Origin of the sequence: Micromonospora sp. MA102, assembly GCF_025460765.1 — a bacterium.
Classification (GTDB): domain Bacteria; phylum Actinomycetota; class Actinomycetes; order Mycobacteriales; family Micromonosporaceae; genus Micromonospora; species Micromonospora halotolerans.
The window spans coordinates 111766-169055 of sequence record NZ_JAMWEG010000004.1 but is presented as its reverse complement, the minus strand read 5'-3'; the positions used below and the strand labels follow the sequence as shown (position 1 = coordinate 169055).

The following is a 57290-nucleotide window of genomic DNA, read 5'->3' as shown; positions in this document are numbered from 1 at the left end:
CGCTCGCCGATGCCCTCGTCGTTCTTGCCACCGAGCCGGCTCTGGGCCATCAGGGTCCAGTGCTCGTTGTTGTTGTCGCCGCCGTTGATGTTGTTGTAGTCGTCCGGCAGGCCCAGGTCGTGGCCGTACTCGTGGTAGAAGACGCTACGGCCACCGTTTTCCGGCTGGATCGTGTAGTCGCGGATCCAGATGCCGGTGTTGCCGATCTGGGTGCCGCCGATCGGGAAGTTCGGCGGACCCACGCGGGAGGTGTTGTACGCCGCCCAGCGGTGGCTCCAGATGGCGTCCTCACCCTGGTGCGGGTCACCGTCGGCCTGGTCGCCGCCGGAGTGGACGATCTGGAAGTGGTCGATGTAGCCGTCCGGCTCGTTGAAGTTGCCGTCGCCGTCGTAGTCGAACCGGTCCCACTGGTCGAACGACTGCATGTCGGCCTTGATCTGGGCGTCGGTGCGGCCCTTGGCCTTCTGGTCGGCGACCCACTGGTTGGCGGCGTCGCGGATCAGGTCCCAGGTGTTCGGGCAGACGTTGTCCGCGCAGACCGCCGGGTCGCCCGTCGGGTCGTCGTCGGCCTTCGGGTCGTCCGAGCGGCCGTACCGGGCGGCGTTGTACTTGACCTTCACCCAGTCGGTGACCGTGCCGTCGACGGTGTAGCGGCCGGACGACTGGGCCTCGTAGTACTGCTTGAGCGACTCGTCGCCCGGGTTGGTGCCGAAGTACAGCTGCCGGAAGTGCTCGGCGCTGTAGTCGGCCTGCCAGACGGTGGAGTTGTCCACCGCCCGGTTGGGCTGCGGGATCTCGTTGTGCTGCGGACCGTCGTACCCGGTGGGACCCGCGATGTCCGGGTTGATGTCCTTGTCCGGGTAGGCCGGGTCGCGGTCGTCGCCGAACTCGGCGAGGATCACGAAGATCTTGTCGGTCCGCTCCCGGGCCAGCTCGACGTACTGGTCCTTCTTGCCCGCCTTGGCGGTCCGGGCGCCGGCCGCCGCCGCCGCGCCGCCGGCGGTCTCGCCGACCTTGACGACGGTGCTGCCGTTGATCTTCTGGGCCTTGGCCCGGCCGGACAGGACCTCGCTGAGGCCCTCCTGGCGGAGTGCCCGCCGCTTGTCCTCGAGCTTGTCCGGCAGATCGTGAGGGGCCTGCGGCTCGGCGGCCGCCGGAGCGGCAGTCGGCAGCTTCGGCGTCGGCGCGGCGCTGGCGGCAGTGCCGGCCACCAATCCCGTCGCCGTCAGCGAAAGCCCGAGCAGACCCACTGCGACTTTGCGCACGTGGTACCTCCGGTGTGAGGGAACCGGCCCAACGGGGGTACGGGCCGGTGGAACGTCCCACAAGTGGGACCACTGGTGAAGATAAACACTCCCGTGACGCGTGGGAAGACACACGCGTCGATTTGTAGCAACTTTTTGACGGGAACGCTCCGCACCGTCACATCAGAATCGGTCGATCGGCTGTCATGAGCTGGGGCGAAAGGCTTCGGGGTACGCGAAAGGGGCCGCCGGCGTCACCGCCGACGGCCCCTCCCTTGTGGTGCTACCCGATCAGTTGCTGATCTTGACGACCATGTCGCTGGTCGGGGTGGTGCCCTGCTTCAGGATCTCGATCTTGGTGCCGGTGCCGGCGACCTTCACCGAGTTCCACGGGTTGTTGCTGTTCCAGTACTTGTTGACCCCGCTGTCGCTGAACACCGGCGTCGGGTCGAGCTTCGGCACGGTGACCGCCACGTCGCTCAGGTGGAAGGTCTGCGCCGGCTTGGCGTACAGGCTGAAGGTGCCGTCGTAGCCGTTGCGCCGGTTGGTGATGGTGCCGACGCCGCCGACCTGGATCTTGCCCGGCCGAACGTCGACCGGCAGGTTCAAACCGTAGCCCGGGTGCGCCGACGTGTTGTTGTCGCCGTACGCGTAGTTCACGTACCAGACCAGCATGCCCGGCTGGACGGAGAACCGCTCCACCCAGTTCGGACGGCTGGCGAACCCGTAGTTGTACCCACCGGTCCGCAGCGTGTCGTCGTAACCGAAGTAGGTCCGGTTCTCGGCGATGTAGAAGCGGGGGTAGGAGTCGGTCACGGAGCCGCCCATCCGGGTCCAGCCCTTGGCGGTCCACTCCGCGGCCAGGGTCTCCGCGTCGTCGGTCCAGGCGACCGTGCCGTTCTTGGTCAGCGAGACGTTGTCCAGGAACGGGCCGGCCAGGTGCACGCCGCCGTCGGTGGCGTAGCGGTAGCGGAACGTCACGCTCTTGCCGGCGTACGCCGACAGGTCGTAGGTCAGGTCGACCCAGTTGCCGCTGGTGGAGCCGTCGACACCGGTCTCACCGGCGTCGATCAGCGAGTTGGACAGGGCGGCCCAGGTGGCGCCGCCGTCGGTCGACACCTCGGCGTAGAGGTAGTCGTAGTCCTCCTCGATGTCCCACTGGGCCTTCGCGGTGATCGACGCGGACGTCGCGCCGGTCAGGTCCAGGGTGCGGGTCAGCGAGGAGTTCAGGTCGTCCGCGCTGCCGCCCCACCACTCGTACGACCCGCCGAACGGCGTGTTGTAGTTCGTGGTCTGGGTCTGCGCGGGCAGGTTCACCACGACCGCCTGGGCCTTCGGCCCGTCGCTGTCGCCCGCCGGGCCGAGGGTCACCTGGGTGGTGCCCGAGCCGTAGTCGACGGTCGAGTGGTTCAGCCAGCCGAGGAAGAGCTTCGACCACGGGTCCATGTAGCCCGGGGTCGAGCCGATGTCGTCGGTGCCGTGGCTCAGCCACGAACCCGAGGACATGAGGCTCCAGAAGCCGACGCCGTTGTCGCCACCCGCGGTGTCGTACAGGTCCGGCAGACCGAGGTCGTGACCGTACTCGTGGGCGAAGACGCCGAGGCCGCCGTTCTCCGGCTCCGTGGTGTAGTCACGGATCCAGAGCCCGGTGTCGCCGATCTGGACGCCACCGGCCAGGTTGCCGGCGGGGCCGGCCTTGCCCTCGAGGTTGGGGAACGCCGCCCAGCGGTGCGACCAGATGGCGTCCTCGCCCTCGGCGCCGCCGCCGGCCTCCTCGCCCTCACCGGCGTGCACCGCCTGGAAGTGGTCGATGTAGCCGTCGGGCTCGTTGAAGTTGCCGTCGCCGTCGAAGTCGTACCGGTCCCAGACGTCGAACTGCTTCAGGTAGTCCTTGATCTCCTGCGGCGTCTTGCCGGCCTTCGCCTGGGTGTCATACCAGGACGTGGCGGTGTCCTTGATGAAGTTCCAGTAGCCGTCGGCCTCGGAGATGTTGTTGCTGCCGTACCGCGCCTCGTTGAACGGGACGGTGATCCAGTCGCTGACGTCGCCGCCAACGGTGTACCGGCCACCCGACTGCTTGAGGTAGAAGTCCCGGAACGACTCGCCCTCACCGTAGAACATGTCCATGTAGTGCTCGCGGTGGAAGTCGGAGCGCCACAGGGTGCTGTTGTCGTCGGTGGAGCTGCCGTCCCAGTTGCGGTCCGGCTCGGGGATCTGGTTGACCACCGGGCCGGCAGCTCCACCGGTGCGGGGGTCGGTCTTGTCGCCGAAGTTGACCAGCATCGTGAAGATCGGATCGGTCTTCGGGGCCTGCTGGTACTCGACGAAGAGGTCGTCCTTGACCTGGATGACCTTCGAGCCGTTGCGCGTCTGAAGCTTGGCCTTGCCCGTCAGCAGGTCGGAGATCGCCTGCTTCCGGAGCTCCCGGTTCTGGTCCGCCTTCGCGTCCGGGAGGTTGTCCTTGCCGTGCTTCGCCTTCTCGACGCCGGGGGTGGGCTCCGCGGCCGGGGCGGCGGACGCCGGCGTCGTGACGACACCGGCTGCCAGCAGTGCGGCCGCAGCCGAGGCCAGGCCCACTGTGACTCGTCTCCTCAAAGGTCCTCCTCCTTTGTGGATCTGTTACATGACAGAGGCAGCCAAAGCCATCACTGTCATGTCATGCGTCACTCACAATGGCAGGTGTTTGCATCGTTGTCACCGGTCAATCACCCGATGATTCGGCTTCTTTTCCTGGTCAAATCGGGGCGAAAGCGTCCAGCGATCGACTGCCGGTTCACATTACGTTTCGGCCACGATCACCTAGCGTGACGGCGATTATGAGGTCCCCAAAGGGGAGCGCAACGGCGCGGGAAAATGTCACACGACCGCAGCGAAAAACTGTCCGCGCGTAAGAAGGGCGGGGCCCGTCCGGAGCAGTGTGCTCCAGACGGGCCCCGCCGTGGTGTTCCGACGCGCCTCGGCGTGTCAGGTCACGGTTTCGGTGGGGTCACCCACACCATGGCGTACGCGTTGTCCCGGGCCGCCCACTTGATGGTGATCGAGACGCCGTACGCGACGCCCGAGTCACGCGGGTTGCCGGTGCCCAGCACGATGGCCCCGCCGCCGAGCGTCGAACCGTAGTAGTCCGTCGCCGGCGTGCCGTCCGGGTTGACCACCCGGGTCGTGTACTGCGCGTTGCCCTTCGACGGGACGACCACCGAGGCGTCGTTGTCCCGGGCGTACGCGGAGCCGTCCCGGATCTCGATGCCCGGGTACCACCCCTTGGCGTCGGTGAATCCCTTCACCGGCGCCTGCGCGGGGAACTTCGTGCAGTACTCGCTGTACGGCTCGTCCGCCGCCTCCAGGCACTCCCGGAAGGGGTACGTCGGCTTCAGGGTGAAGGCCGCGTTGGACGACTGCGGGCGGCTGGGCAGGTTGTCCAGCACCGACGGGTCCTTGACGGCCGCCTCGCCCTTGCGGCGCAGCGGGTCGTTGTGCGAGTCGACGATCAGCAGACCGCCCTTGGCCCCGTAGCTGGGCAGCGCGGTCATCTGCGCGGTGACGTGGTTGACGTCGCCCAGCTCGGTGTCCCGGTACCAGACCAGCATGCCCGGGGCGTTGTACGCGATCCGGTCGACCTTCCACGCCTCGTGCGAGTAGACCGTGTCGTACGCGTACTTCAGGCCCTTGTCGAAGCCGTCGAAGTTGCGCCACTCGGCCAGGTAGTAGTGCGCCTTGACCTGGGTGCCCGAGTCGACGTGCCAGCCCGCGCCGGTGGTGTCGGTGAAGGTGCCAACGGTCTGGGTCCAGCCGTTGGCGCCGCCCTCGACGTCATCGCTCCACGTGGTGGCGCCGCCGCCGGTGACCGAGAGGTCGTCGACGAACCAGCCGCGCTCCTGGAACGCCTCGTCGGTGGCGTACCGCAGCCGGACCTGGACGGTCTGGCCGGCGTACGACGACAGGTCGACGTAGTCGTGCCGCCAGCCGCCGGTGGTGCCGGTCAGGCCGTACTTCTTGTTGCCGAAGTCGACCATCCGCCCGTTCGGGTCGGCGTAGCCGTCGTCGGTGGTGACGAGCTTGCCGGTGTCGTCGTACACCTTCCGCTCGGTCCAGGTGTTGCCGCCGTCGGTGGACACCTCGACGAAGCCGTAGTCCCAGTCGGCCTCGATGACGTAGTTGTTCCACATCCAGAACTTCGCGTCCGCGGCGTTCGGGACGGTCACCGTCCGGCTCAGCTTGACGTCCGCCCAGGCCTGGTCGGCGCCGGAGTACCACATGTTGGCGCCGCTGTGCGGTTGCGCGAGCGTGATCACCTTGTCCGGCAGGTCGATCTTGATGCCGTCCTCGGTGCCGACCGGCGTCCGCGACGTCTGGCCGAGCTTGACCAGCCGCGAGTGGTCACCTGCGCTGACCTCCAGCGGGTCGGCCCAGCCGAGCACCCACTTGTCCCAGAGGCCCATGTGGGTCGGCAGCGCCTGGAAGATCTCGCCAGTGTGCGAGCCCGAGGCCATCAGGTCCCAGAAGTCGACGTCCGAGTCGGCGTTGCCGGAGGTGTCGTAGAGGTCCGGCAGGCCGAGGTCGTGGCCGAACTCGTGGGCGAACACGCCCACACCCGCGTCCTCCGGCTGCACGATGTAGTTCGACACCTTCAGGTTGGTGCCGGGGATCGTGTAGCCGCCGGCCACGGTCGAGGAGTGCGCCCACACCGAGTAGACGCCCACGTCGCCGCCGCCGCGGGACTTGCCCTGGTTGGCGTGCACCAGCACCAGGTGGTCGATCACGCCGTCCGGCTCGTGGACGTTGCCGTCGCCGTCCCGGTCGCTCTGGTCCTCGATGTCGTAGTCGGCCCACGGGAAGCTCGGGTCCGCGGCCGCCAGCGCGTCGATGGCGTCGGTGGCCAGCCGGCCCGCGCCCTGCGGGTTGTCCGGGTGGCCGTTCATCGACTGCTCACGCCCGGCGACCCAGTTGCCGTTCTCGTCCTGGAAGCAGCGGGAGGCCGCGTACCAGCCCTCCGAGTGCGGCACCGTTATCCACGGGCTCGCCTGCCCGTCCACGGTGTACGCGCCCTTGGACATCTCCAGGTACATGTTGTGCATGGTCCGCCCGGCGAGGCTGATGCCCGGCTTGCCGTCCGGTCCCTTGAGGTCCTTGCGGACCCGCTCGGTGATGCCCGTCTTGGTGTAGAGCATCTTGTCGTAGTGGGCCGGCGAGAAGTCCGGCACCCACATCGAGTTGTTGTCCTTGTGCGGCAGCGTGGCCGGGTTGGGGATCGTGTTGTGCCGCGGCCCGTTCTGGACCGTGCCCGGGACGCAGGTCCGGTCCTCGAAGACGGTCCTGGGGACCATCACGTTGGTGAAGTCGTCGTTCGCCTTGTCGTTGAACTCGACCAGCAGGGTCAGCAGCTTGGCGGTCTGGGTGCTCTTGGCCTGCTTGATCCGGCGCGGGCTCTGGCCCGTCCGGATCGCCTTGGCCTCCACCCGGGCCAGCTCCCGCGCGGCGACGGGGTTGCCGGCGGCGTACTTGCGGTCGTAGGCCCGGGCCTCGTCCGCCGCCGAGGTGAAGACGCCGTCCCGGCCCTTGATCTCCTTGCCGCCGGTGTCCGGCTGCACCTCGGGCTCGGCGTAGTTGATGTAGTACTCGTCCGCTCCGACGCTGACCGGCGCGGGGCCGGACGTCTGGGCGGCCGCGCTGCCCGTCACGGTCAGCGACGTGGCGGCGAGGGCGATGGCGGGCAGCGCGACGAGTAGGCGTCGGCGTGACCCGTTCCGTGGAAATGTGTGCATGCCACTCCGTTCGTGGGGCATGAGGGGAGAGAGCCGGCCGACCGGCCGTCGCAGTGACGTCCGTCTAATCCAGCCGATGCGGCTGAACCTAGATGAGAACGGTCCCCCGCCGACAGGGGTGCACTGCCCCTCTGGCCGTTCAGCCCGCCGCCCCTCCACCGAACTTCCGAGGCGTGGCCGGAAAACGACGATGGGTGACGGCCCGTCCGGACCGTCACCCATCTCGCGGTACGCCTGCCGTCAGTCCTCGTCGGACTTGCCGCCACCCATGCCGGAGGAGATCAGGTCCATCACCGAGGAGTCCTGGAGCGTGGTGACGTCGCCGAGCGAACGGTTCTCCGCGACGTCGCGCAGCAGCCGGCGCATGATCTTGCCGGAGCGGGTCTTCGGCAGCTCGGGCACCAGCATGATCTGCCGCGGCTTGGCGATCGGGCCGAGCGTCTTCGCCACGTGGTTGCGCAGGTCGGCGATGAGCTGCTCACCGGCCTCGCCGGAGATGTCGGTGCTGCCGCGCGGGATGGCGAACGCCACGATCGCCTGGCCGGTGGTCGGGTCGGTGGCGCCGACCACCGCCGCCTCGGCCACCGACGGGTGGCTGACCAGCGCCGACTCCACCTCGGTGGTGGAGATGTTGTGGCCGGACACCAGCATGACGTCGTCGACCCGGCCGAGCAGCCAGATGTGCCCGTCGTCGTCCTTCTTCGCGCCGTCGCCGGCGAAGTAGACCCAGTCGTCGCCGTTGTTGGCCCCGGCGCCGAAGCGCGACCAGTAGGTCTCGATGAAGCGGTTGTCGTCGCCCCAGATGGTGCGCAGCATCGACGGCCACGGCTCCCGGAGCACCAGGTAGCCGCCACCGCCGTTGGGCACCGACTGGCCCTGGTCGTCCACCACGTCGGCCACGATGCCGGGCAGCGCCGTCATCGCCGAGCCGGGCTTGGCCTCGGTGACGCCCGGCAGCGGGGAGATCATGATCGCGCCGGTCTCGGTCTGCCACCAGGTGTCCACGATGGGCAGCTCGCCCCGCCCCACGTGCTGCCGGTACCAGATCCACGCCTCCGGGTTGATCGGCTCCCCGACGCTGCCGAGCAGGCGCAGCGAGGAGAGGTCGTAACCGGCGGGGATGTCCTCGCCCCACTTCATCATGGTGCGGATCAGGGTGGGCGCGGTGTACAGGAGGGTCACCTTGTACTTGTCGACGATCTCCCAGAACCGGCCCTTGTGCGGGGTGTCCGGGGTGCCCTCGTACATGACCTGGGTGGCGCCGTTGGAGAGCGGGCCGTAGACGATGTAGGAGTGCCCGGTGACCCAGCCGATGTCGGCGGTGCACCAGTAGACGTCGGTCTCCGGCTTGAGGTCGAAGACCGCGTGCGTGGTGTACGACGCCTGGGTGAGGTAGCCGCCGGTGGTGTGCAGGATGCCCTTCGGCCGGGCCGTGGTGCCGCTGGTGTAGAGGATGTAGAGCGGGTGCTCGGCGTCGAACGGCTGCGCGGTGTGCTCCGGCGACGCCGTCTCCACCGTCTCGTGCCACCAGTGGTCCTTCGCCGACCAGGCGACCTCCTCGCCGGTGCGGCGGACCACCAGCACGTGCTCCACCGACGGGCAGTTCGCCACCGCCTCGTCGACGGTCGGCTTGAGCGCGGACGGCTTGCCCCGCCGGAAGCCGCCGTCCGCGGTGATCACCACCTTGGCGCTGGCGTCCTGGATCCGGTTGGTCAGCGCGTCGGCCGAGAAGCCGCCGAAGACCACGCTGTGCGTGGCGCCGATCCGCGCGCAGGCGAGCATCGCCACCGCGGCCTCGGGAATCATCGGCAGGTAGATCGCGACCCGGTCGCCGGCCGTGACGCCCAGCTCGGTCAGCGCGTTCGCCGCCTGGCAGGTGAGCTTGTGCAGGTCCGCGTAGGTGACGGTGCGGGTGTCGCCCGGCTCGCCCTCCCAGTGGATCGCCACCTTGTCGCCGTGGCCGGCCTCCACGTGCCGGTCCAGGCAGTTGTACGCCACGTTGAGCTGACCGCCCACGAACCACTTCGCGAACGGCGCGTTGGACCAGTCGAGTACCTGGTCCCACTGCCGGGTCCAGTGCAGCCGCCCGGCCTGGCGCTCCCAGAAGGCGAGCCGGTCCTCGGCCGCCTCGGCGTACGCGTCCGCGGTCACGTTGGCGTTCGCGGCGAGTTCGGCCGGCGGCGGGAACTGGCGCGTCTCGTTCAGCAAGTTGGCCAATGCCTCGCTCATGCGGTGACTCCTTCATCGCGTGACCTGCGTCTCCTACCCGAGAGAGGTTAGTCCGGGCGCGCCCCCCGCCGCGACCGCCCGTCCACCGACCACGCGCCCAGTAGCCCTCCGCGCGCGCCGAGCTGTCCGGAAGGACCCCCGGGTTCCCCTCGCACCGCGGGGTGGTCGGCGGGCGGTGGGCGTGGTGCCGGTCGCGTTCCGGGCGGCTCGCGCTCCGGCGGGGTGCGGGGATCGCTAGCGTGGCGGGGTGACCACCGACCCGCTCGCCCCGCTGCTCGCGCTCGCCGACATCGCGCCCGCCGTCGAACGCGCCCGCGACCGGGTCGACGGGGCCCACCGGCACCGCGCGCTGCGCCGCCAGGGCGGCCAGGTCGCCGCCGAGGTCAGCCTCCGCTCGGCCGTGGCCAGCGCCGCGCTGGAGGGCCGGGTGCACGACCGCGAGGAGGTACGCGCCGGCACGGTCACCGATCCGCTGCTCCAGGGCGCGCTGCGGGTGGCCGGGGCGCTGCCCGGGCTGAGCGAACTGTGGCCGAAGGCGCCGCGCCAGGCCCTGGCCCGGCTGCACGTGCTCGCGGCCCGCGACGTCGTGGCCGAGGCGGAACTGGGCCGCCCGGTGGCCGACCCGGTGGTGGCGGCCCGCCTCGACGGGCTGGCCGGGCTGGTCGCCGGAGGCACGAAGGTGCCGCCGCTGGTGCTGGCCGCCGTGGTGCACGGTGAGCTGCTCAACCTGCGCCCGTTCGCCGGGCCGTCCGGGGTGGTGGCACGCGCCGCCGCCCGGCTCGTGCTGATCTCCACCGGGTTCGACCCGCGGGGTCTGGTCGCCGTGGACGTCGGCCACCGCGAGCGGGAACCTGAGTACGTCGGCGCAGCCGGCGCCTTCGCCACCGGCACCCCGGACGGGCTGCGCTCCTGGCTGCGCCACTACATGGCGGCCGTGGAGGTCGGCGCGGACCAGATCACGCTCATCGGCGACGAGATCCTCGCCGCGTCCTGATCCTTTTCGGCTTCGCCCGCGCTGCCACGGTCGCGCGACGGCTGGTTCGGTCGAGACGGTCAGGCGGTCGGGGTGGCGGCGCGGGTGCGGCGGTGCCGCCCGTACCAGGCGATGCCGATGGCGACGCCCACGCCCACGCCGAGGGCCGCCGCGGCGACCGGCACGGCCGGGCGCTCCCGCAGCCGCCGGCCCAGCGGGACGGGGTGCCGGAACTCCAGCACCGGCCAGGAGTTCTCCACGGCCAGCTTGCGCAACGCCCGGTCCGGATTGACCACGGTCGGGTGCCCCACGCACTCCAGCAGCGGCCGGTCGCTGTACGAGTCGGAGTAGGCGTACGAGTCGGCGAGGTCGTAGCCGCGTGCCAGGGCCAGCTCGCCGACGGCGTCGACCTTGCGCGGGCCGGCCGCGTAGAACTCCACCTCGCCGCTGTAGCGGCCGTCCGCGACCGCCATCCGGGTGGCGATCACGTCGGTCACCCCGAGCAGCTCGCCGATGGGGCGGACCATCTCCTCGCCGGAGGCGGAGACCAGCACCACGTCCCGCCCGGCGGCCTGGTGCTCCTCGATGAGGGCGGCGGCCTCGGCGTACACGTAGGGGTTGATCAGCTCGTGCAGCGTCTCCGCGACGATCTGGCGGACCTGTTCCACCGGCCAGCCCTTGCAGAGCGTGGCGAGGTAGTCCCGGGTGCGGGCCATGGTCTGCTCGTCGGTGCCGCCCAGCCGGAACATCAGCTGCGCGTACGCCGACTTGACCACGTCACGGCGCGTGATCAGCCCGTCCCGGTAGAACGGCCGACCGAACGCGAGTGCGCTCGACTTGGCGATGACGGTCTTGTCGAGATCGAAGAAAGCGGCACTTCGGCCCACGGCGCGAAAGTCTAGCCGGACGGGGCACGCTCGTCGGGTCCCCGGGGCCTCCGGGGACGGATCGATCGGGGTGCACCACTCCTCAGAGTGACGGCCATCACACACTCGTACCATGAATTAGCGGTGCGTGGAGTGGACACCACTCGACGTATAAGGGTCCATTGCGGCATGCTTGTGCTCGCGACGAGAGCTCACGTCCCGTCGACAATGAAGGCCCTCGGCGGTTGCACCCCCCGTGACCGCTGAGTGGGTTCGGCTCGACCCCCCCGGAGCCGAACCTCACGACGACCCCCGTCTCCCCCCGACGGGGGTCGTCCCTATCTTGGAGCGATGCTCCGCGGCGACCGGTGTGGACGAGGGCGCCCGTCGATGGAAGCGTGCGGACAGTCGCCCTGGGTGATGCCGTCAGGAGTCGACCCTGAGTTGGGCCAGCAGGCCTGCTCGATCGATCTGCATCCAGTACTCGGTGATCAGCCCGTCCTCGACGTGATAGACGACCGAGTTGATCTGGCGGACCGTCCGACCGGTCGGCGCGATGCCATCCACCGGCTCGAGGTGGTGCCCCATCTGGATCAGGCGGACATGCGCTCGCGCACCGTCAACCAGGAATTCCTCGATCGTGAGGTCGAACGCGCCCCAGGTGGCGGTCATCTCCCGGACGTGCTCGGCGTAGTCGTCCGGAGTCCGTTCAACCGTGGCCAGGTCCTCGGACTGCACCTGGTGGGCACGCACCGTCGGCGCCATGAACTCCGCCGCCCGCTGCGGCTCTCGGCCGGAGCGCACGTACCGGAGGAAGTCACCGACGACGCGACGCGTCACCTCACTGTCAATCATGACGTCACGATGGCAGCTGGGAACTGGAGCCTGGAAGCCTGCCGACGGGTGGCCTCACTCACCTGGCTCTCTTCCTTCCCGTCGTCCCGGGCGCTGTCGCAGGGCCGGGTGTCAACTCATACGGGAGGCGCCGCCGTGGGCATCGCACCCTCGGCGAGCTTGAGTCGCGTCCAGATGTTCATGTTGATCACCACGGCCACGATCTCCAGGATCTCGTCCTCCGTGAAGTGCGTGGCCATCCTGTCGTGTGCCTCCTGGATCTGGTTGTTGACGGTGGCGTCGGCGGCTCTGGTCAATGCTTCGGCGTAGGCCAGCGCGGCTCGCTCCTCCTCGGTGAACAGGTGCGTCTCCCACCACGCGGTGAGAGTCTCGACCTTGGCCGGCGGGATGCCGGCGGTGCGGGCAGCGGCGTGGTGCACCAGAAGGCAGTAGCTGCAGTTGTTGATCTGCGCGACGCGTAACCGCAGAAGCTGGGCCAGGGCCCGTTCCACCTGGAGTGTGGCGGTATGGCCGAAAGCTGCGGCCCCGGCGTTTGCCAGAGCCATGAGCTGCTCGTTTGACGTGGCGTCCAGTCGGACGTTCTGGATCCTGGTATCCAAGCGATGACCTCCTGTAGGTCACAACGACAACACCATTGGTGGGGACGTCCGCGTCGGTGGACAGCCGTATCGGGATTCCCAGCAGCCGCGACGGGCGGGCGCAGGCCGTGTACCGCGTCTTTCCGGTGTGCATTCGTGGCGATCGCGACGGTGTCGACCCCGGCTCCGGGGGATCCGGACCGGGGAAGGGCTCAGAACCCGGCGGCCACCGCGAAGCCGATGAAGATGACGACGGCGACGGGCGCGGCCACGGCCAACGCGAGCGCCCGCTGGCGGTTCGATCTGCCCACCAGCACGACGGCCAGGATGCCGAGCGCGACGTCGATCGTCACGTTCCACCCCGCGCCGGCTGGCTGCCCGGGGTCGCCCATCCGTGCGGCGAACCGTGCCGCCTCCTCGAAGAAGACGGCGGCCGGCAGTGCCGTCCCGAGGATCTGGCGCGCGCCGTCCCGGCGCGCCCAGTCGCCGCCGACGCCGAAGACCACCCCGGCGAGGACGCCGAAGGCCATCCAGAGCAGCGACGTCGGCGCCCACACCACGGCCAGGTCGTCGGCTTGGAGCAGCGTCGCCGTGACGTAGTAGCTGGGCACCGCGACGACGAGCAGGACGGCGGCGCCGAGCGCCGCCCGCACCGGGCCGGGCCGGAGCAGGTAGCCGAAGGCGAAGGCCGCGACGGCCCAGGTGGCGGTGGAGTTGCCGAGTTCGGCGAAGGGGTACGGGACCCACTTGATCCACACGAAGTCGAGGAAGCCGAGCAGGAGGCCACCCGGTACGGCGGTGAGCGCCACCGTCCGATGATCACAGCGCACGACGGGAAGCATACTCAGTATGCCCTGCGGCGGTTCCGCGCGGGCGTGGCCGGACTCCCGTCGCGAACACGCACGCCGCCATCGGCGAAGTAGGGGTGAGCCCTCGGCCGTGCAGGAGGGATGCGGGACCAGAAGGAGAATTCATGGGTGTGGTGACACGAGACGTGTGCACCGCCGCCGAGGAGACCGACGCGGAGATCATCAGCCGGATGCACGGGGATCCGGCCGTGTTCGACGCCATCTTCGACCGCTACTACCCGGCGATCCACGGCTATGCCAGCCGACGGCTGGGCCGGGACCTGGCCGACGACGTGGCAGCGGAGACGTTCCTGGTCGCGTTCGACCACTGGCGGCGGTACGACACGACGCGACAGAGCGCCCGGCCCTGGCTGTTCGGCATCGCGTCCAACCTCATCGCCGGGCACCAGCGGGCCGAAGCGCGGCGGTACCGGGCGCTCGCCCGGGCCGAGCACGCCAACACCACCGACCGGGACAGCCACGACGGGCCGGCCGAACAGGTGGCCGTACGGCTGGACGCCCAGGCCGTACGCGGACGGCTCGCGGCGGCGCTGGAGGAGATCGCACCGGCCGACCGGGAGGTGGTGCTGCTGGTCGCCTGGGCCGACCTGACCTGCGAAGAGGTGGCCCGCGCGCTGGAGATCCCGGCCGGCACCGTCCGGTCCCGGCTGCACCGGGCGCGCACCAGATTGCGGGCGGCGCTGGGTGGCGCCGACCCGACGGCAACCGGAGAGGACTTCGAGTGATCGACGACATCACCGCGCTGCGGGAGAGTTGGAGCGAGGCCGAGCCGCCCTCGCCGGAGGCCCGGGACCGGGCCCGGACGGCGCTGCTGGCCCGGATCGCCGAACGCGAGGCCACCGTGCCGAGCCCCCCGGACCGGCACGGCCGGCGCCTGCCGGGCCGGGCCTGGCGGTCGGGATTCGCGGCGCTCGGGGCGGCCGCCCTGGTCGCCGGGGTGGTCGCGGCCGGCGACCTCGGCCCGGCGACTCCGCCGGCACGCCCGGCGCCGTACGTGGCGAGCGGACCGGCCGCGCAGACCTTCGAACTGGCCGCCGTGCACGCCGAGACCGAACCGTTCACGCCACCGCGCCCCGACCAGTGGACCTACGTCGAGCTGCGGATCGTCCGTGGCAAGATCGCCCAGGACAAGGGTCAGGCCACCCGCGAGACCACGCGGTCGTGGCAGCGCGCCGACGGCCGGCAGAGTGCCGTCATGCTCGACGGCAAGCTCGAAGTCAGCACGGAGAGCTCAGACCTGCCGCAGGTCACGCCGCCGCAGGACTACCCGACGCTGGCCGGGCTGCCCACCGATCCGCGGGCGCTGCTCGACCGGCTCCGCGACCGGAGCCCGTCCGGCAGGGACGGCGACGAGGTCGCGTACAACCTCATCGACTCGATGCTGCGGGACAACGTGCTGCCACCCGGCGTGAAGGCGACCCTGCTGCGGGCACTGGCCCTGATCCCCGGTGTCACCCGGTCCCGCGAGCCGGTCGACTTCGACGGGCGCCCGGCGATCGCGCTCGGGATGGTGCAGGACGGTTGGCGGCAGGAGGACATCCTGCTCGACCCGACCACCCACGAGTTCCTCGGCAGCCGGACCGTCGTGGTCGAGGACCACACGACCCCGGAGGGGGTCAGCCTGAAAAAGGGCGACGTCGAGGTCGAGTTGATCCGCGTCGCCGGCCGGATCGTGGACGCGCCGGGCCAGACCGGCTGACCCATCGGGTACGGGGACCAGGTTCCGCCCTGGTCGGGTCGCCTGCCACCGCTCCGAGCCTGGTTGGTCTCGCGGCGGTGGCAGGCGACCGGTCCGGCCGAACACCGCGTACGGCCGCGCCATAGCAGATCAATCCGGCGGCCGAGGTCTGTCCACAACCACCATGGCTGTCCACAGGGAAGGCGGAACCGGGCGAGGACCCGCTGGGTTCGGCGGCAGGCTGCTTCGCGGCACGTCCGAGTCCGACCGCTGGAGGCCGCCATGCCGCCCCGTACCCCGCTGCCGCCGTACCGCCGGCTGCCCCTGCTCGTCACCGCCGACGGCGACCTCCTCGACGAGCTGCTGCGGCTCGCCGCGGCCGGCGGCACCGAGGTCGAGCTGGCCGCCGACCCCGCCGCCGCGCGGGCCCGCTGGACGCCGGCGCCGCTGGTGCTCGTCGGCGCCGACCAGGCGCAGGCCTGCCTGCGGGCCCGGCTGCCGCGCCGGCCCCGGGCGGTGCTGGTCGGCCGCTCCGGCCAGCTCGATCCGGGTACGCGGATCGCCGAGCTGATCGGCGCCGAGCACGTCGCCACCCTGCCCGCGGCCGAGCCGTGGCTGGTCGACCGGTTCGCCGAATGCGCGGGTGAGCCCCCGGGCGGCGGCCCGTCGCGGGTCGTGGCGGTGCTCGGCGGGCGGGGCGGCGCCGGGGCGAGCGTGCTGGCCGGTGGCCTCGCCGTCACCGCGGCCCGGGCTCGGCTGCGCACCCTCCTGGTGGACGCCGACCCGCTCGGCGGCGGCCTCGACCTCGTGCTCGGCTGGGAGCAGCTGGAAGGGCTGCGCTGGCCCGGGCTCACCGGCACCGACGGCCGGGTGGACCCGCCGTCGCTGGTCCGGGCCCTGCCCAGCCGCGGCGACCTGGTCGTGCTCTCGTGGGACCGGGGCGCACTGCGGCACCTGCCCGCCGAGGCGATGGCCGCCACCGTCGACGCCGCCCGCCGGGGCCGCGACATGGTCGTCCTCGACCTGCCCCGGCACCTGGACGACGCGGCCGTGGTCGCCCTCCAGGCGGCCGACCGGGCGCTGATCGTCGTGCCGGCCGAGCTGCGGGCCACCGCCGCCGCGGCCCGCGTGGTCGCCGTGGCCGCACCGCACTGCGCCGACCTGGCGGTGATCGTGCGAGGCCCCGCCCCCGGGCGGCTCAAGGCCGGCGAGGTGGCCCGCGCGCTCGGATTGCCGCTCGCCGGCACGCTCCGGCCCGAGCCGGGGCTGTGCCGCGGGCTGGAACGGGGCGAGGCGCCGGCCGCCAGCGGGAAGGGCCCGCTCGCCGCGCTCTGCCAGCGACTCCTCGACGAGCTGACCGACGTGCCCGCCGCGGGTGCGGCGTGAGCGGCCCGGCCGACTCCGGGGACCTGTCCGTCCGCGTCCGGCACCGGTTCGCCGCCGAGGCCACGCCGGTCACGCCCGCGGCCATCGTCTCCGCCGTACGCGCCGAGCCGGACGCCGCCGTGCTCGGCGACACCGCCCTGCTCCGCATCGCCGACCGGGTCCACGACGACCTCGTCGGCGCCGGTCCACTCGCACCGCTGCTCGCCGACCCGCAGGTCACCGACGTGCTGGTGAACGGCACCCGGGTCTGGGTCGACCGTGGGCGGGGGCTGCACCAGGTGGCCGTGCCGCTGGGCGCCGTCGACGACGTGCGCCGGCTGGCGCAGCGCCTCACCGCGGCCGCCGGGCGCCGGCTCGACGACGCCTCCCCGTACGGCGACGCCCGGCTGCCCGACGGCACGCGTCTGCACGCGGTGCTGCCACCGGTGGCGACCGACGGGCCCTACCTGTCGCTACGCACCTTCCGGCAGCGGCCGTTCACCCTCGACGAGCTGGTCCGGCAGGGCACCGTGCCCCGGCCGGTCGCACCGCTGCTCGCCGCCGTGGTGGCCGCCCGCCTGGCGTACCTGGTGACCGGCGGCACCGGCTCCGGCAAGACCACCCTGCTCAACACGCTGCTCGGGTTGGTGCCGGGGACCGAGCGGATCGTGCTGGTGGAGGACGCAGCCGAGCTGCGGCCCGTGCACCCGCACGTGATCGGCCTCCAGGCGCGAACCTCGAACGTGGAGGGCGCCGGAGCGGTCGGGCTGAGCGACCTGGTCCGGCAGGCGCTGCGGATGCGGCCGGACCGGCTGGTGGTGGGCGAGTGCCGGGGTGCCGAGGTGGTCGACCTGCTCGCCGCGTTGAACACCGGCCACGACGGCGGGGCCGGCACCCTGCACGCCAACGCCCCGGCGGACGTGCCGGCCCGGCTGGAGGCGCTCGGGATGCTCGGTGGTCTGCCCCGGGCCGCCCTGCACGCCCAGGTCGCCGCCGCGCTCCAGGTCCTCCTGCAGGTCCGGCGGACCACGGAGGGTCGGGTGCTGGAGTCGATCGGTCTGCTCCTGCCCGAGGGACCCGAGCGGGTGGTCACCGTGGTTCCCGCCTGGATACGCGGGCGCGGGCTCGGGCTGGCCGCCCGGCCGCTCGGCGCGCTGCTCCGCGAGCGTGGCGTGACCGTGCCGCCGATCCTCTGCGCGGCGTGGCCCGGCTCGGCGGGTCCGTCGTGACCGGTCAGGTGTGGCTGGTGGTCGTGCTGCTGGCCGGCGCCGCGGTCACGGTCGCCTGGCCGGTACGCGCCAACCGCGTGCGACAGCACGCCGTGCTCGACCTGGGCGGTCGCACCGGTCCGGGCGGCCACCGGTCGAGGTGCGCCGGCCCGGGTGCGGCGCCCGGGCCGCTGGTCCGGGCGTCCGGCGCCCAGCCGCCCGGCACGCTGCTCGGACATCCCGCTGACCGCGCCCTTCCGGGCCGCCCGCCCGGGCGGCGCGACCCGACGCGCCCGACCACCGGGCCGGTCCCGACCGATCGTTCGCACCGGCCGAGAGTCGGCGCCGCTCCGGTCCCCACCGGTCGTGCACACCGCTTCCGGCTGGCCGCCGGGCTCCCGTTCCGGCGATCGGATGCCGCCTCGACGGCGAGCGGTCCTGCCGCGCGTGCCCCGGTGGCCGGGCGAACCGCCCTGCCGGCGGCGACCGTGCTCGGCGCCGGGGCCGGGGCGCTCCTCGGCGGCCCGGTGGCCGCGCTGGTCCTGGCCGCCTACGGCGCGCTCGCCGCCCGGGCGGTGCTGCGCCGGCGGGCTCGCCAGGCGACCGACCTGGCCCACCGCCGCGACCTAGACCAGATCGGCGCGCTCGCCGCCGACCTGCGGGCCGGGCTGCCCGCCGCTGGCGCGATCGGCGACGGGACGCGACGTACCGCCCGGTTGGCGCGAGCTGCCGTGCGGCTGGCCGACCGCACCGGAGCGCCCCTGGCCGAGTTGCTGGAACGGGTCGAGGCCGACGCCCGGACGGCGGACCGGGGCATGGCCGCGGCCGCGGCCCAGGCGGCCGGTGCCCGGGCGACCGCCTGGCTGCTCGCCGCGCTACCGCTCGGCGGGATCGCGTTGGGGTACGCCATCGGCGTCGACCCGGTGGCCGTGCTCCTGCACACCCCGGTTGGCGGCGGCTGCGCCCTGGCGGCGGTGGCACTGCAGATCGGCGGGCTGCTCTGGGCGGAGCGCCTCGGCGCGGCACCCGGGCGGGCCGCCTGATGTCGCGGCAGGTGGTGGCCGCAGCCTGCCTGGGCACGGCGGCGTTGCTCGTGGTCGCGTCGCGCTCGGCGGTCCGTCCGGCCCGGCGGCTGCGCCGTCTCGCGCTCACCCGGCGGGCGGAACGGAGCCGCCCGCCCTGGTGGCCGGATCGGATCAGGCTCGGCGCCGGCCTGGCGGGCGTGGCGGCGCTGGTCGTCGTGGGCGGGTGGCCCGGTCTGCTCGTCGGTGTGCTGGCCGGGACAGCCGCCGATCGCCTGCTGCGCCGGGTCGAGCCGCGGGCCGTCCGGGACCGCCGGCTCCGGGAGACCGCCGACCTTCCGCTGGCCGCCGACCTGCTGGCCGCCGCGCTCAGGGCCGGCGCACCGGTGGACCGCTCGGTGCTGGCGGTGGCCGAGGCGCTCGGTGGGCCGCTCGCCGACCGGCTCGGCCGGGTCGGGCGGACGCTCGAACTCGGCGGCACGGCGGCGGAGGCGTGGGAGCACCTGCGACCCGTGCCCGGGGCGGACCGTCTGGTCACCGGCGCCATCCGCTCCTCCAGCAGCGGCGCCGCGCTGGCCGGCGCGCTCACCCGCCTCGCCGACGACCTGCGGTCCGACCGCTCGACCGCGGCCGAGGCGGCCGCCCGACGGGCCGGCGTGCTCATCGTGCTGCCGCTCGGGCTCTGTTTCCTGCCCGCCTTCATTCTCGCCGGCCTGGTGCCGGTGATCGTCGCCGTCCTCGGCGACGTGCTGTGACCCTCGGAGAAAGGAAGCACGACATGCGCAAACTCCTCACCCGCCTGCGCGGCGACGCCGGGATGAACACGGCCGAGTACGCCGTCGGCACCCTCGCGGCGGTCGCCTTCGCCGGGATCCTGTTGAAGGTGCTCACCTCCGGCAACGTGCAGTCCGCGCTCACCGCCGTGATCGACCGGGCCTTGAAGTGACCGGTCGCCGGTGGGCCGGCCGCCAACCCGGTCCGGACCCGGGCTCACCGTCCTTCAGCCGTGGCCGTGGCCGTGGCCGTGGCCTTGGCGCTGGCCTCAGCCACGGCCCAAGCTCGGTCCCCTGCGTGGAAAGCGGGACCGGGCAGCCGGGACGGGCCGTCAGGCGGCGTCCGTGGGGCGCGCAAGAGCGGGGCTCGTTCACGGCCGAGCTGGCGGCCGGCCTGCCGGCGCTGATGCTGCTCCTCTTCGCCGGTCTCACCGCGGTCGGCGCGGTCACCACGCGGGCCGGCTGCGTCGACGCGGCCCGGGAGGCGGCCCTGGCGGCCGCCCGGGGCGAACCGGGGTCGACGGCCGGCTCCCGGTACGCGCCGGCCGGAGCGGACATCTCGGTGACCGTGGCCGGTGACCGCGTCACCGTCACCGTCCGGGCACCGGTCCGGAGCTTCGGTGCCCGGCTGCCCCGCCTCACCGTGGCCGGCACCGCGGTGGCGGCCGTCGAACCCGGTGCCCCGGGACCACGACCATGACCGCGCGGGACGGGACTGGTCGGGCGGGCCGGGGCCGCTCGCGGGCACACGGGCCGTGAGGGCGGCGGACGGGCGGTCCCACCGCGACGCCGAGCGGGGCGGGGCGACCGTGTGCCTGCTCGCCGTGGGGTTGGTGCTCGTGGTGGTCGGGCTCTTCGGCGCCGGGCTCGGCGCGGCCCGATGCGCGCGCCACCAGGCCCGGAACGCGGCCGACTTCGGGGCGCTCGCCGGTGCCGGCCGGGCCCTCGAAGGCGTCGAGGCGGCGTGTGGACGAGCCGCCGACCTGGCCGCGGCCAACGGCGGCCGGCTGGTGGCCTGCCGGCTCGACGGTCTCGACGTCGTCGTCACGACGGAGGTGAGCGTCGCCCCGCTGCCCTGGCTCGCCCGCGCGGCGACCGCCAGCTCCCGGGCGGGCCCGACCCGAGGCTGACGACGATGGCCGGAGCGCATCCCCTCACGGGTGCGGCCGGTGTCGGAGCGGAGAAACAGACCGCCCCCGACTCCGGCCGCCCCGTCGAACTCAGCGGGACTGGAGGGCGTCCAGGCCGACCGCCATGGCGATCACGAGTCGCCGGTCGATCTGCGGGTGGTGGATGTCGACCACGTAGCGGTCGCGCAGGCCCCACTTCTTGTCGACCGAGAACACGGGCTGGCCGTTCGCCACGAAGTCGAAGTGGTAGGGCAGCCAGGAGAGGGAGTCGACGAAGCGGCGCAGCAGGGCCACCGGCAGGCTCCGCTCCTGCCCGGTGATCTGCGGCAGGCCGGCCTGCTCGACGTGCCAGGTGGAGCGCAGCAGCGACTGGGCGAAGTCCTTGCGGAACAGGCCGATCGGGGTGCCGGCGTGGTCCGTCACGTCGTACGTGGCGCCGAGGTCGAGGCGCTGCCGGGCCTTGAAGCCGAGCAGGGGGTACTGCTTGGAGTCGTCGGTGTAGATGGTCACCTGCTCCTTGAACGCGAGCCGCTTCTGCTGCGCGAACGCGAGCAGCCCACCCTCCGAGCCGTCCGGCGCCACCGAGTGGACCTCGTACTGGTTGACCATCATCCGGATCCGCTGCCGGACGATGAACCGCTGCTGGGCCTGCAAGCTGTCGAGCTGCATCAAATTCTCCTTGAAGAGGTAAACGCCGGAGTCTCGCACAGCTCCGCCGTCACCGCGTGCCCGCGACCGGCGCGTTCCGGCGGGTGATCCGCTCGCCGGCGGCCGGCCGGCGGTCATCGGCCGCCGTCGACCGTCGCCTTCATGGCCCAGGCGTTGAGCACCTGGTGGATGCCGCGCAGGCGCTCGTTGATCTGCTCCAGGCGTTCCGCCTGAGCCAGGTTGGCCAGCGCGACGCCCAGCGCGATCTGCTGATCGGGGGTGAGGTTCTCCTGGTTGATCGTGTAGAGCAGGTCGACGGTCTCGGCGATCGTGTCGGCCACGGCGGTACCTCCGGCGCGAAGAATCTCGGGGACATGGAAGCGCTCCCATGCATCAATGCCCCGATACCGACCCACTCATGCGCCCGTCCCACGAACCAGGAGGTCAGTCCGCGGCCCGCCCCTCCTGCCGAGGCAGCCCCGCCCCGCGCCCGCCCTCGGCCGCCGCCAGGTTCGCGAGGACCACGTCGAGGACCTTGACCGCGTCCGGCTTGGAGAGCGGGTTGTTGCCGTTGCCGCACTTCGGGGACTGCACGCAGGACGGGCAGCCGGACTCGCAGCCGCACTCGGCGATCGCGTCCCGCGTGGCGCGCAGCCACGCGGCGGCCGTCCCGTACGCCCGCTCGGCGAAGCCCGCCCCGCCCGGGTGGCCGTCGTAGACGAAGACGGTGGGCGCCTCGGTGTCCGGGTGCAGTGCGGTGGAGAGCCCGCCGATGTCCCACCGGTCGCAGGTAGCCATGAGCGGCAGCAGGCCGATCGCGGCGTGCTCGGCGGCGTGCAGCGCCCCCGGGATGTCCGCCGCCTCGACGCCGGCGAGGGCGAGCGACTCCGGCGAGAGCGTGAACCAGACCGCGACGGTGCGCAGCTCCCGCGCCGGCAGGTCGAGCGGCCGGGTGTCGATCACCTCGCCGGTGGCGATCCGCCGCCGCTGGTACGACACCACCTGGCTGGTCACGTCCACCTCGCCGAGGAAGAGCCCGACCGGCCCGGCGTCCACGTACGACCGGACGGACACCACGGACAGCGAGGTGACGTCCCGGGCGTGGGTGGACCAGTCCGGCTCCTCGGCGTGCACCAGCGCGCACCCGTCGGCCAGGTCGAGCGAGTCGACCACGTACGAGACACCCTGGTGCAGGTAGACCGCGCCGGAGTGCAGCAGGAAGTGCGAGGAGCCGCCGTCGACGGTGCCGAGCAGCCGGCCGGTGGACTCCTCCACCACGCAGACCGGGGCGCCGCCCTCGCCGCGCAGGTCGACCTCGGGGCGTTCCCGGTGCCGCCAGTACCAGCCGGTGGGCCGCTGCCGCAGCGCACCCGCCTCGACCAGCGAGTCGACCGCCTCCTTCGCGCCCTCACCGAACAGTTCCAGGTCGGCCGGGGTGAGCGGGGCCTCGTGCGCGGCGCAGGCGAGCTGCGGTGCGAGCACGTATCGATTTGCCGGGTCGAGCACGGTCGCCTCGACGGGCCGCCCGAACAGCGCCTCGGGGTGGTGCACCAGGTACGTGTCGAGCGGGTCGTCCCGGGCCACCAGTACGGCGAGCGCCTCGTCGCCGGAGCGGCCGGCCCGGCCGGCCTGCTGCCAGAGCGACGCTCGGGTGCCCGGCCAGCCGCAGATCAGCACGGCGTCCAGCCCGACCAGGTCGACGCCGAGTTCCAGGGCGTTGGTGGAGGCCAGCCCGAGCAGGTCGCCGGTGAGCAGCGCGCGTTCCAGCTCGCGGCGCTCCTCGCGCAGGTAGCCGGCCCGGTAGGCGGCCACCCGGTCGCCGAGCCCCGGCACCGCCTCGTCGAGCGCCCGCCGGGCGTTCGCGGCGACCACCTCGGCGCCGCGCCGGGACCGCACGAAGGCGAGCGTGCGTACCCCCTCGATCACGCTGTCGGTGAGCAGGTCGGCGGTCTCCCGCAGCGCCGACCGCCGGACGGACATCAGGTCGGCGACCTCCTCGTCAGCGGAAGGAGGGGGCAGCAGCGGCGGTTCCCAGAGCGCGAAGGTCACGCCGCCGCGCGGCGAGGCGTCCTCGGTGACGGCCGTGACGGGCAGGCCGGTGAGGCGGCCGGCCGCCGTCGCCGGGTCGCCCGACGTGGCCGAGGCCAGCACGAACACCGGGGTACGCCCGTAGCGCGCGCACTGCCGGCGCAGCCGCCGCAGCACGTGTGCCACGTGCGAGCCGAACACGCCCCGGTAGGTGTGGCACTCGTCGACCACCACGTACGCGAGCCGGCGCAGGAAGCCCGACCAGTGCGCGTGTCCGGGCAGGATGCCGTGGTGCAGCATGTCGGGGTTGGTCAGCACGAACCGGGAGTGCCGGCGGATCCACTCCCGCTCGGTGCGCGGGGTGTCCCCGTCGTAGGTGGCGGGGCGTACCCCCTCCAGCTCCAGGCCGGCGACGGCGCGCAGCTGGTCGGCGGCGAGCGCCTTGGTGGGAGCCAGGTAGAGCACCGTGGCGCGCGGGTCGGCGAGCAGGGTGCCCAGCGCCGGCAACTGGTAGGCCAGCGACTTGCCGGACGCCGTGCCGGTGGCCACCACGACGTGCTTCCCCGCGTACGCCAGCTCGGCGGCCTCGGCCTGGTGCCGCCACGGGGCGACCACGCCGCGTCGCGCGAACGCCGCCCGCAGCTCGTCGGGCGCCCAGTCCGGCCACGGCGCCGGCTCGCCGGTCCGGGCCGGCACCCGCTCGACGTGGGTGACCGGGTCGGTGGCGTGCCGCAGGCGCAGCCGGCGCAGCAGCTCCGCCGGAGCCCGGCCGGGACCGCCGCCCGCCGATACGGTGGCCGCTGGTGACTGCTTCAGGTCGCGGCGCGGCGCCAGGCGCGCCGAGCTGAAGCTGTCAGAGGTCACGTCCTGCACTCTCGCACTGGTGTTCGGAATTGAAAACCCGGGGGGCTGGGTACGGGGAAGCCTTCGCCGGTGACCTGGAAGTGGCCGCGCGGGGGGATGGTTAGATGCCCAGAAGAGCTTACCGAGGAGGGACCGATGGAGCTGTCGCTGGCGACCCGCACCGTGGGGGAGCACACGGTGCTCGAGGTCGGGGGTGAGGTGGACGTCTACACCGCGCCGCGCCTGCGGGAACGGCTCCTGGAGCTGATCGACGGCGGTGCCCGCCGGGTCGTGGTGGACCTGGGCCGGGTGGACTTCCTCGACTCGACCGGTCTCGGCGTGCTGGTCGGCGCGCTCAAGCGGCTCCGCTCGGCCGGCGGTTCGTTCGCGCTGGTCTGCGACAAGGAGCCGCTGCTCAAGATCTTCCGCATCACGGCCCTGGACCAGGTCTTCCCGTTGCATCCCACGGTCGACGCGGCGATCAACGCCGACCCGACCGGCGCCGGCGCGTGATGGCGACCGTCAAGCTCTCTTTCTCCCCGGCTCCGGTGCACGTCCGCACCGCCCGTCTGGTCGGTGTCGCGGTGGCGCGCCGCGCCGGGGTCCGCGAGGACCTGCTCGACGAGGTGCGCCTGGCCATCGGCGAGGCGTGCACCCGGGCGGTCGCGCTGCACCGGCAGTACGGGCTGCCCGACCCGGTCTACGTGGAGATGTCCGACAGCGGGTCGTACACCGTGCGGGTGGTCGACCGCGCCCCGATCGAGGCGAGCGTGGGTCTCACCGCGCTGCCCCCGGACGAGCTGGCCAAGGAGTCGCTCAGCGAGGACGCGCTGACCACCGGGGTGGGGTTCGCCCTGCTCGCCGGCTTCGTCGAGGACCTCCAGGTCCGCCCGGTCGACGAGGGCGTCGGCACCGAGGTCCGGATGGTCTGGCCGGTCGGCCGCGCCTGACCCTGTCCTTCCGCAGGCCGCGTTCCCCTCGGGGAGCGCGGCCTCGTCGTGCTGCCCGGCGCTTATATCAGATTTCCTCACATAGCACAGTTACGAAGATCATCGAGACACCCTGGCCCCTCGGTGTGAGCCTCACCACGCCGGAGGGCTACAGTACCCGGGTTGTCAGCAAGTGACCCGACTCGCAGCCAGCGGGAATGGGTGTTCATCGCTGGTCCGCCGGGGTGGGTTGGCGCGCGCTTGCGAGTCCGCAATCCAGGCGTCGGTCCGTGCGTCTCCACTGGCCGGCGCGAGTGTTCGGTACAGGAGGACATAGATGTCCGAGACCTTGGCCGCCGACGGCGGCGCACTGTCCCTTACCGGAGCCAACGTGACGTACGTCGTCATCGCCGCGGTCATCGCGCTGGTGGCGCTCGTCTTCGCGGCCGCCCTCACCAGGGCGGTCCTGGCGGCCGGTACGGGAACCACCAACATGCAGGAGATCTCCGGGGCGGTGCAGGAGGGCGCATCCGCGTACCTGCTGCGGCAGTTCCGCACCCTGGCGATCTTCGTGGTGATCGCCGTCGTGCTGCTGTTCCTGCTGCCGGTGCACGACACCGACGGCAGCGAGATCCTCGTGAAGATCGGCCGGTCGGCGTTCTTCGTGGTGGGCGCGCTGTTCAGCGCGTTCATCGGCGGGGCCGGCATGTGGCTGGCCACCCGCGCCAACCTGCGGGTCGCCGCGGCCGCCCGGGAGCGGGAAGGCGGGCGCGAGGGCGCCATGAAGATCGCCTTCCGCACGGGCGGCGTGGTCGGCTTCCTCACCGTCGGTCTCGGCCTGTTCGGTGCGGCGCTGGTCGTCATCCTGTTCAGGGGTGACGCCCCGACCGTGCTGGAGGGCTTCGGCTTCGGCGCCGCGCTGCTCGCCATGTTCATGCGGGTCGGCGGCGGCATCTTCACCAAGGCCGCCGACGTGGGCGCCGACCTGGTCGGCAAGGTCGAGCAGGGCATCCCCGAGGACGACCCGCGCAACGCCGCCACCATCGCCGACAACGTGGGCGACAACGTGGGTGACTGCGCGGGTATGGCCGCCGACCTCTTCGAGTCGTACGCGGTGACCCTGGTCGCCGCGCTGATCCTCGGGCGTGCCGCGTTCGGCGAGGACGGCCTGGTCTTCCCGCTGATCATCTCCACCATCGGCGTGCTGGTCGCCATCGTCGGCGTCTTCATCACCCGGCTGCGCACGAGCGACCGCAACGGCCTGACCGCGATCAACCGGGCCTTCTACCTCTCCGCCGTGATCTCCGCCGTGCTGGTGGCGATCGCCGCGTTCGCCTACCTGCCGGCCACCTTCGGTGAGCTGGAGGGCGGGTTGACCGACGTGGACCGCAACCCGCGTCTCGTCGCCATCGGCGCGGTGGTCATCGGCATCGTGCTGGCCGCCGCGATCCAGGCGCTCACCGGCTACTTCACCGAGACCAACCGGCGCCCGGTGCAGGACATCGGCAAGAGCTCACAGACCGGAGCGGCCACCGTCATCCTCGCCGGCATCAGCGTCGGCCTGGAGTCGGCGGTCTACTCGGCGCTGCTGATCGGCGCCGGCGTCTTCGGCGCGTTCCTGCTCGGCGGCAGCTCCATCACACTGTCGCTGTTCGCGGTGGCGCTGGCCGGCACCGGCCTGCTCACCACCGTCGGCGTCATCGTCGCCATGGACACCTTCGGCCCGATCTCGGACAACGCCCAGGGCGTGGCCGAGATGTCCGGCGACATCGACGAGCACGGCGCGCGGACGCTGACCGAGCTGGACGCTGTCGGCAACACCACCAAGGCGATCACCAAGGGCATCGCGATCGCCACCGCGGTGCTGGCCGCGACCGCGCTGTTCGGCTCCTACACCGACACGCTGCGCTCCTCGTACGAGGACGCGGGCGTGGGCGATGTCGGCACCGAGATCCTCAACTCGCTGAACGTGGCCAACCCGCGCAACCTGGTCGGCCTCATCATCGGCGCCGCGGTGGTCTTCCTCTTCTCCGGCCTGGCCATCAACGCGGTCTCCCGCTCGGCCGGCGCCGTGGTGATGGAGGTCCGCCGGCAGTTCCGCGAGCTGCCCGGCATCATGGACCGCACCCAGCGCCCCGAGTACGGCAAGGTCGTCGACATCTGCACCCGGGACGCGCAGCGCGAGCTGATGACCCCCGGCCTGCTGGCCATCCTGGCCCCGATCGCCGTGGGCTTCGGCCTCGGCCCGGGCGCGCTGGCCTCGTACCTGGCCGGTGCGATCGGCGCGGGCACCCTGATGGCCGTCTTCCTGGCCAACTCCGGTGGCGCCTGGGACAACGCCAAGAAGCTGGTGGAGGACGGCGCGTACGGCGGCAAGGGCTCCGAGTCGCACGCCGCGACCGTCATCGGCGACACGGTCGGTGACCCGTTCAAGGACACCGCCGGCCCGGCGATCAACCCGCTGATCAAGGTGATGAACCTGGTCTCGCTGCTGATCGCCCCGGCCGTGGTGGCCTGGAGCGTGGGCGACGACAAGAACCCCGCGCTGCGCATCACGGTCGCCGTGGTGGCCGCGCTGATCATCGTGGCCGCGGTGGTGTTCAGCAAGCGCAAGGGCATCGCGATGGACGACTCCGACAGCGGTGCCGGCACGCCGGACCAGAAGGTGGAGACGGTCAACGCCTGACCCGGACGACGCGACGGTTCCCGGTCGGCCTCGGCCGGCCGGGAACCGTGCCGTCCGGCGGTCCCGTGCACGAAACCTGACCGGTGGCACTTCCACCGCAAGGTCGTACGCTGCTTCGCATGCGTACGCGCCGGGCGGCAACCGCCGGAAAGCTCACGGTGGTCCTGGCCACGCTGGTCCTCGTCGTCGCCGGCTGCGGCGGCCCCAGCCCGCAGGCCTGGGCCGCGTCGGTCTGCCAGGCGCTCAGCCCGTGGCGGGCCGAGATCAACAAGCTGACCAGCAGCACCCAGCAGCAGATGACCGCGCGGACCACCCCGGCCCAGGCGAAGGAGAACCTGGTCCGGCTCTTCGCCGGGGCCGAGGAGGCCAGCGAGACCGCCCGGCGCAAGGTCGAGGAGGCGGGCGTGCCGGAGACGGACCACGGCGACGAGATCTCCCTCGGGTTCCGCGCCTCGCTCAGCAAGGTGCGGGACGCGTACGGGCGGGCCCGGGACACCATCGACCGGCTGGACACCGCCCAGGCCGGCCCGTTCTACGACGGCGTGCGGGCCGCCGTGGACACGCTCAACACGGAGTACGACGCGAGCGCGCTGGACACCAGCAAGCTCAACTCGCCCGAGCTGAAAAAGGCCTTCGACGAGGTCCCGGAGTGTCGCTGACCCCACCCTCGGAGAACCCGGCCCGCCAGCCCTCGCTGTTCTCCACCGAGGCGGCCGATCCGTCGCTGGCGGACCTCGCCGGCCTGCTCGCCGGGCCTGGTGAGGTGGTCCGGATGGGTGGGACGGCCCGGATCTCCGTGGTGGTGGACGCCGCCTGGCGGGTGCACGTGCTGGTGGCCGAGCTGGGCGCCCGGGGGATACCGGCGAGCTGGGAGCCCACCGGGGACGGGCGGCACCTGGTGCGCACCGCGTACGCCACCACGCTGTCCCCGCTCGCCCTGGCCTGGCTGCGCGGCACGGTGAAGCGGCCCCCGGCGGCGTTCCACCTCAACGGGCGGCGGCTGCGGCTCTGGCTCGCCGCAGCCGGGGCGGCCGACCCGGCCGGGTTCCGGCTCCGGCTCGGCCCCGCCGACGAGGAGTGCTGGCCGCCGGTGCGCGCCGCGCTGGCCGCCGTGGGGCTCCCGGCCGCGTTCGTGGAGGCGGACGAGGGCGGGCCGGCGTACCGGATCACCGGGCGACGGCGCGTGAACCGGCTGGCGGAGCTGGTGGGGGACCGGCCGCGGGCCGTCCCGGCGGCCGAGTGGCCGGGGACGCACGGCTGACCCTCCGGCGCAAGCCCGCCGCGTGTCCGATCCCGGACACACCGTGCGGAGGTTTGCGCAGGAAAACGACCGGTGCCCCCTCCGCCATGGGTGCGTGATCGTCACAGTGACCCGCTCGGCGCCCTACCCACGGTGTACGGTGGCGCCGTCCGGCGGGGTGCCGGCCGATGGTCGACGCCCACCTGATCATTTGCCGCCCACGAAACCCGGAACGCGGACGGCGCGTTACGTTGGACATCCGGACCGCCGGTGGTCCGGCAAGGTGCAACACGCCCCGAAGCGGGCATTGCGTAGGAGTGAGGTCGGGGAGAGACGTGCCGAGCAACGCTGGAACCACCCGTCTGGTCATCGTCGAGTCACCGGCGAAGGCCAAGACGATCTCGGGCTACCTCGGCCCGGGTTACGTCGTGGAGGCCAGCTTCGGCCACGTCCGGGACCTGCCCCGCAACGCCGCCGAGATCCCGGCCGCCTACGAGGACAAGCCCTGGGCCCGGCTCGGCGTGGACGTGGACAACGGCTTCGCCGCGCTCTACGTGGTCTCCGCCGACCGGAAGAAGCAGATCACCAAGCTGAAGTCGCTGGCCAAGGAAGTCGACGAGATCTTCCTCGCCACGGACGAGGACCGCGAGGGCGAGGCGATCGCCTGGCACCTCGTGGAGACGTTGAAGCCCAAGGTGCCGGTCAAGCGGATGGTCTTCCACGAGATCACCAAGCCGGCCATCCAGGCCGCCGTCGCCAACCCCCGGGAGATCGACCGGGACCTGGTCGACGCCCAGGAGGCCCGGCGCATCCTCGACCGGCTCTACGGCTACGAGGTCTCCCCGGTGCTGTGGCGCAAGGTCCGCAGCGGCCTCTCCGCCGGCCGGGTGCAGTCCGTGGCGACCCGCATCGTGGTCGAGCGGGAGCGGCAGCGGATGGCGTTCCGCACCGCCGAGTACTGGGACATCCTGGCCACCCTCGCGGTGGCGAACCCCGGCGAGGGGCCGCGCACCTTCAACGCCACCCTCATCGCGCTGGGCGGCGACCGGATCGCCACCGGCAAGGACTTCGAGCCCACCACGGGCCGGGTCCGGGCCGGCGCCGGCGTGGTGCACCTGGACGAGAGCGGCGCCCGGGGTCTGGCCGCGCGACTGGACGGCCGTCCCTTCACGGTCACCCGGGTCGAGGAGAAGCCCTACCGCCGCCGCCCGTACGCGCCGTTCATCACCTCCACCCTCCAGCAGGAGGCGGCCCGCAAGCTCCGGCTCTCGTCGCAGCAGACGATGCGCACCGCGCAGCGGCTCTACGAGAACGGCTACATCACCTACATGCGTACCGACTCGGTGAACCTGTCGGAGACCGCCATCGCGGCGGCCCGCCGGCAGATCGGCGAGCTGTACGGCGAGCGCAGCGTGCCGCCGGAGCCGCGCCGCTACACCGGCAAGGTGAAGAACGCGCAGGAGGCGCACGAGGCGATCCGCCCGGCGGGTGACAACTTCCGCACCCCGGGCGAGGTGGCCAAGGAGCTGTCGGCCGAGGAGTTCAAGCTCTACGAGCTGATCTGGCGGCGCACCATCGCCTCGCAGATGACCGACGCGGTCGGCTCCAGCGTCTCGGTGCGCATCCGGGCGCTCTCCTCCGCCGGCGAGGAGGCCGACTTCGGCGCCACCGGCAAGACCATCACCGACCCCGGCTTCCTGCGCGCCTACGTCGAGTCCAGCGACGACGAGAACGCCGAGGCCGAGGACGCCGAGCGGCGGCTGCCCACCCTGACCAAGGACCAGCCGCTCACCGCCGACGAGCTGGCCCCCCAGGGGCACCACACCCAGCCGCCCGCCCGCTACACCGAGGCGTCGCTGGTGAAGGCCCTGGAGGAGCTGGGCATCGGCCGCCCGTCGACCTACGCGTCGATCATGCAGACGATCCAGGACCGCGGGTACGTCTTCAAGCGCGGCCAGGCCATGATCCCGTCGTTCCTGGCGTTCGCGGTGATCGGGCTGCTGGAGCGGCACTACCCGCGCCTCATCGACTACGACTTCACGGCCAGCATGGAGAACGAGCTGGACGAGATCGCCGGCGGCGACCACGCGGCCGTCGACTTCCTCACCTCCTTCTACTTCGGCAGCGCCAACGGCACCGGCGACCAGGCCATCGCCCACGCGGGCGGGCTGAAGAAGCTGGTCACCGAGAACCTCAGCGACATCGACGCGCGCAGCGTCAACTCGATCCCGCTCTTCACCGAGGACGACGGGCGCGAGGTCGTCGTCCGGGTCGGCCGCTACGGGCCGTACCTCCAGCGGGCGCTGCCGGGCGAGCAGCCCACGCCCGCCGCGGAGGGCGAGGAGGGCGGCAGCCAGGGCGACCGGGCGCCGATCCCCGAGGGGCTGGCCCCCGACGAGCTGACCCCGGAGAAGGTGCACGAGCTGTTCCTCGGCGGCGGGGGCGAGCGCAAGCTCGGCGACGACCCGGCCACCGGCGAGCCGATCCTGCTCAAGTCCGGCCGGTTCGGCCCCTATGTGGCCAGCGGCGAGCGGAAGTCCTCGCTGCTGCGCTCGCAGTCGCCGGACAGCCTCACCCTTGAGCAGGCGTTGCAGCTGCTCCGCCTGCCCCGGCTGATCGGCACCGACCCCGAGGGCGCCGAGGTGGTGGCCAACAACGGCCGCTACGGGCCGTACGTCAAGCGCGGTGACGAGTTCCGCTCGCTGGACTCGGAAGACAAGATGTTCACCGTCACGCTGGACGAGGCGCTCGCCCTGCTGGCCGCCCCGAAGACCCGGCAGCGCCGGGCCGCCGCGCCGCCGCTGCGGGAGATGGGCAACGACCCGACGACCGAGAAGCCGCTGGTCATCAAGGACGGCCGGTTCGGCCCGTACGTCACGGACGGGGAGAGCAACGCCTCGCTGCGGCGCGGCCAGACCCCGGAGGCGCTGACCCTCGAGGAGGCCTCCGAGATGCTCGCCGAGAAGCGGGCGAAGGGTCCGGCGCCGAAGAAGAAGGCGGCGAAGAAGGCCGCCCCGGCCAAGAAGACGACCGCGGCGAAGAAGACCGCCGCGGCGAAGTCCACGGTCGCCAAGAAGACCACGACGGCCAAGACCACCACCGCCAAGAAAACTCCGGCCAAAAAGGCAACGCCCAAAAAGGCGACCACCTCGCCGGAGTAACGCTCTCTTCGAGATCTTGGAAGGAAATGGCCCTCATGGGGGCTGTTTCCTTCCAAGATCTTTTCTTTGTCCACAGGGGCGGCGAGGAGAGGTGGGTCGGGGGCAGGGTTGGTGGGTGGGGAGTTCCTGGGCGGGGTTGCGGCGGGCGGTGCCGGGCGATGACGCGGACGAACTGACGTGGTTGCTCTTCCGGCAGGAGGACGTGATCTCCCTGGCACAGGCGCGGGAGCACCTCACCAGCAAGGCGATCCGGCACCGGGTGGCGGCCGGTCGGTGGCGTCGGGCGCACCGTGCGGTCCTCGTCGCGCACAACGGCCCGATCGGTGCGGCCCAGCTCCGATGGATCGCCGTGCTGGCCGCCGGTTCCACCGCACTGCTCGGCGGGCTCACCGCCGCCCAGGCGGGCGGCCTGCGCGGGTTCCCCGATCGGGTCGTGCACCTGCTGCTGCCGGCGACCCGTCGTCGTGCCCCGCTGCCAACGGGTGTTCGGGCGCACCGGACCAGTCACCTGCCCGACCGGGACGTGCTCCCGCTGGGACAGCCACCGCGGACGACGGCCGCCCGGTCGATCGTCGACGCGGCCCAGTGGGCGTTCAACGACGGGCAGGCCCGGACCGTCGTAGCGGCGGCATTCCAGCAGCGGTTGGTGGGCGGCGACGACCTGCACGAGGTCATCGACCGGATGCCGCGCCTCCGCCGGCGCCACCTGATCCTGACCACCGCGACGGACGCCGCCGGTGGCGCGCATTCGCTGGGCGAGCTGGACCTGTTGGGCCTGGTCCGCCGTGCCGGGCTGCCGGAACCGACACGCCAGCAGGTTCGGCGGGATGCGGCTGGCCGACGCCGCTACCTGGACGCGTACTTCGAGGAGTGGCGGGTGCACGTCGAGGTGGACGGTGGCCAGCATCTCGACCCGGCCCACGCCTGGGCGGACATGCGCCGGCAGAACGACCTCTGGATGGAGGGCGGCCGCGTCCTCCGGTTTCCCTCGTGGGCCCTGCGCGTAGACCCCGAGGCGGTCGTCACCCAACTCCGCGCCGCCCTTCACGCCGGCGGCTGGCGCGGCTGACGGCTCCCCGAGATCTTGGAAGGAACCGGCCCCCATGAGGGCCCTTCCCTTCCAAGATCTTCAGAATCAGGCGCCCAGCACCTGCTGGAGGTAGGGGTTGGTGAAGCGGTTGTCGGGGTCCACGTGCTTGCGGACCGTCAGGAAGTCGGTGAACTTCGGGTAGGCCGTGGCCAGGGACTCCGCGGTCCGCCAGTGCAGCTTGCCCCAGTGGGGTCGGCCGCCCAGGTCGGTGGCGACCTCCTCGAAGGCCCGGAAGTACGGCTCGTACGGCATTCCCACGTACTGGTGGATGGCGACGTACGCGGAGTCCCGCCCGTACCCGTGGGAGAGCCAGATGTCGTCGGCCGCGGTGAACCGCACCTCGACCGGGAACAGCACCTTGAACGGCAGCCCGTCCACGATCCGCTGCAGTTCCGCCAGCGCGGTGGGCAGGGCGGCGCGCGGTAGGCCGTACTCCATCTCCACGAAGCGGACCCGGCGCGGGGTGCAGAAGACCCGGTCGGAGCGGCCGGTGTAGGTGCGTTCGGTGAGCGCCCGGGCGGAGATCGCGCTGATCCCGGGGGCGAGCGAGGGCACGGCGCGGCCCAGCCGGCAGGCACCGGAGAAGACGGTGTTGGAGAGGAACTCGTCGTCCAACCAGCCGCGCCAGCGGGGCAGCGGCCGGTCGTCGGCGGGTACCCGGTCGTTGGTCTTGACCTGCACCCGGTCGGTGTAGGGGAACCAGTAGAACTCGGCGTGGTCGTGCTGTTCGACGAGGCCGGGCAGGTCGTCGAGCACGGCGGCGAGCGCCGCCGGGCGCTCGTGCGCGCGGAGCACGAACGCGTCGACGCAGCGCAGCGTGAGCTCGACCAGCACTCCGACGGCGCCGAGCCCGACCCGGGCGGCGGCGAACACGTCGCGGTGCTCGTCGGCGGAGCAGCGCAGCACCTCGCCGGTGCCGGTGACCAGGGTCAGCGCCGTGACGAAGGTGGACAGGCAGCCGAGTTTCGCGCCGGTGCCGTGGGTGCCGGTGGAGAGCGCCCCGGCGACGGTCTGCGCGTCGATGTCGCCGAGGTTGGGCAGTGCCAGGCCGTGGGCGGCGAGCAGGTCGTTGAGGGTGTGCAGGGTCATTCCGGCCGGTACGGTGACCAGGCGGCGAGCGGTGTCGACGGTGACCCCGGTGGCCAGGTCGGCGAGGTCGAGCCGGTGCCCGTCGGCGACGGCGGTGCCGGTGAAGGAGTGTCCGCTGCCCACCGCCCGGATCGTCCGGCCGGTGTCGGCGGCGTGGCGCACCGCCTCGGCGACCTCCTCGACGGTGCGCGGGCGCACCGTGAGGGCGGCGGTGCTGCGCTGGTTGCCGGCCCAGTTGGACCAGGCGGCTGCCGTGCCGGCCATGGGGACGCTCCTCGACGTGAATATGAACTGACTTCATATCAGGAACGTTGTACCTGGTAAATACCGCAATCGAGCCCGGCTCGTTGTACCGGTAGTCACAGACTCGTGACGTGCAGATATGTTCATCCGTCGAAGGGGGGTGGCGCCGAGTGTCCACACCAGCCGCCACGACCGGGCCGCTGCGTCGGGTACCGGTGCAGGGTCGAAGTGTCGCGCGTGTCCAGCGGATGCTGGACGCCTGCGCCGAGCTCGTCGACGAGGTGGGGTACGAGGGTTTGACCACGACCCTTCTCGCCGAGCGTGCCGAGGTGGCGATCGGGTCGGTCTACCAGTTCTTTCCGGACAAGCGGGCCATCGTGCAGGCGCTGACGCTGCGCACGATGGAGTCCTATCTCCAGCGGCTCGACGAGAGGTTCTCCTCCGCCGACCTGACCCACTGGTGGGACGGCGTCGACGCGGCCATCGACGAGTACATCTCGATGCACCGCACGGTCCCGGGCTTTCGTACCCTGCACTTCGGCGACGTGGTCGACCTGCACCTGCTCGACGAGCAGCGGGACAACAACGGGGTGATCGCGGATCAGCTCGCCCGGGTGCTCACGGAACGGTTCGGTCTGGCCGGCGTGCCCGACCTCCGCTTCCACCTGGAGGTCGCGGTGGAGGCCGCGGACTCGCTGATCAAGCTGGCGTTCCGGCGGACGACCGAGGGCGACGAGCGGGTGCTGGTCGAGGCGAAGGCGCTCATCCGGGAGTACCTGCACCGGCAGGTCGACGCCCGGACCGAGGCCGTCCAGCAGGGTTGAGCAGGACGTCACCGCTCTGGTGCCGGCGGTGACGATTGAAGGTGCGAACGCCCGGGTGCGACCGGGCAGGAGACGAGCGGCGGGTTCCCGAGGTGCGCCGGGACCCGCCGTCACCATCTAGAGGAACGCGTGGCCCTCGCCCCGGTAGGTCGGCACGGTGGCCACCACGCTGTCGCCGTCGACCAGGTGCACCTCGTTGACGTGCTCGCACAGCTCGCCGGCCTTGGCGTGGCGGAACCACACCCGGTCGCCGATCCGCAGGGCGGTGGCGGCGTCGCCGGCCAGCGGGGTCTGCACCTCGCCCGCGCCCTCCGCGCCCAGCAGCTTCAGCCCGGCCGGCAGCCACGGCCGGGGCAGCCGGCTGTCCGCGGCCGGCCCCGACGCGATCCAGCCGCCGCCGAGCACGGTGGCCAGCCCGGGCCCCGGGCGGCGGACCACCGTGCAGGCGAAGAACGCCGCCGGGGTGGGGCGCCAGGCACGGTACGCGTCGAAGAGCGTCGGCCCGTACAGGCCGGACCCGGCGGTGACCTCGGTGACCGCGGGGTCGGCGCTGGTGGCGGCCACGCTGCCGGTGCCGCCGCCGTTGACGAACTCCAGGTCGGCGTGTTCGCGCACCGCGGCGACCGCGGCCGCCCGGCGGGCCAGCAGTTCCCGGTACGACCCGCGCTGGGTGACCCGGATGGCCGTGCCGAGCACCGCATTCCCGGGCGGGGCGTCCCCGAGGCCGGCGATCTGCGCCTCGTACGACATGAGCCCGACCAGCCGGAAGCCCGGCCGGCCGGCGACGGCGGCGGCGAGCGTGCCGGCCGCCCCGGCGCTGTGCACGGGTGAGCGCCGCACGCCGACGTGCACCCGGCCGCCGAGCGGCCGCCAGGAGGCGTCCAGTTCGAGGCAGATCCGCAGCGCCGGCCGGCGACCGGGCGGGCAGACCTGGTCGATCAGGTCGAGCTGGCCGGCGTCGTCGACCATCAGGGTCACCGCCTCGGCGAGCGCCGGGTCGGCGGCCAGTTCGGCGAGCGCCCCGCGGTCGGCGGTCGGATAGGCGACCAGCACGTCGTCGCTGACGCCGCTGCGGGCGAGCCAGAGCGCCTCGGGGAGGGTGAACGCCATCACGCCGCGCCAGCCGGGCCGGGCCAGCGCCCGGGTCAGCAGATCCCGGACCCGGACCGACTTGCTGGCGATCCGGACCGGCTTGCCGGCCGCCCGGTCGACCAGCGCGCCGGCGTTCGCGTCGAAGGCGGAGAGGTCGACCACCGCGTACGGCGGGTCGAGGTGGGCGGTCGCCCGATCGAGGCGATCGCGAAGTTTGTCACGGTCGATGGCCACGTGTGCACGCTAACTGTCTGGGCGCCAATGCGAAATACCCTCGCGTCTGTCCGGGCTGCGGGTGGTGGTCCCGGCGGCCTAGGCTCGGCGAGCAGGCGAATGTCGCGGAGGGGGTCGCAGCTCGCCGCGACTAGAGTGTTCCACCGGGGATGCCCAGCTCTGGGCCGGCACGTGGAGGTACGGCCATCGAAAGCCAGAACAACGGCGAGTCGCCCGGCGTGTCGTCGCCCGCCGACCGCTCCGGCGCGGCCGCCATCCGGTCGGTGCTGCGCATCCGGCCGTTCCGCCGGCTGTGGATCGTGCTCGGCGTCGCCTCCTTCGGCGACTGGCTCGGCCTGCTCGCCACCGCTCTCTTCGCCGCCGCCCAGGTCTCCGGCAGCACCGCCCAGGGTGCCGCCTTCGGCGGCGTGACCGCGATCCGGCTGCTCCCGGCGCTGGTGCTCGGTCCGGTGGCGGGCGTCTTCGCCGACCGGTTCGACCGGCGGTGGACGATGGTCATCTGCGACCTGCTGCGCTTCGTGCTCTTCGCCTCGATCCCGCTCTACGCGCTCACCGGCGCCGCGGGAGGGCTGGTGGTCGGCTGGGCGTTGATCGCCACGTTCCTGATCGAGTCGGTCACCCTGCTGTGGATCCCGGCCAAGGAGGCCGCGGTCCCCAACCTGATCCCGCGCACCCGGCTGGAGACGGCCAACCAGCTCACCCTGATCACCACGTATGGCCTGACCCCGGTGGCCGCGGCCATCGCCCTGGCCGTGCTCGACCGCGGGGTCCGCGGGGCGGTCGGCGGCGAGCTGCCCGACTGGGCCGAGCCGGCCCAGCTCGCCCTCTGGTTCAACGCCTTCTCCCGGCTGGCCACCGCGCTGGTGGTGGCCCTCGGGATCAAGGAGATCAGCGAGGCCCAGCGCGGCGAGACGGAGCGCGTCGAGCAGAGCATGTTCCGCCAGTTCGCCGACGGCTGGAAATACATCGGCCAGACCCCACTGGTACGCGGCCTCGTGCTGGGCATCTTCGGCGCCTTCGCCGGCGGCGGCATCGTGGTCGGCACCGCGAAGTTCTTCGCCAGCTCACTCGGCGCCGGTGACGCCGCCTTCTCACTGCTCTTCGGCGCGATCTTCGTCGGCCTGGCGCTGGGCATCGGGCTCGGGCCGATGATCGTCCGGGACATGTCCCGGCGCCGCTGGTTCGGCATGAGCATCGTGCTGGCCAGCGCCTCGGTGCTGGTGCTCGCCTTCGCCATCCACCTGTCCATGGCGATGCTCGGCGCGATCCTGGTCGGCGCGGGCGCCGGCATGGCCTTCCTGGCCGGCACCACCCTGCTCGGCGGCGAGGTCGCCGACGAGGTGCGCGGCCGGGTCTTCGCGGTGGTGCAGATCGGCACCCGGCTGGTGCTGATCCTGGCCATCGCGCTGAGCAGCCTCCTGGTCGGCGTCGGCGGCTCCCGCCAGCTGACCATCGCCGACCTGGGCATCTCGGTCTCCTCGACCCGCCTGCTGCTGCTCGCCGCGGGCGCCGCCGGCATCTTCGCCGGGATCAGCGCCTTCGGCCAGATGGACGACAAGAAGGGCGTCCCGGTCCTGGCCGACCTCTGGGGCTCGATCCGGGGCCGCCCGCTCATGCCGTCCGAACCCTTCGTCTCCAGCGGCCTCTTCGTGGTCTTCGAGGGCGGCGAGGGCGCCGGCAAGTCCACCCAGCTCGCCGCGCTCGCCGACCGGCTGCGCGAGCAGGGCCGGGACGTCGTGGTCACCCGCGAGCCCGGGGCCACCGGCATCGGGGAGCGGATCCGCTCGCTGGTGCTGGAGACCTCCGGCGACGAGGCCCCGTCGCCCCGCGCCGAGGCGCTGCTCTACGCCGCCGACCGGGCGCACCACGTGGCCACCGTGGTCCGACCGGCACTGATCCGCGGCGCGGTCGTGATCAGCGACCGGTACGTCGACTCGTCGCTGGCTTACCAGGGGGCCGGGCGGACCCTGCCGGTCCAGGAGGTCTCCTGGCTCTCCTCGTGGGCCACCGGAGGGCTCAAGCCCGACCTCGTGGTGCTCCTCGACGTCGACCCGCACACCGGCCGCTCCCGCGTCGACTCCCGCAGCCAGGGCACCGACCGGCTGGAGGCCGAGTCGCTCCCGTTCCACGAGCGGGTCCGGTACGCCTTCCTCGACCTGGCCGCCGCCGACCCCAAGCGCTACCTGGTGCTCGACGCGTCCCGCCCGGCCGAGGAGATCGCCGCGGCGGTCGCCCGGCGGGTGGAGGAGTTCCTCGTCGACCCGGCCGGCATCGTGCACCCGCGCCCGGCCCAGGGCCCCGACACCACGATCCAGCCCGAGTTATCCGACGCGGAGCTGGTGACGATGGAGCGCCCCCGACGATGACGGACGTCTTCGCCGACCTGGTCGGGCAGGACGAGGCGGTGGCCACGCTCCGGCGGGCCGCCGCCTCGGCCGCCGCCCTGCTGCGCGCCGCCGCCCCGGCGGTGGCGCGGGCTAGCGGCGGAGCGGGCCCGGCCGGCGGCGACGACCTCGACGCGCTCGCCGAGGAGTTCGACGAGCCCGCCGGCGCCGCGCGCGACGGCGCGGACGGCGTCGCCCCCGGCGCCGGGATGACCCACGCCTGGATCTTCACGGGGCCGCCCGGCTCCGGCCGGTCGGTGGCCGCGCGCGCCTTCGCCGCCGCCCTGCAGTGCGTGCACGGCACCGGCTGCGGCCACTGCCCCGGCTGCCACACCACCCTCACCGGCACCCACGCCGACGTGCGGCTGGTGGTGCCCGACGGGCTCTCCATCGGCGTGAACGAGATGCGCGCGCTGGTGCTGCGGGCGGCCAGCACGCCGTCCGGTGGCCGCTGGCAGGTCGTCATCATCGAGGACGCCGACCGCCTCACCGAGGCCGCCGGCAACGCGCTGCTCAAGGCCATCGAGGAGCCGCCGCCGCGTACCGTCTTCCTGCTCTGCGCCCCCTCCACCCACCCGGACGACATCTCGGTGACCATCCGGTCGCGGTGCCGGCTCGTGCCGCTGCGGCAGCCGCCGGCCGGCGCGGTGGCCGAGGTGCTCGTACGCCGGGACGGCATCGCCCCCGACGTGGCCGAATGGGCCGCCGCGGCGGCGCAGGGACACGTGGGTCGGGCCCGGCGGCTGGCCCGTGACCCGGAGGCCCGGCAGCGCCGTGACGCCGTGCTCGCCGTGCCGCGCCGGCTGACCGGGGTCGGTGCCGCGTTCGACGCCGCCTCCGCGCTGATCGAGGCCGCCGAGGCGGAGGCCGCCGCGGCGGTCGCCGAGACGGACGAGTCGGAGCGGGCCGCGCTCCAGACCGCGCTCGGCGCGGGCGGCACCGGCCGGGGTGCGGCCGGGGCCATGCGGGGCGCCGCCGGGCAGCTCAAGGACCTGGAACGGCGGCAGAAGTCGCGGGCCACCCGCGCCCAGCGGGACGCGCTCGACCGGGCGCTGGTCGACCTGGCCGGCTTCTACCGGGACGCGCTCACCATGGCGCTGCGGGCGCCGGTCGCCCCCGTGCACACCGACACGGCGGCGCTGGCCGCGGCCGGCGCGCAGAAGTGGGACGCCGATGGGGCGCTGCGCCGGCTGGAGGCCGTGCTGGAGTGCCGGGCGGCGATCGAGGCGAACGTCAAGCCGCGGATCGCGGTGGAGGCCATGATGCTCGCCCTGTGGAAGGGCTGAGACGCCGGTTCGAGGTTGTCCACAGGGCATCGACAGGCTTTGTTGACTACGGTACGGTCCGGTGTGGCCACGCGGTGACGGTGGCGGCACGCTCAGTGACGGGGTCAGCCGGGAGGAGTCCGCCGATGTCACGGGGGGAGATCGACGAAGCCTGGATCGAGGAGGCGGTGCGGCGCTACCGGCGCATCGAGACCCTCCAGGCCGAGTTCGACCAGGCGGTGGCGACGGTCGAGGTCACCGTCCGTTCGCCGGACGGCCTCGTCGAGGTGGTGGTGACCGCCGGCGGTCGGATCACCGACGTGCGTTTCCTCGGCCCGCTGCACCAGCGCAACCCTCGGGACGTCGCCGGCTCGGTGCAGGCCGCCGTGACCGCCGCCGCCGACGCGGCGCAGTGGGCCCGGGAGAAGCTGCACAACGAGACCTTCGCGGCCTACCGGCCGCTGGCGGGAGCCTGACATGGAGACGCTGCGCGCGCTGGCCGCCCGCCTGGACGAGGCCGGCGCGACCCTCGCCACGCTGGCCCACACGGTCACCGCCACCGACCCGCCGCACCCCGCGTTCGGCGCCCACGCCACCGGCCGGCCCGGCGAGGTCGGCCGCGCCCTGCACCGGCAGTGGACCGAGGCCACCGGCGACCGGGCCCGCGAGGCGCAGGCCGCCGCCAACCGGCTGGCCGCCGCCGCGGCCGCCCTGCGCAGCGCCGCCGACCGCTACCCGGCGACCGACGAGTCCGTCGCGCGGCGGCTGGCCCGGGAGGCGTGATGGACGCCCTCGACCGCCTCGCCGAGCCGGGTCTCGACCTGCTCGTCCGGGTCGACGCGCTGCTCGCTGCCGGTGCGCCCGAGGGGCACCGGCTCTGGCCGCTGCTGCGCCGGATGCGGGTGCTCCCCGGCGCGGCGGTGCGCGAGTTCCTCGACCTGCACCCGGCGCCGCTGACCGGCGCCGGCCACGCCGTGCGCCGGCTCGTCCGGGGGTACGACGACACCGGCGCCGTTCTGGCCGACCCGGTCGCCTGGTCCGGGCCGGCCGCCGCGGCCTACGACGAGGCCCGCACCGCCCTGCTCCGGCACCTCGACGAGGGGCCGGAGAGCCTGGTCGGGCGGCTGGAGTCGACCGCCGGCTACGCCGACGCTCTGGCCGACTGGGTGGAGGGGAGCCGGGCCGCGCTGGCCCGGGCGCTGGCCGAGGCGCTGCGCTCGGCCGAGGCGGTCACGGTGCACGTCGCCACCCGCGCGGGGGCCGAGCCCGGCCGGTCCGGGGCCTTCGCGGCCGCCGAGATCGCCACGCGGGTGCTGGGCGTGCTCGGCGTGGCCTACGACGGCGCGGAGACGCTGCTGCGGCAGTGGGCGCCGAGCCTCACCGAGACGACCTGGCGGGACCGGCCCACGAGCGTGCCCCGCTACGGGGGCACCACCCGGATCGGGCACTGACCGGAGCCGCGCAAGCCCACGGCGTCGCACGCCGAACCGGCCGTGGCCGGGCTCCGGCGGCGACGCCGTGGCTTCCCCTGCACCCCCCGCAGGTATGGCTTCACTCAACGCGGTCGGCCGCCGTTTGTCCCGTAACTGACTCATGTTTCAGCCGTCCGGGCGAGGCCCAACGACACGAGGGGTCGGGATCGGTTCGGTCGAGTCGACAATCATGGATCGCTGCGGCGGGTGACCGGACGGCGACGGGCGGCCGGCCCGGATCCGTCCGGAGGTCGTAGGGTGGTGGACATGGGCATGCTCTGCGCGGTCAGTTTCAACCGGTACGGGCGCCTCTTCTACCTCGACCCGGGCGAGCTGCGCCCCCAGGTGGGCGACAAGGTGCTGGTGCCCACCGACGACGGGCCCGAGGTGGCCGAGTGCGTCTGGGCCGCGCAGTGGGTCAGCGAGGACACCGAGGGCTTCCCCCGCCTCGCCGGCCTGGCCGGCGAGGACGACCTGCGCCGCGACGAGCTGCTGCGCCGCCGGAAGGCCGACGCCAAGGTGGCCGCCAAGCGGCTGATCCGGGAGCACGGCCTGCCCATGAAGGTGGTGGCGATCGACCACGTCTTCGCCACCCCGGAGACCGGCAGCGACCGCACGACCGTCTACTTCACCGCGCCGCACCGGGTCGACTTCCGCTCCCTCGTCCGCGACCTGGGTGCGACCCTGCACTGCCGGGTCGAGCTGCGGCAGCTCTCCGCCCGGGACTCGGCGCGCGTGCAGGGCGGCATCGGATCCTGCGGGCGGGACCTGTGCTGCGCCACCTTCCTCACCGACTTCGAGCCGGTGACCATCCGGATGGCCAAGGACCAGGACCTGCCGCTGAACCCGCTGCGGATCTCCGGCGCGTGCGGCCGGCTCATGTGCTGCCTGAAGTACGAGCACCCGCTCTACCAGCGGTTCCAGGAGTCCGCGCCAGCCGTCGGCAGCCGCGTCTCCACGCCGGAGGGCGAGGGCAAGGTTGTCGGCCACAGCGTGCCCCGCGACTCGGTCACGGTGCGCCTCGACGCCGACGGCTCCCGCTGCTCGTGCAGCCGTGCGTCCGTGTGCGCCCCCCGCCAGGCCCACGACCAGCACTACTCCTGACCGCCGCCCCGCCCCCGCCTCCCCGCGCACCTCTCCGCGTTGCCTCCCCGCGTTGCCTCCCCGCGTTGCCTCTTCGCGTTGATCATGAAGTTAGCGGCGAAGTTGATCTCAATTCCTGCCGCTAACTTCATGATCAACGCTGCTTGACGGCTCGGTGCCGGTCAGCGGAGCACGATCGGAGGCTCGGCCAGGCGGGCGGTCAGGGGGTTCTTCGGGAGGATCCAGCTCGAGGTGGGGGACTGGTCGGGGTTCAGCTGCCAGGAGTGGGAGACCTTGTCGACGGCGATCGGGTAGATCGTCAATGTGCCGTCCGGGTCGATGCGGAGGCGGAGGAACGACTTCGAGTCCTCGATGCCCTGGCCGGCGAAGAGCTCGTTGACGTTCACCCCGAAGGATCCCGCCACGAGCAGGTAGAGCGCCACCAGCTGGCTGGCGACCAGCCCGCTCACCGGCCCGTACAGGACGGCGGCGGCGACCGCCGGCAGCGGCCACGGCCAGTCGTAGAACGGCAGCTGCAGCCAGAGCCACGTGCCGCCGGCGGCCAGCGCCACGTGGGCCACCCCGTGCGTCACGCCGAGAATCCAGTGCCTGGCGTGGCGCTTCCCGCCGGCGCTGGGCGGCTTGGCGAAGAACGCCGCGCCCAGCAACGTCACCGCCAGCATGATCACCAGCGGCACGCTGAACAGCCGCTGCTCCGTGGTGCCGACGTGGTTGCCCGCCACCCCGGCCATGGCCAGCATCAGCAGCGTGTGCAGGGTGCCCAGCAGGGTGGCGAAACCCGGGTTGCGGAACGGCAGCCGGGCGAAGATCCCCCAGCCGTACCGCCGGGAGCGGGCCTTGTCCGGGTAGCGGGCGGCCAGCTCGTATTCGCGGGTGCGGCTGGACCGGCGGGCCAGGGTGTCCCGCGGCGGCACTTCCAGCCGCTCGGGCAGCTGGTGCGTCGGGTAGAGGTAGGCGCCGCCACCCCCGCAGGTGATGAGCTGCCGCTCCGGGCCGGTGTAGCGGGCGTAGTGGTGCAGGTCGCCGGAGACCAGCAGCCGCACCTGCGCGCCGGTGGGCGCGACGATCGTACGGATGAAGTAGTCGATCGAGTCGTAGGCCGTGGGATGGTCGTGGGCCTTGACCCAGGTCGGCGCCGGCACCGCCAGGATCACCTTCGACCGTGGGGTGAGCTTCCGGGCCACCTCGTCGAAGTAGGTGAGCTGCGGGTCGTCCAGGTACGACCCGGACTGGTCGTCGAGGCCGAGCAGCCACCAGTCGGCGGGCAACTCCACGGCGAAGTACGAGCGCGACTGGCCGGTGCCCCAACCCGCGAAGTGCCGGTCCCGGGAGCGCACGAACAGCCGCAGGAACGCGGTCAGACCGTCGTACCAGTCATGGTTGCCGGGCACCGCGAAGAGCGTCGGGCGCTGCGGCGGCGCGATCGGCAGCGCGGCCTGGTACGGCCCCTTGCACCGGTCCTCGTACGCCTCGTACGCCGCCGACGGATAGACCTGATCGCCCCCCATCACCAGGGTCTGCGCCCGGGGCAGCCGGTGCCCGTCCACCTCCAGCTCCGGCCGGGCCAGCAGGTACGCCACCGAGTACGTGGCGTCGAAGCCGTCGCCCAGGTCGGCCACGTAGTCCAGCCAGAGCCCGCCGTCCGGCCCCACCTGCCGGAACGTGTCGTCGCCGAACGCGTTCTGCAACTCGCGCTTGTCCAGGTACGCACCGAACAAGATCGCCAGCAGGGTCCGCAGCCCGGTGCTGATGAGCAGCAGCGGCGCGAGCCACGGCACCGGCTTGCGCGGGGTGAAACCCAGCTCCAGTGGGTCGAGGCTGCGCGGGCGCCGGCTGGCCCGCTCGCCCGGGTGCGCCTCGGGGATCGGCTGCTGCGGGGGCACGTGATCGTCACTCACCCGCCGCAGGGTAGTCCCGACCGAGCGCGAAGTCTCTCCCGCGCACGTGCCGAAACTCCCGGATGTCCGTTTCAGAGGTCAGGGGGATCCTCGTTCGGCGTCCGGCGGGGTGTGCCGTACACTTGACGATCGTTGCCGCCTTAGCTCAGTCGGCTAGAGCGACGCACTCGTAATGCGTAGGTCGACGGTTCGATTCCGTCAGGCGGCTCGGTGAAGAAGCCCAGGTCAACGACCTGGGCTTCGCCGTTTCCCGAGGTCGACAACCTCGCCGCCGGCGGTGCCAGTCCGCAAATAGTCCGCATCCCGCGCCGCGACCGCCTCGTCCAGCCGGTTGGCGACCGCGTCCAGGTCGTCACCGAACAGCCCCGCGTACACGTCCAGCGTCATCGACGCGGAGGCGTGTCCGAGCATCCGCTGCACCGCCTTGACGTTGGCACCCGCCGCCACGGACCGACTCGCCGCCGTGTGCCGCAGGTCGTGAGGCGTGAGCCCGGCCAGCCCGACCGATGCCGCCGCCGGCGCGAAGACCCGTGACCGGAAGTTGGTGTTGCGAAGCGGCCCGCCATTCGGAGCGGTGAACACCAGCTGGTCCCGACGCTTTCCGGCGACGTGCGCGCAGGGCAAGCGTTTCTGTCGATGCGACGGGAAGTGCCTAGCGCTCTGACCTTGAAGGTTTGCCGGGTTGGTAGCGGCCTCTCCTACCGCGCAGCCCGCAAGGCGGCCGCGATCTGGACCACATCCAGGTCGACGACGAGCTCCTCGCCGTCCCACACCCCGCGCGAGGTGGTCGCCAGGCCGATCAGGGCCAGTTCGGCTGCATCGTCACGCAGCTCGTACTCTTCGCGGCTTTCCTCGCCAATCCCATCCAGTTCTTCGCGATCCCACGCAGCGACCGCCGACTCAGCCACCGACCGAGGCAACCGCACGCTGATCCGACTGACCTGGGGGTCGAGATGAGCCCCGATCGACGCCAGCACGGCCCGGTCCTGCTGGTACCTCACGTACTGCCCACGATCCTCCAAGGTCGCCGAGAGTACTCGGGCCCAACCGAGCCTCCGATCGCAAAGCCGGTGAACCTATGCGGTCACGGCACTAACGAGTGGGGTGCAGCGAAGGCCAGCGAGGCGAGGGCGAGCAATCCTGCTGCGGCGATGAAGGGAGCGCTGAGGCCGCCCGCATCGGCGACGCCGCCGCCGAGGACGGACCCGAGAGCCGCGGAGCCGATGCCGAAGAGGCGGGTGGAGGACACGACGCGGCCGAGCATTTCGTCGGGCGTGTGCAGCTGACGGGTGGAGCCGCCGACGACGCTGCCAGTGGTCGAGGCGATGCCTACGAACAGTAATGCGACACCAGCAGCCCACGGATTGCCGGCCAGCAGCACTGTGACCCAGGCGGCGGCTTGCACGCCGAGAGTGATCGCGTAGGCGGACCGTGCCGAGGGTGCGGCGGCGATGCGAGGAGCGAGCCAGCCTCCGGCGATGCCGCCGAGGGCGCCGCTCGCGATCAGCAAGCCGAATCCGAGCGTGCCGACGTGGAGCACGTCCTGGGCGTAGAGGACCAGCGTCGCGAAGGCGACGTTGTAGCCGAGGTTGTAGAACGCCATCCCCAGCGTCACGGTGCGCAGCTCAGGGTGCCGGACCAGGTGAGCCGTCACGGAGGCCGGGCGGCTATGACGCGAACTTCTTCCATTGCCCTTCGGAGACCACCTCGACCGAGCCGTCGACGACCTTGATGGCCGTCTGTTCGTCGATGGCGTAGGCCGGAACACCGATTTCGGCGGCCCAGCGCTCTGCGTCGGCCAGGGTGTTTGTTGGGAAAGCGTCCAGGTGCGGGAAGATCGAGAAGTCGACGACTCCCAGGGTGCGGTCGTCCGGCGCGGACGGCCACTCGACGAAGTACGTTCCGATCCGGGGCGTCATCACCATGCTTCCGGCACTCACTCCCACCCAGACCGTGTCGGGCAGCGATGGCAGCAGATCGGCCAGCCCGGACTCCCGCATCCAGTGGCACAGGTACGTCGCGTCGCCGCCGTCGACCAGGAGAACGTCGGCCTCCCGGACCCAGGGGACCCATCGCTCCGCGCCGATGGTGGGCAGTGCGGTGAGCTCGAGGACACCGAGCGACGCCCAACCCAGGCCGGACAGGTACTGAAACACGGGCTCGGCGGCTACGAAGCCCCGCACCGATTTCGGACCGCACATCGGGTGACCCCACTGTGCTGTCGGGACGCAGAGAGCGTGGCACTCGGCGACCGGCTTGCCGAGGAGCTGCACGAGCGCCGAGTGGATGCTTGGGTTCGTGACGCCGCCTGACGTGAGCAAGAGCTTCAAGATGCCTCCAGATTCGCGCGCGAAGGGTGGATGTACCTGAAGACCCGGGACCGTGCTGGAACTCATCGGAGGTCGCGCAACCTTTTCAGAGGACCCTCAGGTTGCCGGCTGCGATTGCCCACTAATCCTCCACCCGGTCCTACCCCGGACAGCACGTGCACCCGACTGACGCCCGCACGAGGCGCATGTCGCGGCGACCGCTCATCGCCATGTGAATGCGCGCGCGGCCTGCACTCCGCTGTCGCTCCGCACCAGACGTGCACGAGGAGTCAAAGCGGCGTTAGCGTGGGACAGGAAGGCCTCCTGGTCGCCGGAGCGGTTCCTAGACAGCTCCACCCCACCACCGGAGGCCTTCGTCATCACGTCTATCTACGTCGTGTCGTCACACGACCTCAACCAACCTGCCTGGGCAGTACGCCTAGAGGGTGGTGAGGAAAGCCCGGACCGCGGAGGCGAAGGCGTCGGGGGCGGTGGTGTAGATGAAATGGTCGGCGTCTAGTTCGGCCGACACGGTGCCGGCGCGGCGCTCGACCATGGCTCGGACCTGCTCGGGCGGGATGACGCCCTTGGTGCCGTGGATCAGCAGGGCTGGGCAGGTGGTGGCGGTCCAGTGGTTCAAGTGGTCACCGTGGACCTGCTCCTCGGACTGGTGCATGTCCTGGGGGTGGAAGGGCAGGCGCCAGGTGCCGTCGGCGTTTTCCCGGAGCCGATCTGAGAAGTACGGCGCCGCCGGGCCGAGGCCCGCGACAAGCGCGTCGCGGGTGGGTGCCTGGTAGGGCAGGTTCAGCAGGAAGTCCAAGGGGTTCGCCCCGTCGAGGCCGAAGGTGGTGGGACCCTCGGCGTTGACCAGCGCACTGACCCGCTCGGGGTGGCGGGCAGCGAACTGGTAGGCGTTGATGGCGCCGAGGGAGTGGCCGAGCAGTACGACTCGGTCCAGCTCCAAGTGGTCCAGGACGGCCCGGAGGTCGGCGAGGTACCCGTCCCGTGAGTAGTCGGTGGCGCGGTCGGACTCGCCGTGGCCGCGCTGGTCCAGGGCGATCAGCCGCCATTCGGGGCCAAGCGCTTGGGCGAGGGGGCCGAACGTCGCCCCCTCCGACAGGTGACCGTGCAGCGCGACCAGCGGTCGGCCGGTGCCGCTGAAGTCGAGGTAGGACAGCCGGCGGCCGTCGATGACGAGTTCGGCGCGGGCGGCGGTGTTTGTGGTGATGGCGCTCACTACAGCTCCTTCGTCTCGTTGCGATCGAGAAGACCGTAGCGCCAAATTGGGCGCTTGCGCAAGACGCTTGCCTAAGTCATCCGCATTAGGCGGTCGTCTCGTGCATGCGCACCAGGATCAAGTAACCTTCGGCCATGGGAAACCGTGAAGATCTGCTCGCCGGGGCCCGCCGTTGCCTGGAGGAGAAGGGGTGGGCGCGCACCACAGTCCGGGACATCACGGCCGCCTCCGGCGGAGTCAGCATGGCTGCCATCGGCTACCACTTCGGCTCCCGTGAGGCGCTGCTCAACGCCGCGCTGATCGACGCCATCGATGAATGGGGCACCGAGACAGGCCGCACCCTGGCTGCCTTCGGCGCGGAAGGTGCCGCCCCAGCCGAGCGGTACGAGGCAATGTGGGATCGGATCATCGAGTCCTTTTCCACCCATCGCACTCTGTGGCTCGCCTCGATCGAAGCACTCATCCAGGCCGAACACTCCGAGGACCTACGCCGCTACCTCGCCGGAGCCCAGGCCCAGGGGCGACTGGGCCTGGCGGCCATCCTCAACGGCGTCGAAGAGGACGCAGTCGGCGTCGAAGCAGCACGCAGCCTGGGCGCCGTTCAGATGGCTCTGCTGTCCGGCTTGATGACGCAATGGCTGACCGACCCCGACCAGGCTCCCACCAGCGCCGACGTGGTGGCCGGCCTCCGCGAGTTGACTCGGATAGTCGGACCCGATCACCCCTGACGGGTCAATCCACATGCATTGAGCAGCGAGCAACCATGGCGGCCTCCCCGGGCAGCCAAGCGAGCAGCCAGCCGGCGAGCAGGAGCGGACGATGGCGGGCGGAGACACCAGGTTGTGCACGGGGATCAGGCGGTGGACCAGCGGTCGGGAGCCGGCTCGTAATGCGTAGGTCGACGGTTCGATTCTGTCGGGCGGCTCGGCACAGAAGCCCAGGTCATCGGCCTGGGCTTCGCCATTTCCGAAGGCCGACAGGAGCGCCGTCGGTCGTGCAGTCCGCCTCCCGCGCCGCGACCGCCTCGTCCAGCCGGTTGGCGACCGCGTCCAGGTCGTCACCAACCAGGCCCGCGTACACGTCCAACGTCATCGACGCCGAGGGCGTGCCCGAGCATCCGCTGTACCGCCTTGACGTTGGCTCCCGCCGCGACAGCGAGACCCGCCGCGGTGTGCCAGAGGTCGTGCGGAGTCAGCCCGGCCAGCCCGACCCTCCCGGGAGGTTGGCCGGTCGGAGACTGCCCGACGAAGAGATCCATTTCTACCGTCGCCAGCACTTCACCTGCTACGCGGTGATCGGCCCCGGGCGGCTCGCCGGTCCCGCAGTCGCGCCCACGCTGCCCGCAGCTGCACCACCTCCTCGGGAGCGAATTGCAAGCCCTCGATCAACAGCCGCTGGTCGACCAGGTGGACGGGAATCACGATGCGGAGCTTCGCTAGCCTCTGCACGTGATCTTCTACCGCGCTACCGCGCCGGCAGACCTGGACCGCGTGACCTCCTGGGTCGTGACCGAGCCCGTCGGTTGGATCCCCGCCGACCGTTACCTGGCTGAACTGGCCGAGGACATGTACCGGCCGGAATGGACCTGGGTCGCCGAGCACGACGGCCGGGTCGTGGGACGGGCATTGTGGTGGGGGCCGAAGGGCAGGCTGCATCCGGTCGCGCTCGACTGCCTCGACGTGGATCCTGCCGTGGGCGACCGTGCGGCCGTCGCCGCCGAGCTGATCAGGGCCGCGCTGGCCGGGTTCCCGGAGCCGGTGCAGTACAGGATCAAGGTGACCGGTGGCTGGCGCGATGATCCAGCCACCTCGGCGGCCGTGGAGTGGCGGCGGGCGGCGGCGCACGCGGCGGGCCTCACCCGGGAGGTGGAGCGGCTGCAGTTCGAGTGGGCACCCGCCGACGGGGTGCCCTCCGTGGCCGGCAGGCTGCGGTTCGCCGAGGCCTCCGACGAGGAGTTCCTCGCAGTGTTCAGGAGAATCGCCGAGGGCAGCCTGGACGCCCAGACCCGTGCGAACCTGGCCGCCAAGGGCGTGGACGCGACCGCGCGCGAAGAGATGGACTTCTATCTTGGGGCGCCGGGCAAGCGGGAGTGGTGGCGGATCGCCTACACGCGCGAGGGTGAGGTGGCGGGCATGGCGATTCCCTCCGCGACCTCGTACAACGTAAACGTCGGCTATCTCGGGGTGGTGCCGGAGTTCCGCGGGCGCGGCTACGTGGACGAGGTGCTCGCCGAGATCACCCGCCTTCACGCGGCCAACGGGGAGTCGCACATCACCGCCACCACCGACATGGGTAACGCGCCTATGGCGGCCGCTTTCGGTCGCGCCGGATACCGCAACACGGGGATCCGGATCAACCTTTCCAACGACGTCCAGCCCTAGACGGGTAAAGGCCGGCGCCGGCACTGCAACGCACGAGCTCGGACCGCCTCGCCGAGGGCTACGGACCAGAGCGTGCGCCGCCTCCGTCGCTCGTAGGGAGTTCCAGCGGGAGATCAGCCGGTTGACCTGGCGTTGACCGCGGTCAGCCCGGCTGTCGCATGATCCAGGTCGGCAGCGGTTCGGGGACCTGGCCGACCACCTGCCAGCCCGCCCGGCGGTAGACCTCGACGTTGGCGGGATTGCTGGTCTCCAGCACCGCCGGCAGCCCGTCCGCCGCGGCCCGGCGCAGCCCGGCCCGCATGACGGCGTGGCCCCAGCGCCGGCCGGTGCTGTCGGGGTGGGTGCCGAGCACGCCGAGGTACCAGAAGGGGCCGGCCGGCAGCGCGGCGTGGACGGCCTCGTCGTAGGCGCGCACCCGGGCCAGCGCGTCGGCGGGCAGGTGGGCGGCGAGCGGATCGGCCGGCTCCGGTTCCGCCCCGTTCGGCGGCTCCCAGATCGCCACCGAGGCGCCCCCGCCGATCGTCCAGACGGTGTTCCGTCCGACGCGCTTGTCGAAGAGGTGCCCGAAGAAGGCGGCGGCGTGCCGGGGATAGCTGGCCGGGTCGGGGAAGAGATGCGTCAGCACGGGATCGGCGGCGAAGGCGGCGACCAGCGAGTCGACCACCCGTTCGCGGTCCGCCGGGGTGGCAACGGTGAGCTCCGGCTGGCGTGGTCCGAGGTCCGTCACGTCCGGCAACGATACGCGCCACACGAAGCGAGCCCGGCGGACACGGCTCGGGGCCGGTCCACCGGGCTCGCTCCGGCAGGGAGGTGGAAGGTCTAGAGGGCGCGGCGCGGGTCCGCCGGGTCGGGCGGGAAGGCGGCGCTCCGCTGGGCGGGGACGTCGGTCACCACGTACTCCGTCTCGGGTTCCGGGGTGGGTTCCTCGTCGGTCTCCGCGCGGTGCTTGGCCGCCGCGGCGGCCGCTGCCGCTGCCGCGCCCGCGGCGACCGCGCCGGCCGCGACCGCGGTGGCCGAGACGCCGGCCTTGCCGTCGTCGCCGCGCGAGGACGCGGCGTGCTCCACGCCGGGGGTGCCGAGGGTACGGCCATCGTCGATGGTGCCGCGCCAGGCGCCCGTCTCCGCTCCCCGGCCCTCGACGTACGACTTGAACTTCTCCAGGTCGGCCTCGGCCCGCTTCTCCACGAGGTGCAGCTTGTCGCCGGCCTTCTCGACCAGCCCCTCCGGCTCGTACTCCAGGGAGAGCCGGACCTGGGTGCGGTCGGTGCCGAGCGGCTGGAAGTGGACGGCGCCGGCGTTGGTGGCGCCGCTGGTGGCGGCCCAGGCGACCGTGCGGTCCGGTACCTGCTCCAGGATCTTGGCTTCCCACTCGCGCTTCACGCCGGCGATCTCGGCGACCCAGTGCATCCGCCGGTCGTCGAGCTGGCGCACCTCCTGCACGCCACCCATGAACCGGGGGAACTCCTCGAACTGGGTCCACTGGTTGTACGCGGTGCTGACCGGCACGTCGACTTCGATGGACTTCTCGACCTTCGTCGCCATGAGCACTCCTTGTCGTTCAGTGGTCTGCACCGGAATCCGTACCCCGGGGGACGCGGCCCAATCGAAGCGGAAGGCTCGGGTGCCGGGGGCGAGGCTGAGCTGCGCCGGCGCGATTGCCGGCCCGGCTGAGCGGCCGCTATCGTTCCGGGGCGGCGCCCCCGAGCTTGAGGATCGTGATGACTTCCCCGGAGTTGACGACAGTTCCCGCCCGGGGAAACTCCAGCATCGAGAAGGTGGCCGCCCCGGCCTCGCCGGGCATCGCCACCGGGAGCGAGCCGCGCCGGGCGCCCTCGCCGAGTCGCTTCCGGGGCGACGTCGCCGGGCTCCGCGCCGTGGCCGTCGGGCTGGTGCTGCTCTACCACGCCGGGCTGCCGTTCCTTCCCGGTGGTTTCGTCGGGGTCGACGTCTTCTTCGTGATCTCCGGCTTCCTCATCACCGGCCAGCTCATCAGCGAGATCGAGCGCACCGGCCGCATCTCGTTGCTCGGCTTCTACGCGCGGCGGGCCAAGCGGATCCTGCCCGCCGCGACGGTGGTGCTGGCGGCCACCGCGGTGGCGGTCCGGCTGTTCGTCCCCCGGGGCCAGTGGCAGGAGATCGGCGGCGACGTCGCCGCCGCGGCGATCTACGTGGTGAACTGGCGATTCGCCGACCGGGCCGTCGACTACCTGGCCGCCGACAACGCCGTCACCTCGCCGGTCCAGCACTTCTGGTCGCTCGCCGTCGAAGAGCAGTTCTACCTGGTCTGGCCCCTGCTGATCATCCTCGCGATCCTCGCGGCGCGCAGGCTTCGGCGGACGAACGTGCGGCCCGTCCTCTGGGTCGGTCTCGCGGTCCTGGCGGTACCGTCGTTCGCCTGGTCGATCGCCGAGACGGCGGCCTCCCCGGAGCGGGCGTTCTTCGTCTCCACCACCCGGCTGTGGGAGCTGGCGGTCGGTGCGGGCATCGCCCTGCTCGCGACCAGCGCGGCGCGCATGCCCCGGGCGCTGGCCGTCGTCCTCGGGTGGCTCGGTCTCGCCGCGATCGTGGCGGCGGCACTGCTGGTCACCGCGGCAACGGCGTGGCCCGGGTACGCCGCCGCGCTGCCCACGCTCGGCGCCGCCGCGGTGATCGCGGCCGGGGCCGCGGCGGGCTCCCGCGGCCCGGTCGTGGTGCTCGGCACGCGCCCGTTCCGCTGGGTCGGTGACCTCTCGTACTCCCTGTACCTGTGGCACTGGCCGATGCTCATCGTGGCCGGCGCGTACTGGGGGGACCTGTCGTTGGCCCGCGGCGTGACCGTGGCGCTCGCCTCCGTGGTCCCCGCCTGGATCACCTTCCGGCTCGTGGAGAACCCGCTGCGGTACTCGCGGGCCATCTCGACGTCGCCACGCCTCGCGTTGAGCCTCGGTGGCAACTTCACGCTGGCCGGGATCTGCGCCGGCCTCGCCCTCGTCCTCATGAGCGTGTGGGCGGCCGCCGCGGTGCCGACCGAAGGCCGGTACGCGCCCGGCGCCGCGCTGCTGTCGACCACGCCCGGCACCGCCCCGATCGGTCCGGTCCCGGAGCGGTTCGACTTCATCACGCCGGACCCCCTGCAGCTCGCGCAGGGCTTCATGGATGTGCCCGACACCAACCGGGACAAATGCTTCCAGCAGGTCGTGGGAGCCGAGGTCCTGTCGTGCACCTACGGCAACCCGAACGGGGCCACCACGGTCGCCCTGGTGGGCGACTCCAAGATGGACCAGTGGCTGCCGGCGTTCCAGGTGCTCGCCGCGCAGAACGACTGGAAGCTGGTGATCGCCGCCAAGGCGTCGTGCCCGTTCACCAGCGCCCGCGTCCTCATGGCCGACGGCTCCAAGAAGATCTACACCGACTGCATGGAGTGGAACAGGACGCTGCTGCGCAGGCTGGTCGAGGAACGTCCCGACTACGTCGTGAGCTCGCAGTCGGCGGGGAGCGCCCTGGACGCCGCGGGCCGGTGGTCGGTCGACGCGATGGTCGCGGGCGTGCGGTCCTCGTGGAAGCAGCTCGACGCCGTGGGCACGAAGGTCGTCGTGCTCGCCAACAACCCGCATCCCGGCCCGGCGATCGTGCAGTGCGCCGACAAGCACCGGAAGGACCTGTCGGCCTGCGCGTTCGACCGGGCGCGCCACGACCAGGACCCCGCCTTCCTGATGCAGCGCAAGGCGGTGGCCGGGATGCCCGAGGTGAAGATGATCGACCTCTTCGACGCCATCTGCCCGACCGACCGGTGCCCGGTGGTGTTCGGCAACGTCCTCATCTACCGCGGGGGTTCGCACGTCGGCGCGGCCTACGTCCGGACGACGGCCCCGCACCTGGCCCGGGCGCTGTCGGACATCGGCGTGCCGGCGCGCTTCTCGCCGTCGAAGTGATCGCCGCCGCCACCGGCCGGCCGGTGGCGGCCGGCGCGATCAGGTGTAGATGGTGTTGACGTAGTCCGGGCCGTAGTGGCGTTCGAGGTCGGCGAGGTTCTCCGTCGGCGCCTCGACCTCCTTGACCAGCCGGGCGCGGGTGGGCAGCGCGTCGGGCTGCCAGGTGTCCGGCCGCCACAGCTCGGAGCGGAGGAACGCCTTCGCGCAGTGGTAGAAGATCTGCTCGATGGCCACCTCGACGGCGAGCACCGGCCGGTGTCCCTTGACCACCATGTCGGCGAAGTACGGCGCGTCGGTCACCAGCCGGGCCCGGCCGTTGATCCGCAGCGTGTCGGTGCGACCGGGGATCAGGAAGATGAGCCCGACGTGGGGGTTGGCCAGGATGTTGCGGTAGCCGTCGGCCCGCCGGTTGCCCGGCCGCTCGGGGATGGCGATGGTGGTCTCGTCCAGCACCAGGGTGAAGCCGGCCGGGTCGCCCTTCGGGGAGACGTCGCAGCTGCCGTCCGCGCCGGCCGTGGCGACCAGGCAGAACGGTGAGGCGGCCAGCCACTCCCGGTCCCGCTGGTGCAGCACCGTGCGCTCCTTGTCCCGCGCCCGCGGCGTCGGCGCGCCCAGCAGGTCCGCCAGTTCCTCCGGGCTGGTGATCTCCCGTGTCGTCACGTCTGCCTCCCCCGTCCGTTGACCTTGACGGCGATTCCGGCGCGGCGACGGCCGGTTTCCGCCATCGTCAGCCTAGGAGAGCGCGTCGACGGCGAGGTTTGCCCCCGGAGCCCGGGGGTACGGACTGAGCCGCAGCGCGCCGCGAGCGATGGAGGCGGAGATGGAGAGCCGACTGAAGGTGCTCGGCCATCCCGTGCACCCGATGCTGGTGATGTTCCCGGTGGCCCTCCTGGTGACCGCGGTGATCTTCGACGTGATCGACACCGTGGGCGGGCCGGACTTCCTCGGCGAGGCCGCGTACTGGAACATCACGGTCGGCCTGGTCGGCGGCCTGCTGGCCGCGGCGGCCGGTGCCTTCGACCTGCTCGCCCTGCCCACCGGCACCCGCGCCAAGCGGGTCGGGCTCACCCACGCCGCCGCCAACGTCGCGGTGATCCTGCTCTTCGCCGCGGTCTGGGTGGTCCGGCTCAACGCCGACTCCCGGGCCGCCGGCGGCGCGCTGATCGCCATCGAGGTGGTCGCCGTGGCCATTCTCGGCGTCAGCGCGTGGCTCGGCGGCGAGCTGGTGGACCGGCTGGGCGTGGGCGTCGACCCGGAGCACGACCTGAATGCCCCCAGCTCGCTGCGACCCCCCTCGGCGACCCAGCGGATCGGAGACGTGCGATGACGGAACAGAGTGGCGGCGGTCGGGGTTGGCGGGGCCGCCAGCAGGGGTGGGACCCGATGGGCGAGCTTCAGTCGCTGCGCGCCGAGCTGAGCCGCCTCGTCGGTGGTCGCGGTGGCAGCCCGGACGTGGAGCTGACCGAGATCGCCGACGGCTGGGAGGTGGTCGTCCGGCTGCCCGGCGTGGCGCCCGAGGAGGTGGCCGTCGAGCTGGACGACCGGGAGCTGTGCGTGCGGGCCCGGTCGGAGGCCGAGGTCAACGCCGACCAGGGCATCCCGGGCGGCTTCACCACCAGGGGCTTCGAATACCGGGTGGACCTGCCGTCCCGGGTGGACCCCGACGGGATCGACGCGGTGATGGACCACGGCCTGCTCCGGGTGCGGCTGCCCCGGGCGGCCCGGCCGGCGCCGCGCACCATCACGGTCGGCCGCACCGGCCCGAGGGCGACCTCCGGGGGTACGGGGGGCTTCGTCGACCCGGCCGCCGACCGGGAGCTGCACCACCCGGACACCACGGCCGACGAGATCGACCGGCCGTAGGGGTCGCGTGACCACCCTGTCCGACGACTCCAGCTCGGCGCGTCTGTCGCCGCGCCGCGACCTGGAGCCGTCGTCCGACGACGCCAGCTCGGCGCGTCTGTCGCCGCGCCGCGACCTGGAGCGGTCGTCGGTGCTCGGCCCGGTCGGCGAGCGCGTCCCCGACGTCGAGCGGATCGCCGTGCTGCGGGCGAACGCGCTCGGCGACTTCATCTTCGTGCTGCCGGCGCTGGAGGCGCTGCGCGCCGCGTACCCGTCGGCGGAGATCGTGCTGCTCGGCGCGCCGTGGCACGCGAAGCTCTGGCGCGACCGCCCCGGCCCGGTCGACCGGGTCCTGATGGTCCCGCCGGTGCCCGGCATCCGGGAGCCCGGCCCGGACGAGGCGCCCGCCGAGCTGGCGGACTTCCTGGCGTCGGCCCGCAAGGAGCAGTTCGACCTTGCCCTGCAACTGCACGGCGGGGGCGCCAACTCCAACCCGGTCATCGCCGGGCTGGGGGCGCGGGTCACCGCCGGCCTGCGGGCCGAGGACGCGCCGCCGCTGGACCGCTGGATCCGCTACGTCTACTACCAGCACGAGGTGATCCGCTATCTGGAGGCCGTGGCCCTGGTCGGGGCGGACGCCGTGACGATCACCCCGGCGCTGGCGGTGACCGACGCCGACCGGGCCGAGGCCCGCGAGGTGCTCGGCGCGCCGACCCGGCCCCGGGTGGCGCTGCATCCGGGTGCCACCGACAGCCGCCGGCGCTGGCCGCCGGAGCGCTTCGGCGAGGTGGCCCGGGCGCTGGCCGGCGACGGGTACGAGGTGCTGGT

At 72.4% G+C, this 57290-nt stretch carries 51 protein-coding genes, 1 tRNA gene and 1 pseudogene (2 of these 53 only partly in view); 31 read left to right on the top strand and 22 right to left on the bottom strand.

All coding sequences use genetic code 11. The features are described 5' to 3' along the window. The 4 genes from NFX44_RS10585 to acs form a co-directional block, all read right to left on the bottom strand. Positions 1–1250: the 5' portion of an immune inhibitor A gene (locus NFX44_RS10585; protein ID WP_262283566.1), read on the bottom strand. The gene continues 1171 nt to the left of window position 1, outside the view; 1250 of the gene's 2421 nt are visible here — the first part of the coding sequence; the start codon lies at positions 1248–1250; its stop codon lies beyond the left edge, outside the window. Positions 1251–1535: 285 nt separating this feature from the next. Further along, the gene (locus NFX44_RS10580) at positions 1536–3839 is read right to left on the bottom strand and encodes an immune inhibitor A (protein WP_262283326.1); all 2304 of its coding nucleotides are present in this window, start codon (positions 3837–3839) and stop codon (positions 1536–1538) included. Between the two features lie 374 nt (positions 3840–4213). Further along, positions 4214–7006, bottom strand: a complete 2793-nt coding sequence (locus tag NFX44_RS10575; RefSeq protein WP_262283325.1) for an immune inhibitor A — start codon at positions 7004–7006, stop codon at positions 4214–4216. Positions 7007–7246: 240 nt separating this feature from the next. After that, positions 7247–9235 (bottom strand): acetate--CoA ligase, encoded by a 1989-nt coding sequence (gene acs / locus NFX44_RS10570; RefSeq protein ID WP_262283324.1) that lies wholly within the window; start codon positions 9233–9235, stop codon positions 7247–7249. 247 nt (positions 9236–9482) lie between these two features. On the opposite strand from acs, the gene NFX44_RS10565 reads away from it, so the two are divergent. Further along, positions 9483–10229 (top strand): oxidoreductase, encoded by a 747-nt coding sequence (locus NFX44_RS10565; protein ID WP_262283323.1) that lies wholly within the window; start codon positions 9483–9485, stop codon positions 10227–10229. A gap of 59 nt (positions 10230–10288) precedes the next feature. Here NFX44_RS10565 and NFX44_RS10560 read toward each other — a convergent pair whose 3' ends face one another. From NFX44_RS10560 to NFX44_RS10545, 4 genes are all read right to left on the bottom strand, one after another. Beyond that, complete coding sequence (locus tag NFX44_RS10560) at positions 10289–11095, bottom strand: HAD family phosphatase (RefSeq protein ID WP_262283322.1); 807 nt, start codon at positions 11093–11095, stop codon at positions 10289–10291. A gap of 405 nt (positions 11096–11500) precedes the next feature. After that, positions 11501–11929 (bottom strand): ester cyclase, encoded by a 429-nt coding sequence (locus tag NFX44_RS10555; RefSeq protein WP_262283321.1) that lies wholly within the window; start codon positions 11927–11929, stop codon positions 11501–11503. A gap of 116 nt (positions 11930–12045) precedes the next feature. Further along, a complete protein-coding gene (locus NFX44_RS10550; protein ID WP_262283320.1) occupies positions 12046–12420 on the bottom strand; it encodes a carboxymuconolactone decarboxylase family protein in 375 nt (124 codons plus the stop codon). Positions 12421–12719: 299 nt separating this feature from the next. After that, positions 12720–13337, bottom strand: a complete 618-nt coding sequence (locus NFX44_RS10545; RefSeq protein ID WP_262283319.1) for a DUF6518 family protein — start codon at positions 13335–13337, stop codon at positions 12720–12722. Between the two features lie 143 nt (positions 13338–13480). Between NFX44_RS10545 and NFX44_RS10540 the strand changes: the two genes are divergently transcribed. The 9 genes from NFX44_RS10540 to NFX44_RS10500 all read left to right on the top strand — a co-directional run bounded on the left by NFX44_RS10540 (position 13481) and on the right by NFX44_RS10500 (position 20552). Next, entirely contained in the window at positions 13481–14101 is a 621-nt protein-coding gene (locus NFX44_RS10540; protein WP_262283318.1) for an RNA polymerase sigma factor, read from the top strand. Continuing rightward, positions 14098–15075 (top strand): CU044_5270 family protein, encoded by a 978-nt coding sequence (locus NFX44_RS10535; protein WP_262283317.1) that lies wholly within the window; start codon positions 14098–14100, stop codon positions 15073–15075. Before NFX44_RS10540 ends, NFX44_RS10535 begins: the two co-directional genes overlap by 4 nt. Before the next feature lie 261 nt (positions 15076–15336). Further along, entirely contained in the window at positions 15337–16440 is a 1104-nt protein-coding gene (gene ssd / locus NFX44_RS10530; protein WP_262283316.1) for a septum site-determining protein Ssd, read from the top strand. Next, a complete protein-coding gene (locus tag NFX44_RS10525; RefSeq protein ID WP_262283315.1) occupies positions 16437–17648 on the top strand; it encodes a TadA family conjugal transfer-associated ATPase in 1212 nt (403 codons plus the stop codon). Before ssd ends, NFX44_RS10525 begins: the two co-directional genes overlap by 4 nt. Then, positions 17645–18670 carry a type II secretion system F family protein gene (locus NFX44_RS10520; RefSeq protein WP_262283314.1) on the top strand — a complete coding sequence of 342 codons (1026 nt, stop codon included), beginning with the start codon at positions 17645–17647 and terminating at the stop codon, positions 18668–18670. The genes NFX44_RS10525 and NFX44_RS10520 overlap by 4 nt, the downstream gene beginning before the upstream one ends. After that, positions 18670–19404 carry a type II secretion system F family protein gene (locus NFX44_RS10515; protein ID WP_262283313.1) on the top strand — a complete coding sequence of 245 codons (735 nt, stop codon included), beginning with the start codon at positions 18670–18672 and terminating at the stop codon, positions 19402–19404. The genes NFX44_RS10520 and NFX44_RS10515 overlap by 1 nt, the downstream gene beginning before the upstream one ends. Before the next feature lie 23 nt (positions 19405–19427). Further along, positions 19428–19595, top strand: coding sequence for a DUF4244 domain-containing protein (locus NFX44_RS10510; protein WP_013283643.1), 168 nt, complete (start codon positions 19428–19430; stop codon positions 19593–19595). A gap of 125 nt (positions 19596–19720) precedes the next feature. Then, a complete protein-coding gene (locus NFX44_RS10505; protein ID WP_262283312.1) occupies positions 19721–20122 on the top strand; it encodes a TadE family type IV pilus minor pilin in 402 nt (133 codons plus the stop codon). 55 nt (positions 20123–20177) lie between these two features. Beyond that, the gene (locus NFX44_RS10500) at positions 20178–20552 is read left to right on the top strand and encodes an Rv3654c family TadE-like protein (RefSeq protein ID WP_262283311.1); all 375 of its coding nucleotides are present in this window, start codon (positions 20178–20180) and stop codon (positions 20550–20552) included. Positions 20553–20642: 90 nt separating this feature from the next. On the opposite strand, the gene NFX44_RS10495 is transcribed toward NFX44_RS10500, so the two are convergent. The 3 genes from NFX44_RS10495 to NFX44_RS10485 form a co-directional block, all read right to left on the bottom strand. Then, positions 20643–21221: a hypothetical protein gene (locus NFX44_RS10495; RefSeq protein WP_091315200.1), complete on the bottom strand. Its 579-nt coding sequence runs from the start codon at positions 21219–21221 to the stop codon at positions 20643–20645. 113 nt (positions 21222–21334) lie between these two features. Then, entirely contained in the window at positions 21335–21541 is a 207-nt protein-coding gene (locus NFX44_RS10490) for a hypothetical protein (protein ID WP_262283310.1), read from the bottom strand. A gap of 103 nt (positions 21542–21644) precedes the next feature. Next, positions 21645–24062: a DEAD/DEAH box helicase gene (locus NFX44_RS10485; RefSeq protein ID WP_262283565.1), complete on the bottom strand. Its 2418-nt coding sequence runs from the start codon at positions 24060–24062 to the stop codon at positions 21645–21647. A 165-nt stretch (positions 24063–24227) separates the two neighbouring features. Here NFX44_RS10485 and NFX44_RS10480 point away from each other — a divergent pair, with 165 nt between their 5' ends. From NFX44_RS10480 to NFX44_RS10450, 7 genes are all read left to right on the top strand, one after another. Continuing rightward, on the top strand, positions 24228–24584 hold the full coding sequence (locus NFX44_RS10480) for an STAS domain-containing protein (RefSeq protein WP_151462042.1): 357 nt from the start codon (positions 24228–24230) through the stop codon (positions 24582–24584). Further along, on the top strand, positions 24581–25021 hold the full coding sequence (locus NFX44_RS10475; RefSeq protein WP_262283309.1) for an ATP-binding protein: 441 nt from the start codon (positions 24581–24583) through the stop codon (positions 25019–25021). The genes NFX44_RS10480 and NFX44_RS10475 overlap by 4 nt, the downstream gene beginning before the upstream one ends. A gap of 316 nt (positions 25022–25337) precedes the next feature. Then, a complete protein-coding gene (locus NFX44_RS10470) occupies positions 25338–27686 on the top strand; it encodes a sodium-translocating pyrophosphatase (RefSeq protein ID WP_262283308.1) in 2349 nt (782 codons plus the stop codon). A gap of 119 nt (positions 27687–27805) precedes the next feature. Next, positions 27806–28345 (top strand): hypothetical protein, encoded by a 540-nt coding sequence (locus NFX44_RS10465; RefSeq protein ID WP_262283307.1) that lies wholly within the window; start codon positions 27806–27808, stop codon positions 28343–28345. After that, complete coding sequence (locus NFX44_RS10460; RefSeq protein WP_262283306.1) at positions 28336–28947, top strand: hypothetical protein; 612 nt, start codon at positions 28336–28338, stop codon at positions 28945–28947. Before NFX44_RS10465 ends, NFX44_RS10460 begins: the two co-directional genes overlap by 10 nt. A 314-nt stretch (positions 28948–29261) precedes the next feature. Continuing rightward, positions 29262–32087, top strand: coding sequence for a type I DNA topoisomerase (topA, locus tag NFX44_RS10455; protein ID WP_262283305.1), 2826 nt, complete (start codon positions 29262–29264; stop codon positions 32085–32087). Between the two features lie 115 nt (positions 32088–32202). After that, on the top strand, positions 32203–33156 hold the full coding sequence (locus NFX44_RS10450; RefSeq protein WP_262283304.1) for an endonuclease domain-containing protein: 954 nt from the start codon (positions 32203–32205) through the stop codon (positions 33154–33156). A 66-nt stretch (positions 33157–33222) separates the two neighbouring features. On the opposite strand, the gene NFX44_RS10445 is transcribed toward NFX44_RS10450, so the two are convergent. Beyond that, complete coding sequence (locus tag NFX44_RS10445; RefSeq protein WP_262283303.1) at positions 33223–34530, bottom strand: D-arabinono-1,4-lactone oxidase; 1308 nt, start codon at positions 34528–34530, stop codon at positions 33223–33225. Between the two features lie 227 nt (positions 34531–34757). Here NFX44_RS10445 and NFX44_RS10440 point away from each other — a divergent pair, with 227 nt between their 5' ends. Continuing rightward, positions 34758–35333, top strand: coding sequence for a TetR family transcriptional regulator (locus tag NFX44_RS10440; RefSeq protein WP_262283564.1), 576 nt, complete (start codon positions 34758–34760; stop codon positions 35331–35333). Positions 35334–35450: 117 nt separating this feature from the next. Here NFX44_RS10440 and NFX44_RS10435 read toward each other — a convergent pair whose 3' ends face one another. Continuing rightward, positions 35451–36659 carry an amino acid deaminase/aldolase gene (locus NFX44_RS10435; protein WP_262283302.1) on the bottom strand — a complete coding sequence of 403 codons (1209 nt, stop codon included), beginning with the start codon at positions 36657–36659 and terminating at the stop codon, positions 35451–35453. A 149-nt stretch (positions 36660–36808) separates the two neighbouring features. On the opposite strand from NFX44_RS10435, the gene tmk reads away from it, so the two are divergent. The 6 genes from tmk to NFX44_RS10405 all read left to right on the top strand — a co-directional run bounded on the left by tmk (position 36809) and on the right by NFX44_RS10405 (position 42884). Then, positions 36809–39025: a dTMP kinase gene (gene tmk / locus NFX44_RS10430; protein ID WP_262283301.1), complete on the top strand. Its 2217-nt coding sequence runs from the start codon at positions 36809–36811 to the stop codon at positions 39023–39025. Beyond that, positions 39022–40329 (top strand): DNA polymerase III subunit delta', encoded by a 1308-nt coding sequence (locus NFX44_RS10425; protein ID WP_262283300.1) that lies wholly within the window; start codon positions 39022–39024, stop codon positions 40327–40329. Before tmk ends, NFX44_RS10425 begins: the two co-directional genes overlap by 4 nt. A 125-nt stretch (positions 40330–40454) precedes the next feature. After that, positions 40455–40784 (top strand): YbaB/EbfC family nucleoid-associated protein, encoded by a 330-nt coding sequence (locus tag NFX44_RS10420; protein WP_262283299.1) that lies wholly within the window; start codon positions 40455–40457, stop codon positions 40782–40784. 1 nt (position 40785) lies between these two features. Then, entirely contained in the window at positions 40786–41091 is a 306-nt protein-coding gene (locus NFX44_RS10415) for a hypothetical protein (RefSeq protein ID WP_262283298.1), read from the top strand. Further along, positions 41091–41759 carry a hypothetical protein gene (locus NFX44_RS10410; protein ID WP_262283297.1) on the top strand — a complete coding sequence of 223 codons (669 nt, stop codon included), beginning with the start codon at positions 41091–41093 and terminating at the stop codon, positions 41757–41759. Before NFX44_RS10415 ends, NFX44_RS10410 begins: the two co-directional genes overlap by 1 nt. A gap of 288 nt (positions 41760–42047) precedes the next feature. Beyond that, positions 42048–42884 (top strand): regulatory iron-sulfur-containing complex subunit RicT, encoded by an 837-nt coding sequence (locus NFX44_RS10405; RefSeq protein ID WP_262283296.1) that lies wholly within the window; start codon positions 42048–42050, stop codon positions 42882–42884. Positions 42885–43045: 161 nt separating this feature from the next. Here NFX44_RS10405 and NFX44_RS10400 read toward each other — a convergent pair whose 3' ends face one another. Next, positions 43046–44767: a metallophosphoesterase gene (locus NFX44_RS10400; protein WP_262283563.1), complete on the bottom strand. Its 1722-nt coding sequence runs from the start codon at positions 44765–44767 to the stop codon at positions 43046–43048. Between the two features lie 149 nt (positions 44768–44916). Here NFX44_RS10400 and NFX44_RS10395 point away from each other — a divergent pair. Continuing rightward, positions 44917–44990, top strand: a tRNA-Thr gene (locus tag NFX44_RS10395). Between the two features lie 17 nt (positions 44991–45007). Here the strand turns inward: NFX44_RS10395 and NFX44_RS10390 are convergent. From NFX44_RS10390 to NFX44_RS10370, 5 genes are all read right to left on the bottom strand, one after another. Continuing rightward, complete coding sequence (locus NFX44_RS10390) at positions 45008–45553, bottom strand: site-specific integrase (protein ID WP_262283295.1); 546 nt, start codon at positions 45551–45553, stop codon at positions 45008–45010. Continuing rightward, entirely contained in the window at positions 45481–45783 is a 303-nt protein-coding gene (locus NFX44_RS10385; RefSeq protein ID WP_262283294.1) for a hypothetical protein, read from the bottom strand. The genes NFX44_RS10390 and NFX44_RS10385 overlap by 73 nt, the downstream gene beginning before the upstream one ends. An 83-nt stretch (positions 45784–45866) precedes the next feature. Beyond that, a complete protein-coding gene (locus NFX44_RS10380; protein WP_369015317.1) occupies positions 45867–46550 on the bottom strand; it encodes an MFS transporter in 684 nt (227 codons plus the stop codon). Next, positions 46450–47112 carry a Type 1 glutamine amidotransferase-like domain-containing protein gene (locus tag NFX44_RS10375; RefSeq protein WP_262283292.1) on the bottom strand — a complete coding sequence of 221 codons (663 nt, stop codon included), beginning with the start codon at positions 47110–47112 and terminating at the stop codon, positions 46450–46452. The genes NFX44_RS10380 and NFX44_RS10375 overlap by 101 nt, the downstream gene beginning before the upstream one ends. Positions 47113–47530: 418 nt before the next feature. Beyond that, positions 47531–48328, bottom strand: a complete 798-nt coding sequence (locus NFX44_RS10370; RefSeq protein ID WP_262283291.1) for an alpha/beta fold hydrolase — start codon at positions 48326–48328, stop codon at positions 47531–47533. A 134-nt stretch (positions 48329–48462) separates the two neighbouring features. Here NFX44_RS10370 and NFX44_RS10365 point away from each other — a divergent pair, with 134 nt between their 5' ends. Together NFX44_RS10365 and NFX44_RS10360 are read left to right on the top strand one after the other, a co-directional pair. Beyond that, complete coding sequence (locus NFX44_RS10365) at positions 48463–49056, top strand: TetR/AcrR family transcriptional regulator (protein ID WP_262283290.1); 594 nt, start codon at positions 48463–48465, stop codon at positions 49054–49056. Positions 49057–49776: 720 nt separating this feature from the next. After that, positions 49777–50709, top strand: a complete 933-nt coding sequence (locus NFX44_RS10360) for a GNAT family N-acetyltransferase (protein WP_262283289.1) — start codon at positions 49777–49779, stop codon at positions 50707–50709. Positions 50710–50851: 142 nt separating this feature from the next. Here the strand turns inward: NFX44_RS10360 and NFX44_RS10355 are convergent, their stop codons facing one another. Further along, positions 50852–51436: an N-acetyltransferase gene (locus NFX44_RS10355; protein WP_262283288.1), complete on the bottom strand. Its 585-nt coding sequence runs from the start codon at positions 51434–51436 to the stop codon at positions 50852–50854. Between the two features lie 365 nt (positions 51437–51801). Continuing rightward, positions 51802–52251, bottom strand: a pseudogene (locus tag NFX44_RS10350) (SRPBCC family protein); the annotation flags it as partial. 176 nt (positions 52252–52427) lie between these two features. On the opposite strand from NFX44_RS10350, the gene NFX44_RS10345 reads away from it, so the two are divergent. Next, positions 52428–54620 carry an acyltransferase family protein gene (locus NFX44_RS10345; RefSeq protein ID WP_262283287.1) on the top strand — a complete coding sequence of 731 codons (2193 nt, stop codon included), beginning with the start codon at positions 52428–52430 and terminating at the stop codon, positions 54618–54620. A gap of 39 nt (positions 54621–54659) precedes the next feature. Here NFX44_RS10345 and NFX44_RS10340 read toward each other — a convergent pair whose 3' ends face one another. Further along, a complete protein-coding gene (locus NFX44_RS10340) occupies positions 54660–55280 on the bottom strand; it encodes a pyridoxamine 5'-phosphate oxidase family protein (RefSeq protein ID WP_262283286.1) in 621 nt (206 codons plus the stop codon). 160 nt (positions 55281–55440) lie between these two features. Here NFX44_RS10340 and NFX44_RS10335 point away from each other — a divergent pair, with 160 nt between their 5' ends. From NFX44_RS10335 to NFX44_RS10325, 3 genes are all read left to right on the top strand, one after another. Continuing rightward, positions 55441–55947 carry a DUF2231 domain-containing protein gene (locus NFX44_RS10335; RefSeq protein ID WP_262283285.1) on the top strand — a complete coding sequence of 169 codons (507 nt, stop codon included), beginning with the start codon at positions 55441–55443 and terminating at the stop codon, positions 55945–55947. Beyond that, the gene (locus tag NFX44_RS10330) at positions 55944–56483 is read left to right on the top strand and encodes an Hsp20/alpha crystallin family protein (protein ID WP_262283284.1); all 540 of its coding nucleotides are present in this window, start codon (positions 55944–55946) and stop codon (positions 56481–56483) included. The genes NFX44_RS10335 and NFX44_RS10330 overlap by 4 nt, the downstream gene beginning before the upstream one ends. A gap of 115 nt (positions 56484–56598) precedes the next feature. Beyond that, positions 56599–57290, top strand: partial view of a glycosyltransferase family 9 protein gene (locus NFX44_RS10325; RefSeq protein WP_262283562.1) — the 5' portion only. The gene runs 415 nt beyond the window's last position; the window shows 692 of its 1107 coding nt (coding positions 1–692); it begins with the start codon at positions 56599–56601; the stop codon falls past the right edge of the window.

Coding starts and splice junctions, on each gene's coding strand:
- NFX44_RS10575 (WP_262283325.1), bottom strand. CDS start 7,006: ATGCACACATTTCCACGGAACGGGTCACGCCGACGCCTACTCGTCGCG.
- tmk (WP_262283301.1), top strand. CDS start 36,809: ATGCCCAGCTCTGGGCCGGCACGTGGAGGTACGGCCATCGAAAGCCAG.
- NFX44_RS10335 (WP_262283285.1), top strand. CDS start 55,441: ATGGAGAGCCGACTGAAGGTGCTCGGCCATCCCGTGCACCCGATGCTG.
- NFX44_RS10495 (WP_091315200.1), bottom strand. CDS start 21,221: ATGCAGCTCGACAGCTTGCAGGCCCAGCAGCGGTTCATCGTCCGGCAG.
- NFX44_RS10410 (WP_262283297.1), top strand. CDS start 41,091: ATGGACGCCCTCGACCGCCTCGCCGAGCCGGGTCTCGACCTGCTCGTC.
- NFX44_RS10555 (WP_262283321.1), bottom strand. CDS start 11,929: ATGATTGACAGTGAGGTGACGCGTCGCGTCGTCGGTGACTTCCTCCGG.
- NFX44_RS10480 (WP_151462042.1), top strand. CDS start 24,228: ATGGAGCTGTCGCTGGCGACCCGCACCGTGGGGGAGCACACGGTGCTC.
- NFX44_RS10330 (WP_262283284.1), top strand. CDS start 55,944: ATGACGGAACAGAGTGGCGGCGGTCGGGGTTGGCGGGGCCGCCAGCAG.
- NFX44_RS10420 (WP_262283299.1), top strand. CDS start 40,455: ATGTCACGGGGGGAGATCGACGAAGCCTGGATCGAGGAGGCGGTGCGG.
- NFX44_RS10345 (WP_262283287.1), top strand. CDS start 52,428: ATGACTTCCCCGGAGTTGACGACAGTTCCCGCCCGGGGAAACTCCAGC.
- NFX44_RS10445 (WP_262283303.1), bottom strand. CDS start 34,530: ATGGCCGGCACGGCAGCCGCCTGGTCCAACTGGGCCGGCAACCAGCGC.
- NFX44_RS10470 (WP_262283308.1), top strand. CDS start 25,338: ATGTCCGAGACCTTGGCCGCCGACGGCGGCGCACTGTCCCTTACCGGA.
- NFX44_RS10510 (WP_013283643.1), top strand. CDS start 19,428: ATGCGCAAACTCCTCACCCGCCTGCGCGGCGACGCCGGGATGAACACG.
- NFX44_RS10465 (WP_262283307.1), top strand. CDS start 27,806: ATGCGTACGCGCCGGGCGGCAACCGCCGGAAAGCTCACGGTGGTCCTG.
- NFX44_RS10540 (WP_262283318.1), top strand. CDS start 13,481: ATGGGTGTGGTGACACGAGACGTGTGCACCGCCGCCGAGGAGACCGAC.
- NFX44_RS10425 (WP_262283300.1), top strand. CDS start 39,022: ATGACGGACGTCTTCGCCGACCTGGTCGGGCAGGACGAGGCGGTGGCC.
- ssd (WP_262283316.1), top strand. CDS start 15,337: ATGCCGCCCCGTACCCCGCTGCCGCCGTACCGCCGGCTGCCCCTGCTC.
- NFX44_RS10515 (WP_262283313.1), top strand. CDS start 18,670: ATGTCGCGGCAGGTGGTGGCCGCAGCCTGCCTGGGCACGGCGGCGTTG.
- acs (WP_262283324.1), bottom strand. CDS start 9,235: ATGAGCGAGGCATTGGCCAACTTGCTGAACGAGACGCGCCAGTTCCCG.
- NFX44_RS10415 (WP_262283298.1), top strand. CDS start 40,786: ATGGAGACGCTGCGCGCGCTGGCCGCCCGCCTGGACGAGGCCGGCGCG.
- NFX44_RS10440 (WP_262283564.1), top strand. CDS start 34,758: ATGCTGGACGCCTGCGCCGAGCTCGTCGACGAGGTGGGGTACGAGGGT.
- NFX44_RS10405 (WP_262283296.1), top strand. CDS start 42,048: ATGGGCATGCTCTGCGCGGTCAGTTTCAACCGGTACGGGCGCCTCTTC.
- NFX44_RS10365 (WP_262283290.1), top strand. CDS start 48,463: ATGGGAAACCGTGAAGATCTGCTCGCCGGGGCCCGCCGTTGCCTGGAG.